Origin of the sequence: Finegoldia sp., assembly GCF_046991905.1 — a bacterium.
Lineage (GTDB): Bacteria > Bacillota > Clostridia > Tissierellales > Peptoniphilaceae > Finegoldia.
The window spans coordinates 1-57,671 of record NZ_JBKWZF010000008.1 but is presented as its reverse complement, the minus strand read 5'-3'; the positions used below and the strand labels follow the sequence as shown (position 1 = coordinate 57,671).

Sequence of the window (57,671 nt, the reverse complement as noted above, 5' to 3'; positions counted from 1 at the left end):
ACTGATTCGTACACCTCAAAGTTTGTTCTGTAAATTAAGTTTTCAATCAACGGACCTTCCACGATGTAGTTTTCGTTTTCTCTTCTAACTTTGAAATCAGGTTCTTTTTCTTCTTCAAAGTAAACGTATTGCTCATCCAATGTAGAATAATCATCTTCAATACTATCCAAAGTATCTGCAATCAAATACATAAGTTTATCGACATTTTCTGTAGTCGCTGCGCTTATTTCTACGATTTCATCAACTTTGTCTGAGTATTTTTCTCTAAATTCTTTTATATTATCTTCTGCTCCCAAATCAGTTTTATTTAAAACCACGAGCATATTCTTGTCGTTCAATTTGATATTATACGAAGATAATTCGCTATTGATAAGTTCAAAATCTTCGATTGGATTTCTTCCTTCACTTCCAGAAATATCCAAAACATGAACCAAAATTTTCGTTCTTTCTATGTGTTTTAGAAAATCATGTCCAAGACCCAATCCTTCACTTGCTCCTTCGATTAATCCAGGAATATCTGCAAGCACGAAACTTTTTTCTCCAACTTTGCACACTCCAAGGTTTGGTTCAAGTGTTGTAAAGTGATAATTTGCAATCTTAGGTCTTGCATTTGACATTATCGACAAAAGTGTAGATTTTCCTACATTAGGAAGACCAATTAATCCAACATCTGCTAAAAGCTTCAACTCTAATTTAATAGTTTTTTCTTCACCTTTTGTTCCAGGCTCTGCAAATCTTGGAGCTTGTCTTATAGATGATTTGAAATGAACATTTCCTTTTCCTCCTTTTCCGCCTTTGCAAACTACAAATTCTTCCTTATCGTGCTTTACATCATAGATAACCGTATCTGTATCGTAATCTTTAACCAAAGTTCCAACTGGAACTTTAAGTATTAAATCTTCACCTTTTTTACCAAATTGTTTTTTGTTTCTGCCGTCGCCGCCACTTTCTGCTTTATAAATGGATCGATAACTATAATCCATCAAAGTTTTGATGTCTTTGTCGCCGACAATTATAATACTACCGCCATCTCCGCCGTCGCCGCCTGCAGGGCCTCCTGATGGTTCGTATTTTTCTCTTCTAAATGCAACAGAACCGTCTCCACCTTTTCCAGCCTTAAGTTCTATTTTCGCTACATCTATAAACATTTTTCACCTCTTTATTAATGCTCACTATACTTGTAAGTTTACATTATTTTCCACTAAAAAAGCAACACCCGATGATTATAAAAAGGAAATCCGGTTTATAATCATACCAAAGGTGTTGCTAAAAAATTAAGCTTCTTTTGGATATACAGAAACTTGCTTTCTGTTTTTACCAATTCTTTCGAACTTAACTACTCCGTCAATTTTAGTGAAAAGTGTATCGTCTCCACCCTTTCCAACGTTGTTGCCTGGATGTATTTTTGTTCCTCTTTGTCTAACTAAGATGTTACCAGCTAGAACGAATTGGCCGTCACCTTTTTTAGTTCCTAATCTTTTGGATTCGGAATCACGACCGTTCTTAGTAGAACTTACTCCCTTTTTACTAGAGAATAATTGTAAATCTAATTTTATCATCATTACACCTCCCGATAGTTAATTTTCAAGTGTTTTATATTTTCGTTTCGTATTGATTCCAGCGCGAATACTAATGATTTCATCAATATATCCACCTGAATCATTTCAGTCTCATTTAGTAAGTCGTAGTTAATTTCAAAGAAAGCATCTCCGCTTTCAAAATGAAATTGAACCTTATCACAGTCAAGCTTAAGTATTTCAGTGAATGTGTTCACAGTATTTATCAGATACACACTGATAGCACTGCATACAACATCATTTCCATAGGATCCATGATCAGCATGACCAGATGAATTGACTTTTACAATTTTTTTGTCTTTTCTAAAAATATCGACAGTTACCATTAAGCATCAATTTTTTCGATTTTAACTAATGTATATGGTTGTCTGTGACCTTTTTTCTTTCTGTAGTTTTTCTTAGCTTTGAATTTGTAGATAACAACTTTTTTGTCTTTCTTTTGATCCAAAACTTCTGCTGAAACCTTAGCTCCTTCTACTACAGGGCTTCCAACTTTAACATCGTCTCCTGCTACCATTAATACTTGATCAAATTCGATTTTATCTCCTGATTGAGCTTCGATTTTTTCAACTTTAATGACATCTCCTTCAGAAACTTTGTATTGTTTTCCACCAGTTTTAATAATTGCGAACATTTAGTGCACCTCCTCATTTTTAAGACTCGCCAAATCAAGGTACTTTTGAAGTTTGAAAACCCGATTCGAGCGGTTACACACCAAATAATTGTACAGTAATTTTACTTAATTGTCAAGTTTTACTGTGAATTCTAATAGATTTAAATTGCTAAATCCGTGAAATTTTATATTCGGCTCCAAAAATTCATTTGCAATAAAATCTGATAACTTTTCGTTGTCCTTTTCTCTGACGCAATCCACAATAACCATCCCCACCATCTTCTTTAAATAAATCATTTGGTGGATTTTCTTCAATGCTTTTGTGTTTAATTCATGAAAATAATCCTCATTCATAACCATTTGAGCTGAATTCACATCTACAACCCACATCGCCTCAGTTTTTTGAATGACAATCTCTGCGTTATTTTCCAGTTTTATTGTATCTGAATTTTTATCTATTATATCACGACTTATCAAATTATCATAGATATAATCGTAATTTTCATCAAATTTTACATTTAATATTTCCTTGTATTGCCTATAAACTATTTTATCATTGGTTATCAAATAATCCACATTTTCTTTTTGGATAATTTTATCCACTGGATTATTTCTGTATAAAAGTTTCGGAATAGGAAGAAAATTCTTTTCTTTGTCGATGTATTTTAATTTGTTAATGATAAAATTCATTTCTTTGTCTTGAAATGTTTCTTCTTGTTTGAAAAAATTTTCCTTTACGATTCCTGTGAATTCGTATTTTTGTTTGAAATCATCGATATCTTTGAATTTTTGTTTTCCTTCAAAAATCAATTTATCGCTTTGTATATATTCCAAATTTTCGGTTTCAATCGTAATTTTCGTTGTAAACTTGGGATATTTGTCATCTATCGACTCTTTTGTCATTTGAACGAGTATTTCATCTGATGGCTTTAAATTATTTGTAAATTTTGTGTTATTGAGAAACCCTGTTTTTTTCTTGTCGTATTCTATGAAGAACGCATCAAGCTTTTTGTCGTATTTTGTGATTTTGGCAACATAAATGTTCCCAAGTTCACTATTATAATCTCCCAATAATTTCAGCTCATCGTCGTAGTATCCCCATGTGTTTTTATCTATAAATAGGTATTTCATCTGTTAAATATCCTATCTAGTAGTCCTATTTTCGCTTCTTTGTTTTGTTTGTAATTGTCGATTATCTCTTTTAATTTTTCATCTACATCTTCAGAATAAGAGTTGATTTTCTTCTCATATTCTTTCGTAAATTCTAACTTCCCGATGAATTTGTATTCTTGTTTTCTTTTTGTTGAGGAATCTGTAATTTGATATAGTTTTGTAGCAAGGGATTTTCTCCCATCTCCCCACATTATTTCTTCATCAAAATCAATCTTGATATCTTCAGTAAATACCACAATATCAAATTCATCTACTTGATTTAACAAATCTTCGTAATCTGTCTTAGTAGGAGAATACTTGTCTGGTTTTATTGTTGCTGGGATGATGTATTTATCATCTTTGATTTTGACCATTGCTTTTTTGTAATCTACTATTTTATTTAACACATCTAATGTGTCATACACACAGTAGTCTTCAACTCCTAGTGCATATTCAATGTCTCTCGATTGTTCTGAATTTATTATTAATATTTTTCCGTCTAATAAATTACAAAGGCTTTGTACCAACAAAGCCTTTTTTTGTAATTGTGAATTAACGAGTACTGTTTTCATACATATCATTCTCACTCTCAGTATTTTCTTGTTCTTTATCTTTTTCGTGTTTTAATTTCAACGCTTCTGCCATGATATCTCTAGTCATAGGTCCGTTGTTCGTGCTCGTTCCACCTTGCATAATAACTGTAACCACTGCAACTTTAGGATTTTCAACTGGAGCAAATCCTATCATCCACGCATGGTTGTCATAAGTTTCTCCAGTAACTGGATTCACACCTACTTGTGCCGTTCCCGTTTTTACACCTGCAGAAACAGGGAAATTTTTGAAGGTGTTCTTTTCGTATCCTTCAGTCGTAGACAAATGAAGTCCTTTTCTGATATATTCCAAATTTTCGTAGTTTTTCAATTTAATTCTTTCACTTTTCTTTTCGTTTTTAAAAAGCGATGTCGAATTATCATTCGATTTTACTTCGTTCACAAGTGATAATTTGTTCAAATATCCATTGTTTGCAAAAGCCGATATGTATCTTGCCATTTGCAATGGAGTATATGCGTTTTGTCCTTGACCAATAACTACGTTTAGCATATCTCCGATGTTCCACTTAGACTGACTTAAATAATCGAATTTTATCTTATCAGCAAATGAATTTCTCTCTCCATCTAATTTCTTTTCTGCATCAAATCCCAAACAGTCTAATGTCTTTATGATGTTGTTTCTAGTTTGAAGTTCTTTGTCATCGGCAAGCAACATTATTTGGTCGATTTTAGATTTCATTTCTTTAGCTGTGAACACTTCTCCTTCTTTGACGTATTTGTCTGCATTTTTTTCCAAAAATCTTCTGAATACAGTCTTGAAGTTATTTTCTTTTATCAATGGATCTGGAACTGTTCCAGCATTTTCAGTTGGAATGTTGATATCAATTCCAGTTTTACTTCCAAGTCCTAGCTTTCTTGCAGTACTTACCAAATCATCAATGCTCAATTGGTATCCCAAATCTATTCCTCGTCTTTGATCTTTACCTAACGCTAATGAATAATAATAGTAGTTACAGCTGTCTCTAAGAGCTTTCATTACATTTTCATTTCCGTGAGTTCCTTTGTGTTCATTCCATATCCAGCAACCGAAAATCGAACCACCTACATCGACATATCCACCGCATTTTATTTCGTGATAAGGATCAAATCCTCCCTCTAATGCTGTAAGTGAAGTGTTCAGTTTGAAAATCGAACCAGGTTGCATCGCTGCTTGCATAGGAATATTGTACAAAGGTCTTGGAGAGATTGGGTCTTTTGGATTTTCTGCTTGTAAACTTTCCCAATCAGTTTGTGAAATCCCCGTTGAAAATAAATTTGGATTGTAGGATGGGAATGATGCCATCGCAAGAATTTCTCCAGTCTCAACATCTACTGCCACCGCTGCTCCACTTTTTGCATTTTTATATCCTGCCAAAGCTTTGTCGCCCCATTCAGATTCATAATTTCCACCTGTGCTTACAGCTTTGATTGATTTTTTCAAAGATTCTTCAGCTTTTCGTTGAACATTGGTATCAATACTCAAATAAACATTGTCTCCAGGAATTGCTTTTTTCTCAGACAAAGTTTCGGTTCTGTTTCCTTTGCTGTCGACCATAACTCTCAACGAACCATCTTGTCCTTTTAAAGCGTCCTCTTTGCTTTCTTCAATTCCAGTTTTTCCTATCAAAGCATCCTTGCTGTAGCCTTTTTGTTTGACGTATTTTTCGATTTCTTTTTCAGTAGAAATCTTACCGATATATCCTAAAACATGGCTTAATTCTTCGCCATTTGGATAATATCTAACAGGCCTTGTAGCCACTTCGATACCTTGGTTTTTCCCAAATCTTTCTTCAATACTACTTACAGATTCTTCCGTCAAATTGTAGCTAAGAGCAATTGGCTCATAACCTTTTTGTCCTTTGTTTTTTAATTGATTGTAAATACTTACAATGTTATACGCATCGTATTTCGAAAACTTTTCACATTTGTTTTTCTTCAAAATTTCTTCGTAAAGAAGTTTAACATCTGAATTTATTTCCTTATTATAACTTTTGAAAAAGTCTTCCATGTTTTTTTGATAAATGTACTTCCAATCATTAACACTGATTGAAGGATTGATGTTATTTTCTGTGTTTACTGTTTGAGCTATAAGTTTAATTTCATCATCTGTTATGAACTTAAACGATAAATTATTAGAATTCAACAAATCTGCGACGTGTTTGTATGGGTCTGTCGATTTTTTGCTTTCTGTTTTAAACTTAGCTGTGACTTTTGGGTTTTGTTTGTCTTTTTCATTCAAACTGAACTCAACATTTGAATTAATACCATTTTTCTTCAATAAATTGAGTGCTTTTTCCAACACAACTGTCGTTTTACCATCTTCTACATCAACTTTTTTCAAAAGCTCAATCATCGTGTTATCTTTTACGATATTGACAAAATCATCTGCAGCTTCTGTTTTAAAATCAATTTTACTGGATAGCTTCATCATTTCAACTTTTTTCTCTAAAAGTTTTTGGTTATCTTTAAGTTCCATATCTTTTAGAACGATATTGCCTTGAAGATTATTATTTTCCAGTTCTTTGTAAACCATCGACCTTATTACACTGTCATTCAAAAGTTTTCTAATAATCGATTTGTCTTTTTGAATTATTGTAGAAATCGCAGCATTGACATCTGTAGTTTCTTTTAATCCGTGTTTTTTTAATAATTTTACGGTTTCCTTGTCATTTACATCAAACTTCGTTTTATCCTTGCGGTCCAGTTTCAGTGCTAAACCTTTTGAACGAAGTGCATTCAAACAATAATCGAAGACTGTTTTCTTGTAAATTCCTTGGTTGGTTTCTTGTGTATAAGTCTTGTCGATTAAACCTTGCATGATGTTTTTTTCCATAACAATGGTTGCTACCTTATCCACAGGAGATTTGTCTTCTTTCAAATAATCGTCTGTATTTCTATAAGTAAAATCATTAAGTGCTATTGGAAATTCTTCCGTATTCATCGACCCATCTTTTTCCAAAATTCTAGACAAATTCAACAAACAATCATTGCTGTCGTCTATTTTCATCTGTTTGATTTGGTCTTTGTACAAATTCGCTACGTACACATTTTTTGTTGTAGCTAATAATTCTCCATTTCTATCGTAAATATTTCCCCTTGGAGCAGGGATTTTGATTTCTCTAAGTCGGTTGTTTTTTGCGATATCTCTGTAATAATTACCCCTAATCAATGTCAAATGCATTAATTTCAAAGTTAGTATAGTCATCATCACAGCCAATATCACAATAATTATCGTATATCTGTCGTATTTTTCGAGTTTTTTCAAAAATTTATTGTCAAATTTCTTCATTGTGTACCTCAAATAAACTTAAATTTTGGAAATTTAAATATCTTTTTGAACAATTTGAACAAAACATAAGACAATAGAACATTTAAAATCATTTCAATTAAAATCGGTCCTTTTAAATAAGCTTTATTGAATCCATTTCCTGTAATGTAGAGTACGAAATAATGAACAAGAGTGTAATACAAAGTCGCAAAAAATGTTAGTATCATACCACTTCTTGGGTCTTCTTTGTTAATCCCAGCTTCGCTATTTCCAATCAAAAATCCCGATGTAAAATAAATCAATGCTCTCACTCCAATAACTGGGCTGAATATCGCATCTTCAATTAGCCCAATTATCATGCCGTTTAATGAGCCTGTGTATGCGCCAAATCCAATGGATAGCAACACAACTATCGGTATGGAAATATTCGTGTACACGTTGAACACAGAAATTCTGGAAAGAAGTGTAGCTTGGATTACGATGTCCAACAAAACTATCAAAAATATTTTTAATTTGTTCATCTAATTCACTCCTTGTCCATCAACTATAAGAACGCGGTACATATTGTTGAAGTTGATTTGGGATTTACATTTGACAATTTTAGTGAAATTATCCTTTGTTTTAATAACTTCTGTCACTTCTCCGATTTTGATGTCTCTTGGATACACTCCTCCAAGTCCTGATGTTGTCAAAACATCTCCAACTTTTACATCGGCATTAGAATCGTACATATATCCTTTGAGAATATCTTTTTCTTTTTCGTTCAAAATCCCAACGTCTTCGCTTTTTGCAAGCCTAAATCCAACATTGTTTCCGCTGTTCATAATAGTGTCCACTTTGCTGTGGTTAAGTCCAACTTCTGTTACAACTCCAACCAAACCTTTTTCGATTCCATCATTTGAGGACACAGCCTCAATCACGATGTCACCTTTTTTTATTTTGTCCATGGAACCTTTATCTATACTAAATCTTGTAAAAATATTTCCCGGATCTTTTCCTGTTATGAAAGCTTTTGTTTTTATTGTTCTATCTTTACTCAAAAGTTCGTATTCTTCTTGCAAATATCTCTTGTCACTTATAACTTTGTTCAAATTATCTACGTTTTTTCGTAGTTTTGCATTTTCTACAATTAATCTTTGATTATCTTCACGCATTTTTTTTGTTCCAAAAATATAGTGAACCGACTCTTTGAATTTGGAACCTATTACATAAAACACTTTGTTTACGGGAGTAATCACTGTTCCTATCGCGTTTTCTCCGATAGACATGTAGCTTTTATTGTGGTTCGATATTGTAATCGTTAATATGAGAGACAATGTCACTACGAAGAAAAAAACTTGTTTTCTAAGCTTTTTATTATATCCAAACTTAGCCAATTATTTGTCTCCCTTCTTTAAGAATTTGCCAATTCCAATTCCCGTGCAATCTAACGCGGATTCCACTTTCAATACCTTGATTCCCAAAACATTTGTAATATATTCGTGAATGTAGTCGATAAGGCTTACTCCACCAACAATGTAGATTCCTTCAGCGATAATGTCGTTTGCAATATCTGGCGGAGTTTTCTCCAAAACTTTTCTCAAAGCTTCGATGCACATGTCTGCTATCGGCACAATTGCAGGCGTAATATCCTTCGCCCTAATCTCAACAGATTTTGGCATCGTCGATATCACATCAGTTCCCCCGACAATCATCGTGTTATTTTCCCTGTCAGAATTCAATGTCGCAATCTTAAACTTAATCGCTTCTGCCGTCGAAATTCCAATATTAACTCCAAATTTCTTCTTCAAAATTTGTTTTATTTCTTGGTCAATATCTTCTCCACCGCTTTTGATGCAGTAACTTGTCACAATTCCACCTAAACTAATCACGGAAGCTTCAATTGTTCCCGCACCAATATTTAAAATAATGTGTCCCGTTGGCTCTTCCACATCAACACCCAATCCTTTTAGAGATGCGATGTTTTCTTCAACCAATTTTACACTTCTCGCTCCAGCATTTAACGCCAAATCTTCCACGCTTCTTCTTTCAACATCTGTCAAAGATGCAGACACCGATACACAAACTTCCGGTTGGAAAACCGAAAAATTTGGTCTCGCTTTTTTAATAAAATACGAAAGCATGCTAACAGTGGATTCAAAATCAGCTATAACTCCGTTTTCAATCGGACTGATTGCTACGATATTGTCTGGAGTTTTGCCAATCATACTTTTCGCTTCAGTTCCCACAGCGACAATATCATAATTATTTATATCTATAGCAACAACGCTAGGTTCATTGATTATTATTTTCCCATTTTCATCGGAAATAATGGAATTAGAAGTTCCCAAATCAATTCCCAAACCTTCTTCTTGAAATTTAAATAATTTCATTTAAAAATACATTCCTTTCCTCATACTCAAACTATCGTTTGAACTAACGATAATATGATCTAACACTTGTATTCCTACCAAATCTCCCACCTTGTCCAACCTTTTTGTCACTTCAATATCCGCATTTGATGGAATAAGGGAACCTGAAGGATGATTATGTACCAAAATAATCGAATTCGCTCCCTTTTTAATGGCAGATTTGAAAACTTCTCTTGGATGAACAATAGATTGATTGATAGTACCTTTGCTGATAAGTTCTTTGGAAATTATTCTGTTTTTCGTATCGAGAAGAAGTGCGTAGAAGTTTTCCACATCGCAGCTTCCAATCTCGTTACAAAAAATTTCTGCAACGCTATCAGGATCGTTCAGACTGAAACTATCCATGGCTTTTCTCAATGCAAGTCTTCTTCCTATCTCGATTCCAGCCAAGATTGATGTAGCCTTTGCCATCCCAATTCCCTTTATTTTCATCAATTCTTCAACGCACAAATCCTTGTAATCATTTTCGTTAATGTAATCAATAACTCTTTTGGAGAGAATTTCCACTCCTTCTTCTTTGATTCCAGTCTTCAAGATGATTTGCATTAATTCTTCGTCGCTCATCGAAGAAATACCGTTGATTTTCATTTTTTCTCTGGGTCTTAGGGACTCATTCATTTCCTTAACTCTCATTGTTATCTCCTGTTATTAAACAAATAATTTTTTTGCTTGGAAAGTGCATTTGTTAGGTAATTTGAAGTAAGTCCAACAAATACACCTGTAAATATACTCAAAAACACCAAAATTGGCAAATAAACCAAAATTCTAAGATTGTTCAACATAACTGCACACACCAATACTTGCGATAGGTTATGGATAAAAGCTCCAAACAAGCTAACACCAATCAACGAAAAATATTTTCTCAAATATTTGTTGACCAAATACATCACAACAAGTGAACTTACAGCTCCTGCCAACGAATAGAAAAAGCTTATAACCGCCCCTGTAATTAGCATTAATAAAAATGATTTTAGGATTCCTATTACAAGAGAATCTCTAAATCCAAAAACAATTAAACATGTCAATATTACAATGTTGCTGAGCCCAAGTTTTGCTCCAGGCATTACGATTGGAAGTGGAATCATTGACTCAATCAAGCTTACAACCAATGCAACTGCCGTTAAAATAGGAATATGTAATCTTTTCATCAATAATTCACCACATCAATATCATCTTTGTTTTGCTTGTTAGCCTTAATTTCTACAACTAATTTGTTCGGCAAACAAACAATAACATCCCCTGGTTTATCTATCTTTCCTTTTAGCATACACAACTTGTCCGGACAATCGGATTCAGTAATTGCAACACTGTATCCATTTATATGAACAACGTTGTGACCGTATTTATTATCAATTTTATAATCATAATGATCGATTGGAAGTGTAATTTGTTTGATTTCTTTTCCATTCACTTGAATTGAAACGTATTTATCTTGTGCATTTACGTTATTATAATTTAAAATCACAAATAAAACAGCCGAAAAACACAACAAAAATCCAATCAAAATTTTATCGTATTTAGTCATAAAATTCTCCTTTAAACTACCTTATAGTTTATCATTTTATCGTGTATCTTTTCAAGATTAAACGAAAATGAAAATTCATTTGCAAATAAAAAAGAACCTCGAAACTTTAAATGTTTCGAAGTTCTTCAATTTAAACTATTTATGATTTTAAATCAGATTATATTTTAATGAGTTTTTCCACCAGTAACTTTGATGTCTTCATCATTGTCTATTACAGCTTCAATTGCTTTTTCCAACGCTTTTGCAATTGTATCCAAATTCATTGAAGCAGTGTGTGGTTTATTTAAAACTTGTTCCGGCAAAAATGGAATGTGAATAAATCCAGTTCTCATGTTTGGATATTCAGTAGCTCTTAAATGAGCCATTCCATATGCAACGTGGTTACAGATGAATGTTCCTGCAGTGTTTGATACAGATGCTGGAATGTTTGCTGATTTTATGTTTTCAACCATTGCTTTTATTGGTAGAGTCAACAAATATGCATCAGGACCATCTTCGGCGATTTTTTCATCGATTGGTTGGTTTCCTTCGTTATCTTTAATTCTACAATCATCAACATTGATTGCAACTCTTTCTACAGTGATGTCTTCACGTCCACCAGCTTGTCCGACTGATATTACAACATCTGGTTTAACTTCTGCGATTTTTTCTTTTAATTTGTCTACACTTTTCCCAATAACTGTAGGAATTTCTATTTTGATTATTTCATTTCCTTTAATTGTATCAGGCAATAACTTAACTGATTCAATGGCAGGGTTGATTTTTTCTCCACCAAATGGATCAAAACCTGAAACTAAAATTTTCATAAATTACCTCCTAAAATGCTAATATCATTAATAATACAACATGAACAACTACAAGAGCTAAAGCGACTGGAAGTTGCGCCTTAATAACTCCGTTTTTATCTTTCATCTCTAAGATTGCAGCAGGAACTATGTTGAAGTTTGCTGCCATTGGTGTAATTAAAGTACCGCAGTATCCAGCAGTCATACCAAGTGATGCTACAACAGCAGGATTTGCTCCTTTTGCCATCAAAAGTGGAACACCAATTCCTAGAGTAATAACAGTAAATGCAGCGAATGCATTACCCATTATCATCGTAAATACAACCATTCCAACAATATATGCAACAGCAGCTGCAAATACTCCTGCATCTCCTACAATTCCAGCAGCCAAGCTACCTATTAGCTTACCTACCCCTGCAGATGCAAATATAACTCCCAAACCACCTAATAATTGTGGTAGTAATGATGAAGATCCAACTTGCATCAACATTTTAGTAGTGTCCTCAGCTGTTTCTTTTGCTTTTGGTTTTGCGATTATTATCGCAATAATTAAAGCCAATAATGATGAAATAGTAAGAACTTGTGCAGCTGACAATGAGAATATTCCATCAGTGTTTTTCAATGGAATCTTAAAAGATTTCAATTGCGATAATAACATCGCACTAATTCCCATTACTAAAGCTGGAATAAAAATCTTGCCTCCAACTTTTTCAGCATTTTTCATTCTCTCTTCTTCAGTTAATTCCTTAAATTCTGCTGGTTTGATTTGATTTGCAATTGATAATACTCCCAATAATAAAAGTATAACACCTACAATTATTCCACCGGATTCTACATTTCTAACCAAGAATCCTCCCCCAGCAAATAATACTCCCAATAATATCCAGAAAAGCATTGTACCTATCTTTGCTTCCTTGTTGAATCTTGCACGGATACCAGTCATTATGCAGATAATTCCACATAAGATGTATGCTATCTCATCAAGAACAACCTGATTATCTACAAAAAAATCAAACATTTTTTATATCCTTTCTAAGTTTCATTTCAAAAACAGCACATTGTATAAGTGCAATAATCAACATACTAACCCCTGCAAATATAGACCATTTTGCTATTTCTGCAGTTTCCAATGGAAATCCTGCATCTTTTAATGTAGTTTGCATCAAAAGTACACCAGATGCCAATGGAAATATATTTTGTCCGTAGAAGTTTCCGTAGTTTTCAACAGCAGCAGCTAAACCCTTTAACTCATCAAGTCTTACTTCTGTCAAATCAACTTTTTTTCTTGCAGCACCTTCTGCCATTGGTAAAATCAATGGACGTATAAATTGAACGTGTCCACCAAGTCTTAAAGAAAACGCAGCAGCTATCCATCTAATGAACAAGTAAATCCACAAAACAGAACCTGCACTAGCCATTTTGAACTTGGAAATAAAATCTCTAGCTTTTTCCTTAAGTCCGTGTCGTTCCATAATCGCGATAACAGGGAATGAAATCAAGAACAAACTCATCAGTCTATTATTTACAAATCCTTCTCCCATAATTTTCAAAGTGCCTGTTAATCCAAGACCTCCTGCAAGACCTGTAGCAAGACCTGCCAAGAGAACTATTCCCAAAACATCTAGTTTTAGTGCGAATCCAACGACAATAATTAATATTCCTATGAAAACTAAATATTCTCCCATACTTTGCTCCTTAATTTTTATTAGCCAAATAGATTTTAGCTTCTTAGAATTATACCCGATACTTTTTCATTTTAAACTTTTTATCAAATTTTATTTTTAATTTTATTGTTGCATTGTTTTTATTCGTTAAATTTATGATAATTAATCTCAAAAAAAACAGACCGTAAACTTTACGGTCTGTAAAATATTAAGCTTCTTTAGCAGGAGCTTCTTGAGCTTTTGCTTTAGCTTGTTCTTCTTTTATTTTAAGTCCTGGATAAATAGCTTTTGTAGGACATTTGTCTACTGCTTTTTGAACTTGTTCAGGATCCAATCCTTCAGCGTTATTGAAGTGTGCTAAGTTATCTTCAACGCTGAATCCATCTGGACACATTTTAGCACAAATTCCGCAAGAAATACATCCAACTTTACAGTATTGTCTTACATCTTTACCTTTATCGTGACTGTTACATCTTACATAAACGTCTTGATCGTAGTCAACAAGTTTAATAATATTTCTAGGACAGATTTCAATACATTTTTTACAAGATGTACATTTTTCTTTATTTACTAATGCAATGCCATTTACAATGTGAATTGCATCGAAGTCACACACATCTACACAAGTTCCGCAACCCAAACATCCGTCTGGACAAGTTTTGCTTCCACCTTGAAGATTGTGGTTAACTCTACAATCCATAATACCTTTGTATTTGAATTTTTCAGTAGCGTATTCTGGTGTTCCTTGGCACATTACACAAGCAACTTGCTTTGCAGAATCCACTGCATCAGCTCCCATAAATGCTGCTAATTTGTCGGCAGTTTCTTTTCCACCAACTGGACATGAATTACAAGGTGCTCCTTTGTTTACGATAGCATCTGCAAGTCCGTCACATCCTGGAAATCCACATGCACCACAGTTTGCGCCAGGTAACATTTCTCTTACTTTAAGTACTCTTCTATCAACTTGAACTTCGAATTTTTTAGATGCATAGCCCAAAAGCAATGCAAATAAAATTCCTAGTGCTCCTAAGATTATAAATGGAGTTAAAATTGTCATTTATTACCTCCTATACCAATCCGCCGAATCCGAAGAATGTCATCGCCATTAATCCAATAGTAATAAATGCGATTGGTACACCTTTAAAACTTTCAGGAATATTTTTATTCAATGCGATTCTTTCTCTGATTGCAGCTAATAAAGTTATCGCTAAAATGAAACCTAGTGAAGCACCAATAGCACTTGCTAATGTTTCAATTAAGTTGTATTTTTCTTTTACGTTTGCTAATGCAACACCCAATACTATACAGTTTGTAGTTATAAGAGGCAAGAACACACCAAGTGCTGAGTACAAGTTTGGACTCATTTTCTTCAATGCCATTTCTACGAATTGTACCAATGTTGCAATAACCAGTATGAACACTATTGTTTGTAAGTATTCAATGTGAAATCTTTCAAGTATTTGGATTTGTAGAACATAAGTTACGACAGACGCTATTGTGATAACGAAGAATACTGCCATACCCATACCAATAGCTGTTTCTGTTTTAGAAGAAACACCTATTAATGGACAAAGCCCTAAGAATTGACCAAATACGTAGTTGTTTACTAATAAATAAAGAACTATTATTTTAAATATACTCGCTAACATTAGTCTTCACCTCTCATATTGTTCTTCTTTCTTTCTTGTTTTGATAAGAAATAATTGTAAGTAGCTAACAATATTCCAAGTACCATGAATGCTCCTGGAGCTGCTGACATGATACCAATTGGAGGAATATTTCCTATTACAAGTTTTCCTAAGATTTTACCAGAACCTAATAACTCTCTGATGAATGCAACCAATACGATTACAACACCATATCCCAAACCATTTGAGATACCATCTAACAATGATAAGAATACACCATTTTTAGATGCGAAAGATTCGGCTCTAGCTAAGATTATACAGTTTACTACGATTAGAGGAACGAATGCTCCCAAAGAACTGTATAGTGCTGGAACAAATGCTTGAAGCATCATTGAAACTAATGTTACGAATGTTGCGATTACAACGATATATGCCGGAATTCTAACTTTATCCGGAATAAAATTTCTAAGTAATGATATTACTATGTTTGAACAAATCAAAACGAATGTGAACGCCGCAGCCATACCAATTGCGTTTTCTACTGATGTTGATACACCAAGTACAGAACACAAACCTACCAATTGGATTAAAACTGGGTTGTTCTTAATAATGCTGCTTTTGAAAACTTTAGCCGCTTTACCTTTTTCCATAATTTCCCTCCTATTTTAATCCCGCATTAGCTTTTTGAGATACGTTCAATGCGTTTTTGGCTGCTGTAGTGGAGTATGTTGCACCACTTAGAGCTTGAATTTCGTTGTCAGCTTCAGGTTTTTTAACAGCTGATAATTCTTTTTCCATAGATTTTCCAATAACTGAATTTACGAATTCAGGATCTCCAATTCTACTTCCGATTCCTGGAGTTTCTTGTGATTCAAGAATTGAATATCCAACGATTTTGTTTTTATTGTCTACACCAACTACGAAAACAACATTTCCTGAATATCCACCAGCTCCAATTGCTTTGTATACATGACCTACAGGTTTTCCACCTTTGATAGCTTCTTGTACGTCATCTAAGTTTTCGTCTTTTGCTTTTAAATCTTTAATTTTTGCTTCATCAAGTGGTTTAAAAGATTCCGCTTCAGGAAAAGCTACTTTTAAAGATTTTTGATAATTTTCTAATCTCTTAGCTTCTATTATTGGTTCAGTAACTTGGTTTGCAAATGCAAGTACTACCGCACTAATTGCTGTGATTATAAACAATCTAATAGCTAAATTTATTGAACTTCTCATATTCCTTGTTTACCTCCTCTACCAATTGGTGTTGGAACTGTATATTGATCGATAAATGGTACTGCACAGTTCATGAAGATTATCGCATAAGATACACCTTCTGGAAGGTTACCAAATTGTCTTATGATAGCTGTAAAGAAACCACAACCAATTGCAAATATAATTTGTCCTTTTGGAGTAACTGGACTAGTTGAATAATCTGTAGCCATGTAGAATGCTCCCAAGATTAAACCACCAATAAATATGTTCATACAAGCGTCTTGAATTCCTACGCCGCAAATAAGTAATGTAACAAATGTTGTTGCGATATAAACTAATGGAATTCTAAGATTGATTACTCTTCTGTATAATAGATAAGCTACACCGATAAGTAATGCTATTGCACTTACTTCCCCGATTGTACCACCCATGTGTCCTATGATGGCATTCATAAAACCAACTGGTTGACCACCTGATAAAACTGTCGCATAACTTTCAGCGTCCACTGCTTTTTGTGTTAGTGGAGCAGTGTAGTTACTCATTGCTTGTGCCCAACTTGCCATCAAGAAAGCACGTCCTGCTAATGCAGGGTTCATGAAGTTTGAACCAATTCCTCCAAATAATTGTTTTACAATTATGATTGAAAATACCGATCCTATAACAATCATTGGAATTGGCAAAGTAACTGGAACGTTGTAAGCCAAAAGCATACCTGTTACAACAGCTGATAAATCGCTAATTGTAGAAGGTTGTTTCATTATTTTTTGATAACAATATTCTGATAATACACAAGCTATAACTGCTGATAATACCAAAACTAAACTTCTCATTCCGAATTCGTAAACACTCACTATCAAAGCAGGAATTAAAGCGATGATAACATCAAGCATAATTCTTTGAATAGATACTGCACTTCTTTGATGAGGAGCAGCTTCTACGATTAAATGAGATAAGTCGTATTCTTTTTGTATAATTTCTTTATTTTCCATAGACTATCCCCTTTTCCTTTGTTGTGCTTTTAATTGAGTCTTTGCGTGTACAATTGCTTCAACTAATGGTCTGTTAGATGGACAAACATAGCTGCAAGTACCACATTCTATACAATCATTCAAATGTATTTTTTCTGCTCCTTCAAAATCACCATTCAATGATTTTAATTGCAAGAACAATGGCAACAAGCCGATTGGACATACATCCACACACTTAGCACATTTAATGCAAGGTTCTGGAGCAGCAAGTGTTGCATCTTTTTCATTCATGCAAATTATTCCGCCTGTAGTTTTAACAGTTGGAGCATCCAAATTGTATTGGCAAGCACCCATCATAGGACCACCAACGATAATCTTAAATGGAGTTTCCTTGAAACCGTCACAATAATCTACTAAATCCTTGAATTTAGTACCTACTGGAACGTAAATGTTTTTAGGTTCTTTAATAGCTGAACCTGTCATAGTTACAATTCTGTGAGTCAAAGGAATACTGTGAACTACAGCATCGTAAATAGCCATAGCACTTGAAATATTAAGTCCTTGAACTCCTCTTTCGTTCGATCTTTGAGCTTTTGAAATTTTCTTACCAGTAATTGAGTTGATAAGTCTTCTTTCATCCCCTTGTGGATATTTAGTTTTAACAGAGCAAATTGAAATATTTTTTTCATCCTTAGCGGCATTTTTCAATATTCCAATAGCCTTTTGTTTGTTATCCTCAACTCCTATGTATCCTTTATCGCAATCCATTAATTTCATGATAATTTTCAATCCACCAATTGCTTTTTGAGGATATAATTCCATATTAAGTTGGTCACTAGTTAAATAAGGTTCACATTCAGCCCCGTTCAAGATTACTTCCTCGATTTTTACATCAGGTTTTTTCTTCATCTTAATGTGAGTAGGGAATCCTGCTCCACCCAAACCTACTATACCAGCTTCTTTTATTCTTTCTAGGATAACTTCTTTTGATAATTGTGTAAAATCATCATTTGTTTCAGTGTATCCTAATTCGTTTAAACCGTCTGATTCGATTACTACGACTTCACCTTTTTGACCATTTGATAATACCATTTGCTCAATCTTAACAACCTTTCCACTAACTGAACTGTGAACAGGTGCTGAGATAGTCGCTTTAGATTCACCAATTTTTTGACCAACTTTAACCTCATCTCCTACTTTTACAATAGGTGTACAAGGCGCACCAATATGTTGATGCAATGGGATATAAACCATTTTTGGTTCAAAATTTGTATCTAAAGGACAATTTTGAGTATAGGATTTATGATCATCCATGTGAAATCCGCCTTTAAAAGTCAGATTTTCTAAACTCATTTTTTCACCCCTTTAATAAAATAAAAATGGTGCAGAGAAAGAGACTTGAACTCTTACGGGATTGCTCCCACTGCCCCCTCAAGACAGCGTGTCTACCATTCCACCACCCCTGCATGGTAAAGACCTAATTATTAGGTCTTTTAATATTTGTTAATAATATTTTTAATCAATTTAATGTAGTTTTTGCACCAAACTTTAAAATTTTTGTGCATATTTTCTTCCAGTTTTGTATCTTCATAAAAAATCTTGTAAATATTGTACTGATTTTCAACTTTTACAACGTAATATTTAGTCTCAGAAGATGGAATATCGTCTAAAGTTTGACCATCTTTGGAAAATGATTCATTCGCCAACCATTCTTTTACATTGCCAATTCCACCATTGTAAGCTGCAATAGCCAAATCGTGGTTTTTGAAATGATGCAACAAATAGGACAAATAAGCAGTTCCCATTTCGATGTTCTTATCAGGTTTTTTCAAATCTTCAACAGTGAAATGTGTGTTTCTCATATTGTTAATACTTTCTGCAGTATCAGGCATAAGTTGCATTAACCCCAACGCTCCAGCCTTTGATTTAACACTTGGATCAAAGTTAGATTCTACTTTAATAACACTCATAACCAAAAGCGGATCGACGTTGTATTCTTTTGCGTATGTATTAACCAAATCGACATATTTTACCGGTCTTGTCATAGTTGAATAAGCACTCACGCCAAATCCAACTAAAAACACAATCACAAAAATCGAAATAATCGTGATTAAAAATCTTTTAATAAATCTCATAATTTTTTCCTATCTATAAGTTTGTCAACTTTGAGTATTAAATCAGCTTCTGTCGTATTATTTGTAATAACCTCGTCAAATTCACAACAACTTTTTTCATAATCTAATTGCGAATTAACCCTCTTCAAAGCTGTATCGTAATCAAAGTTATTTCTTTTGATTACTCTTTGTATTCTGATATCTTTATCAGATACAACGACCCAATCTTCGTCGACATCAATGTATTTGTCAATCAAATCCTTGCTTTCCAAATACATAGAGATTTCCAGAAAAATCAAATCAGACTTTTCTTTCTTAATTCTTTTTACTACTCTTAATATTATATCAGTATGTGTTAATTCTTCAAGCTTTTTTAGTAATGTTTTTGAACTAAATAAAAGCTTGGAAAGTTTTTTTCTGTCGATATTAGAATTTTCGTCTAAAATTCCTTTTCCAAACTCATCCACAAGCTTATAATAAAGGTCTGTGCCTTGTTCATAGATTTGGTGAGTAATCTCATCCAAATCTATTACAACAAAGCCTTTTTCTCTTAATCTTCTACAAACCGTGCTTTTCCCACTGGCTATATTTCCAGCAACAACGATTATCCTCTTATTTTGCATCATACCAATTATCTGCACTGTTAACATCAATCTTCATGTCGACTTTCAGATCAACAGCATGTGTCATGACATCCTTCATTATTTCTAGGACTTTTTCTCTTTCATCTTCTGGACAATCCACGATAAGCTCATCGTGAACTTGCAAGATTAACTTGGCTTTTAGATTTTCTTCATTCAATCTATTGTAGAATTTCACCATAGCAACTTTAATTATATCCGCTGCAGAGCCTTGAATTGGCGTGTTAAGTGCCACACGTTCTCCAAAGCTTCTCACGTTGTAGTTTTTGGATTTTAATTCAGGGATGTATCTTCTTCTTTTCATTATAGTTTCAACGTAGCCTTTTTCCTTACCAATTGCAACTATATCTTCCATGTATTGCTTGATGCCTTTGTACGTGTTCAAATAATTTTCGATATATTCCTTGGCTTCTTTTCTAGTTATGTGCAAATCTTTACTCAAAGAATAATCTCCAATTCCGTAAACAATACCGAAGTTTACAGCCTTTGCGTTGGATCTTTGAAGTGATGTTACCTTGTCAAAATCAACCTTGAACACTTCGCTGGCAGTTTTTCTGTGAATGTCTGCACCATGCTTGAATGCATCAAGCATAACTTCGTCATTTGCCAAATCAGCTAACACTCTAAGCTCAATTTGGGAATAATCCGCATCCAACAGTACACTTCCTTTGCTTGGAACAAATGCTTTTCTGATAAGTCTTCCTTCTTCAGTTCTGATAGGAATGTTTTGCAAATTAGGGTTAGTAGAGCTAATTCTTCCAGTTTGCGCTATAGTTTGTTGGAATGTAGTGTGGATTTTGCCGTCTTCTTTAATTAAATCAACCATTCCATCGATATACGTCGTTTTGAGTTTCGCAATAGTTCTGTATCTTAAAATGTAGTCGATGATTTCGTGTCTACCACTTAAAGCCTCCAAAACTTCTTGGTCTGTCGATGGACCAGTTTTGTTCTTTTTTATTACAGGAAGTTCTAAATCTTCAAACAACACTTCTGCCAATTGCTTTGATGAGTTGATGTTGATTTTCTTGCCGATAAGTTCCTCAACACTGTCTTCGATTGATTTTATCTCATCTTCGAAAAGTTCTCCCATCTCAACCAAAGTTTCTTTTTCTACACAAACTCCCGTAAATTCCATGTCACACAACACTTTTATCAAAGGAATTTCAACATCTCTGTAAAGATGCATCATATCCTCTTCTTCGATTTCAGAAATCTTTTCGTACAATTTATTTGTGAACATCATGTATTTTACTACGTAATTGTCGATTTCTTTGTCATCTGATTCCAAAATAGTCTTCTTGGACCTGCCTTTACCTGTAATATCTTCAAGCGGCTTGAAATCATAACCGATAATTTTAGGATCAGACCTTTCCATACTATAACTTGTCTTGGAAGGATCAAGCAGGTATTCTATTATGACAACATCGTCATAATTGTACGAAATGTCGATGCCATAACGCATCAAATGATAAATACATGGTTTGATATCAAATGAAAGCTTGTTGATGTCTTTTGATTCAAATTCTTCCCTAAATGATTTTACAATGTCTACGTTTCTTGTGATGTACACCTTATCAGTGTAAATTGCAAAAATCACAGGCTCATTGTCTACGTAATAATCATCATTGAACAATGCAAAAGTAAACTTTTTGTTTTCTTTAATATAAGCTTTAATTGCATCTACATTTTCATCCAAATTTTCGAATTCGTATTTTTCGCTAGATTCTTCGTTTGGAAGTTTTTTGATAAAACTGTTGAACTCTAACTTTGTAAGAACTTCTATTAAATGATTTTTGTCAGCTTCTTTTATATTACAATCGTCAATTTCAAAACCAATCAAATCCTTAGGAACATCTGTATTGATCGTTCCTAGCTCTCTACTCAAATAAGCGATTTTTTCTCCATCAATGACTTTTTGTTTTGTTTTCTTGCCGGAAATTTCATCGACATTTTCGTACAATCCTTCAATGCTACCGTATTTTTGAATGTATTTGAGTGCAGTCTTTTCACCCACGCCATCAATTCCAGGAATATTGTCAGATTTATCCCCCATCAAGCCTTTCAAGTCAATCATTTGCTTAGGAGTAAGTCCGTATTCTTCTTTTAGTGTATCGACATCGTAGATTTTTGTTTCAGTAATCCCTCTTTTTGTAAGAACTACCTTAGTGTTGTCATCTATAAGTTGAAGATAATCCTTATCTCCAGTCAATAAATACACATCGTAGTTTTTTGATGAAGCTTGTTTTGCCAAAGTTCCAGCGATGTCGTCTGCTTCATATCCTTTTAAATCAATGTATGAAACTCCCATCGCTTTTAGCAATTCTTTAAGCATATCGAATTGAACGATAAGTTCTTCTGGAGTTTCTTGACGGTTACCCTTGTATTCAGAATATTTTTCGTGTCTGAAAGTTGGTTCTTTTCTATCAAAACACACAACCACAAGCTCTGGATTTAGTTTATCCATAACTGAATAATACATATTCATAAAACCAAATACACCATTAGTGTGTACTCCGTCTTTTGTGGTTAAATCTCTGATAGCGTAAAACCCTCTGAATAAAAGCGATGACCCGTCAATAATTAAAGCTTTTTTTGACATTTTATAATCCCTTGTTTTCTTTTTCGAAAGCCATTATCTTGTCAACTCTTCTTTGGTGACGACCAGCTTCGAATTCATTTTCCAAGAAAGTTTTAATAATTAACTTGGCAACTTCATCTCCAATTACACGCGCGCCGATGCAAAGTACATTTGCGTTGTTGTGATTTCTACTCATTTTCGCACTGTATACATCAGACACACAAGCTGCTCTTATTCCTTCGAATTTGTTCGCTGCCAAGCTCATACCAATTCCCGTTCCACAAATCAAAATCCCTAAATCAGAATTTCCTTGTTGGATTTCTTCGCAAACTTTCTTTGCATAATCTGGATAATCTACTGAATCAGCTGAATTTGTTCCCAAATCCATAACTTCATTTCCTAAACTTTTTATATATTCAACCATTGAATCTTTTAATTCAAATCCACCGTGATCGGCTGCTATTGCTATTTTCATAAAAACCTCCAAATATTTTATTAATTACATTTTATAATATGTTTATGTATTTATCAATTATTTGAAGAATTACACATTTTATGATAAAATATAGTTACAAAAATATGGGGATGTCTTGGTTTCGACAGGGATATTGAAGTTTGAATAGCGAGTCGTTTTCGTCTACAAACGTAAAAAAAGGACAACTAAATATAAACGCTGAAGATAATAACTTCGCATTAGCTGCCTAATAACGGCGGCCGATTCAAAAACTAGAAAATCGTCCTGCGTTTTCTTTTTGAATCTCAACTAATTAGCAGGAACATCTCGTATATTTTCCTCTGGTATATGAGATTATTTAAGAGGATATATCGATCATAGTTTTGTCAATTAAATTTTGATCGACGAATAAAACTTAATTGACTGCACTCGGAGAAGTTCTTAGGGATATATTTTTGGACAGGAGTTCGAATCTCCTCATCTCCACCATATATTATAAAATTAGCTCATTTCAACTCAAAACGTTGATAAATGAGCTTTTTTATTTTTTTAACATCAGTAATTTTATCTAAATATCTCAAGTTTTTTCAAAATTTTTCGGTAAAACTTTCGGTAAGAATTTTTCCTCACCGATTTTATACAGTTTCTTGCATATTCAAGTCTGATTTTGAATATAAAAAAAGAGAGTCGCTAAACTCTCTATTTCTAAAATTTAATACCAAAATTCTATTATTTCAATTCATTAATAATTACCGTTGAGTTGTCCCCTGCAAACACGTTGTGTTTCAAATTAGTTTGCGTATCGATGTATTCGATGCATTTGTCATCGTAAGTAAAATCGAATTTTCCTGATTTCTTGAAAATTTCTTTTCCTTCTGCGTTGTAAATTATAATCTCTCTTTTGATTCCACCGCTGTACTCACTTTTTACATTTTTCTTAAATCTTTGAAATCCTGCTGATTTGAACGCCAACGCACTACAAGATGCCAAGAATATAAGTACAACTACCAAAATAATCCATATTTTTTTCTTCACATTTTTCGTTTTATTTTCTTCTGACATTTTATTCCCCTTTTTGATTTCCCAAATTTTTATGAAACGCTTTTCAAATTCTCAAACTACGTTTTAAAATATCGTTGTTATTTATCGCACTAAAATACTTTAACACTATACGTTTTATTCGTTAAATATTTCGTTTTTTATTTGACTAAACGATTGCCATATTGATATAATATTATTATAGCAGAAACGGATAAGTTTTTGTACAAATTACAAAAGGAGTGATTTATTATGGCAAATGGAGTACTTCATATTCCAGGTTTTATTCACTTTGGAGAAGGAGCTTTTTCAAAATTAAGTGAATTAAAAGGTAAGAAAGCAATCATAGTCACAGGCGGTAATTCTATGAAGAAAAACGGTTTCGTAGACAGAGCTTGTGAAGAATTGAAAAAAGCAAAAATGGAAGTGTGTGTTTTCGATGGCGTAGAAGAAAATCCATCAGTTACAACTGTTGAAGCAGGCGCTAAGAAAATGCAAGAATTCCAACCAGATTGGATCGTAGCATTAGGTGGCGGTTCTGCAATGGACGCTGCAAAATGTATGTGGGCTTTTTATGAACATCCTGAATTAAAATTTGAAGATATAATCGAACCAGGATCTCTTCCAGAACTTCGTAAAAAAGCAAAATTCGTTGGTATCCCATCAACTTCAGGTACCGCAAGTGAAATCACAGCATTCTCAGTAATCACTGATACAGAAAAACACATCAAATACCCATTGGTATCTGATCATATCGTTCCAGACATCGCTATAGTAGATCCAGTTTTGCCATCTAAAATGCCAAAATCTGTTACAGCAAACACAGGAATGGACGTTGTAGCACACGCAACAGAAGCATTAGTTTCCAACATCGCTAACGATTATACTGATGCACTTGCAATTCACGCATTGAAATTGGTATTCGAATATTTGCCAAAAGCTTGCGAAAACCCTGACGATATGGAAGCTCGTGAAAAAATGCATAACGCATCTACAATGGCAGGTATTGCATTCACATCTGCTTCACTTGGTTTAGTTCACTCATTAGCACACAAAATCGGTGGAGAATTTGGAATAACTCACGGACTTGCTAACGCAATTCTACTTCCATACATCACACAATTTAACAGAAAAGCAACTGACAAAGTTGAATGGATTGAAAAAGAATTAAACGTTGAAGATTACCCAATCGCTGTTAGAGAATTAGCTAAGAAAGTTGGCATTCCACCAACATTGAAAGAAGTTGAAGAAAAATTCGGATTTAACAAAGAAAAATTTGACGAAGTATTAGATGAAATGAGTAAGAACGCTTATGAAGATCCATGTACTTTGACAAATCCTCGTGAATCAAATCCAGAAATCGTTAAAATGATATTTACTCACGCTTACAACGGCGAAGATATAACAGAATAAATTTAATAGCAAAATAATTTATCTAAAAAAATGAACTGACCTCAAAAGTTGGACCTAAAAACTAACTTAAGGAGGTCAGTTTTTTAATGGCAAAATATAGAACAGAATTTAAAGTAAAAGTAGCAAAAGAATATTTAAAATTTATCATATCATATAAATATTTATCAGAAAAATATTGTATACCTGATAAAGGTTTAATAATAAGATGGGTAAATGACTTTAGAGAAAAAGGCATAGAAGGACTAAAACTCAAAAAGAGAGGAAAACCTCCAAAAATGCTAAAGCCAACAAAAATATCAAAAGATATCAAAAAATATTCATCATAAAACTTAACTAATTTAGAAAATAATTCATTAACATAGTCACAATTAAAATAAAAAATAAAGAAATTAGAAGAAAAAAACTATTGGCTTCAATTAGAAAATGATGCAATAAAAAGAAGATAGAATTGTCTCAAATGACAGACAATTACTGAAACAATCGAGATTTTAAGAAATAAATACAAATTAAAAGACTTGTTAAAATACTTCAATCTTCCAAAATCAACATATATGTATTGGCAAAAACGCATAAATAGACCAAATAAAGATATGGAAATAGAAAACAAAATACTCAAAATTAGAAAAGAAAATCCAAACTATGGATACAGAAGAATAACTGCTATGTTAAAAAGATTAGGACTAAAAATAAACAAAAAGAAAGTACAAAGATTAGTTCAAAATCTAAAAATTCAAGTAAAAAGTTTTTCAAGAAAACCAAGAAAATACTCATCCTACAAAGGACAAGTAGGGAAAGTAGCAGACAACAAAATAAAAAGAAACTTTAAAGTAGAAAAACCATATACACAAATAACAACTGACACAACAGAATTTAAGTATTTTGAAAAAGATAAATCAGGTACCTACCAAATAAAGAAACTTTATCTAAATCCATATTTAGATATGTACAACAGTGAAATACTAAGCTATGAAATATCGAAACAACCAACTCTAGAACCAATCCTAAAAGCCTTAAACAAGGCCATAGAAATAACTAACAAAACAAAAGAAAAAAGAATATTTCACTCAGATCAAGGCTGGGCATACCAAATAGATCAATACACATCAAAACTAGAATCTAACGGTATCACTCAATCCATGTCAAGAAAAGGAAATTGCTTAGATAACTCTCCAATGGAAAACTTCTTTGGAATATTAAAACAAGAAATATACTACGGAAATAAATTCTATTCATACGAACACTTAAAACAAACAATAGAAGATTTCATAAAATATTACAATGAAGAAAGGATAAAAGAAAAACTAAGATATTTATCACCAGTAGAATATAGAAAGAAAAATGTAGCATAAAAATTTCTACCCCTATGGGTAGAATAGGACAAAAAAAAACCAGAGACAAATATTTTTAAATGTCTCTGGTACAAAGTCCAACTTTTTGGGGTCACCTTAATCTCCAAGGCTCTTTTAATTATTCTTTTTCTATTTTAATAATACTACATTTCTCTACTCTTGTTCTATCAACTTTACTATTTGTTTTTCTTAAAGAAATAAAATGCTGTAGATACTAGCAAGACTGAATACAATCTCTTATATAACAAGCTATCTTCTACCGATATCAAATTAGATAAAACATAAAAAACTAAAAAAAGATAAATTTTTCTTAATATTTCTTCACGTTTCATACTATAGTAATATAAAAAATGATATGATTTTTTTGTTCATTTTATATACCTCCGATATAGATTTTATCAGTATTAGAACTTCATGTCAATTGCTTTTAGTGCATTCCTATGGATTTTAAAGTAGAATATAGAAAGAAAAATGTAGCATAAAAATTTCTACCCTATGGGTAGAATAGGACAAAAAAAACCAGAGACAAATATTTTTAAATGTCTCTGGTACAAAGTCCAACTTTTTGGGGTCACCTTAATTAATCGCGCAATTTTTAATTTAAAAAACTATTCAATTGTTTTCTATATCGCTCCAAGTGTTATTAGAAATACTTCGATATAAAGCAATGCGATATATGATTTTTGAAATTTTATCCTTGAAGCAAATCCCACAATACAAAATATCGACCACATTTTTAAAACATTAACTGTAACCGCAGGATCACTTGCTTGTAGCACAACCTTTATGCTAAGAAATATACTTACCAATAATATTGAGAATTTAAGTACATCTCCAAGTCGAAATAGCGAATCTTTTAATTTGGTGCGGTTATTAAATATTAGCTTCCCGTCTATTACTACTGCTTTTCCTGAAAAATAATCGTGCAAATCTCCAATAAAATAAATCAAAAAATTAATAATTAGAGAAATACAAACTCCCACATTCAGACTGTTTAACACTAAGTTTGTGTTTTGTGGCCATAATATATTCAAAGCCACACTAATCACAGAAATAATCAATAATATACTGATAAATGCTACAGATTTTTTAATGGAAACTGCTTGGAGAGCATTTTGCTTTTTTAAAATGGATTCTAACTCCGTATCCTCCTCAGAATTATTTGCAAATACAACATACACATTATTTTCATAAATGATCTGAGAATTAGTTTTCATGATTTGTATTTTTTCATCTATATTTTTATCCAAGCGCTTACGTAAGACACAATAAGATTGTGGGGCTTTGTTTTCATCATAGCGAAACTTCAGTATATCCAAAAAACTTCCCACTGCACCACAAAAACTATAGCCTTTTATTGATTGTTCTTCCAAATATTTAGTCAATGCTGGTGTTTCATAAAATTGATAGTTGTTATAAGTGTTTTTAGTTCCCATATCATTACCCTCTTTTAGTTTACATTGTAACTGGTACTAATTTCCCGTCTTCTAATTTTAAAACACAGTCGCTCATTTCAATAGCTTTACTTGTCAAATGATGTGTGATTGCTATTACTGTCAAATCTTTTTTCGAAAGTATGCATTCTTCAACAATATCTACACTGTGTTTATCCAATGAGGATGTCGATTCGTCTAATAAAATACAGTCGAAGTCTTCATTTAGTAGTCTTGCAATGGCTATTCGTTGTTTCTCTCCACCTGAGATAGACTTGTCTTCGCTGGAGATTACAGTGTCAATTCCTTTTGGTTTGGAATTAATCATAGTATTTAATCCCAATTGTTCAATGATTGTTTTATCTACAGGTCTGTTGTCATACAAGGATATGTTGTCTTTGATGCTTGCTGTGAATATTCCAGTGTCTTGTGTTGCAAATCCGATTTTCGAATAATATGTGCTATCTGTAATATTCAAAATATTTTTATTGTTAATCTGAACTACTCCTTCGGTTGCTATTTCTTGTTTTTGCAAAATCTTGAATATAGTTGATTTACCCGTTCCACTTTCTCCAATAATAATGTATTTCTTTCCTTTTTCAAATGTAAAATCCAAATTTTTCAAAACGTATTTGTCACTTGTTGGATATTTGAATGAAATATTGTTTAATTTTAAATTATTAAATTCAAATTCATCTTCTACTTCAACAGGTTTTTCTTCTGAGATGAAATTCATAATTTTGTTTTGGACTGGCTTTGATGATTTGAAACTTGTCATTATATCTGTGAAATTCAACAAAGGTCCTGTCACATAAGCCATCAATTGACTAGATTCTATTACTTGACCAATGGTTATTCTGTCTTTAAATACTAGCCAAATTCCGACCAACATACAACCCAAATACATTGCCAATGAACTAGCAAATGATAAAACGTAAATAGTTTTACTCAAAGTTTCCTTGGTATTTGATGCGTTACGATATTCAATGGATTTATCTTGGTTAATTTTTTGAAAAATAATTTCTCTTTTGAAAAACTTAATCAAATTGAAATTGTTCACGAATTCTTGCAAACTAGACGTGTATTCATTTCTTATATTTATAAGTTCTTCTTGTCTTTTTTCGATTAATTTTTCGAAAATAAATGGGACTGCTAATTGCACCACGGAAAATATTATTATTGTAATTGCCATTATTATGTCGATTTTGACAAGCAACACTAAGGATATTACGAAATTGAGAATTTCATGATATGAAGACACCATATTCTTAAAATAATCCATCTTCAAGTCTTCCAAATCATTCAAAAACATTGATATATAATATCCACTATTTTGTTTGGATATTTTGATTAAAGATTCGTCTGTTATACTGTTGAACAAATCATTTCTAACATTATATATACAATTATTCGTAAGCTCTACTGTGCTTTTTCGATATAGCAAATCGGAAATACTTGCAAAAATTATGTACAACACAGAAATTAGAATTAATCTGGGCAAAAGTTGTTCTTCTCCATTAGTTCCTGCATCTGTTATAATTCTTAAAAGCCACGCCAAGCCAATATCAAATCCAACGGCAATAGGCGCTGTAAGAAGAGTTAGGTAGAATAATTTTTTATTTTGCGTAATGTACTTGAACATTTTCATCATTCCTTTAAATTAAATATATCACTTGTTTTATGTTTATGCAATCCTTTTTTTTATTATTCAACATGATTTTATTTCGCACATTTTTTCTAAATTTATGATATAATTATTTTGAGGTGAATACTATGGAAAAACATATTAAAACTTTAACACCTAACACTTTGAAAGAATCAGCTTGCAAAGGTGGTTGTGGTGAATGCCAAACATCTTGCCAATCAGCTTGCAAAACTTCTTGCACAGTTGCTAACCAAGAATGTGAAAACGAAAATAGATAATCTTGTTTACATAATGATTGAAGACTTTTAAGTAAACAATCAGATATGCGATTATTAAATTAATGCCACTCTTTTGAGTGGTTTTCGTTTTTTATTGACTTAATTCATAATTTTCTATAAAATAGTACGGTAGCTGAAAGGAGAATTATATGATACATAAATACAAAATGAATGGCCACAACATTGTTTTAGATGTAAACGGTGGAAGTGTCCATGTTTTTGACGACATAAGTTACGATGTACTTGATTATTACAAAGATTTAAGTGCAGATGAAATAGTAGAAAAATTAGCTCAATATCCTGAAGAATCTGTCAGAGATTCTATCAAGGAAATCGGAGAATTGGAAAAAGCGAATATGCTTTTTTCATCAGATGATTATCTTCACATTGAAGATTTCAAAAAGAGAGAACCTGTTTTAAAGGCAATGTGCCTTCACGTTGTTCACGATTGTAATTTGAAGTGCGAATATTGTTTTGCTTCACAAGGTGATTTCGGTGGACACAAAGCTTATATGACTGAAGAAGTCGGCAAGAAAGCTTTGAAATATTTGGTTGACCATAGCGGTTCAAGAAAATTCTTGGAAGTGGATTTCTTCGGTGGAGAACCTTTAATGGATTTCGAGCTTGTGAAGAAATTAGTGAAATACGGCAACGAAATAGCCGAGGAAAAAGGTAAGAAATTCAGATTTACGATAACTACTAATGGTGTTTTATTGGACGATGACAAGATAGATTTTATCAACGAAAATATGCACAACGTTGTTCTTAGTCTTGACGGCAGAAAATCTGTCAACGATAATATGAGAAAAACTTTGAATGATAAGGGCTCTTACGATTTAATCGTTCCTAAATTCCAAAAGCTTATTAAAGGAAGAAAAGGAAAATATTATTATGTTAGAGGAACATTCACTAAGAAGAATTTGGATTTTTCAGAAGATGTAAAACATTTCAAGGATTTAGGATTTGAATTGTCAAGTATTGAACCTGTTGTAGACAGCGATTATGATGATTACGCTATTACTAAGGAAGATTTGGACACTGTTTTAGAAGAATACGAAAAGTTGGCAGTGGATTATGCAAAGGATCAAGTTAATGGTTCTAACTTCAAGTTCTTCCATTTTATGGTGGATTTGACTCAAGGTCCTTGTGTTATTAAAAGAATGCAAGGTTGTGGAGCTGGCTGCGAATACGTTGCAGTTACTCCAGAAGGAGACATCTATCCTTGTCACCAATTTGTCGGCAATGAAAAATTCAAAATGGGCAATATTTTAGATGAAAATCTAACTTTACCAGAAGATATGCGTGAAGAATTTTTGAATTGTCATGTATTTACAAAAGAAGATTGCAAAAATTGTTGGTGCAAATTCTACTGTTCTGGTGGTTGCCATGCAAATGCGTACAATTTTAATAACGATATTTACAAGCCATACGAATTGGGATGCGCAATGCAAAAGAAACGTACTGAATGTGCAATTATGGTAGAAGTGGAGAAAATGTTGAATGCGTAATTTGTATGATAATCTTATAAATAGAAAAGAAAAAGTAAGCTTTCATATGCCTGGCCATAAGGGCAAGATGTTGGAAGGAATGAAAGATTTTCTCGAAAATATTTTGAAGATTGATGTAACGGAATTATCTGATACAGATGATTTGTACCATGCAAATAGTATTATAGCTGAGGGCAGGAATAATCTTGCCCTTTTTTCGCATGCAAAAAAATCAATGTTTCTTGTCAATGGTTCAACCTCTGGAATAGTCGCAAGTATAATGAGCGTATTAGATGAAAACGACAAAATTTTGGTAGAGAAAAATTGCCACAAATCCGTAATCAACGGCGTACGACTTGCTCGTGGAGAATCTGTGGAGATTGACTGTGATGGAGTGTGTGAACAAGAAGTTTTGATAGAAAATTTGAAAAAAGATTCATCTATCAAAGCAGTTCTTATAACACGCCCTAATTATTATGGGATTTATCAGCCAATCGAAAAACTTGTAACTTATTGTCACGAAAATAATATCAAGATAATCGTTGACGAAGCACACGGAACGCATTTTGCATTGGAATGTTTTGACAAAAATGCAATGCAGCTAGGTTGTGATATTTCTATTAATTCGTATCACAAAACGATGCCTGCATTCACACAAACTGCTGCGATTAATTTTAACTGTGAAGATGAATTGATAGATAAAACTATGAGTAATCTACAAATGATTATGACATCTTCCCCATCATATATTTTCATGACATCTGTGGAATATGCCATCAATTATTGTACTAAAAATGAGAGCAAATACGCTGAATTAAAAGAAATAATAGATTGGTTTTATAGTGAGATTGAAGGCTTAGATTTCATAAGAAAAGCTCCTATTCAAAAAAATTGCAATAGAGATTTTACAAGAATTGTCCTTGAATGCGACAATCCAAGTGATGTGAATGAGCATTTGATAAAAAACGGAATTTATATTGAAATGATAGACGACAAAAATCTCGTATTGATTTCAACGATTGCAGATGAGAAAAAAGATTTTGAAATTTTGCTGGAAGCTTTTCGTTCATATGAAAAATCAGACTCTACGAAAATTTATAAAACATACGATTATTTACTGAACAAAAAGATTACCAATGATATCGTGATTTATCCACCCGGAAAGATTTTCGCTAAGAAAAATTCCACAATTAATCAAGAACAAATCGATGAGCTGAATGATTTATCATCAAAGGGCGTAAATATTTTATTAAAATAGCTTGACTTTTTTATTGTAACGGTGTATTATTGTTATAGAACAGATGAGAAAGGAGATAATATGCAATTTGATGATAATAAGCCTATCTACATTCAAATCGTAGATTATTTTAAATACAAAATAATTAGACAAGAATTAAAGTCTTCTGATAAAATTCCTTCTGTCAGAGAAACTGCGAAAGAATTGAATGTAAATCCTAACACAGTTCAACGTGCTTATGCAGAGTTGGAAAGCTGTGGAATTACTATGAGTAAACGAGGACTTGGTTCATTTGTAGATGTAGATGACGATAAATTAAAAGCTTTGAAAAATGATATGGCACAACAGTTGATAGATGATTTCTTAAACGAAATGTATCAAATGAATATGCCAAAAGAAAAATTAATAAAACTTATAGATGAAAGGTGGAAAAAATGAGCGTACTCGAAATAAAAAATTTGTCAAAGAAATACGGCAGTAAACAAGCACTTAATGATGTATCATTTACAGCCGAAAAAAGAGAAGTTATTGGACTTTTGGGACCAAATGGTTCTGGAAAGACTACTTTAATCAAAATTTTAGCTGGTATCATCAAAAAATACGAAGGTGAAGTCAAAATCAATTCACAGGAAGTAACTTACAAAACTAAAGAATTTGTAAGTTATTTGCCAGACAGATTTTTTCTAGACCCGAACTTAACTATCGCTCAAACACAGGCTCTGTTCGAAGATTTCTATTCTGATTTTGATGTCGAAAAATTCAGCAGATTTATTGAACAAATGAGTTTGGACAAGAATATGAAAGTCAGCAATCTATCTAAAGGTATGACTGAAAAGTTGAACTTGGCGCTTGTATTATCTCGTCACGCTAAGCTTTTCATTATTGATGAGCCAATCGCAGGAGTTGACCCTGTAGCTCGTGAACAAATCTTAGATGCAATCATAGACAATATTGATCCCGACTCTACCCTATTGATTACTACTCACTTGGTTAGAGACATCGAGAGGATTTTCGACAGAGTAATCATGCTCAGCAAAGGTTCTGTAGAATTAAATGATAGCGTAGAAAATTTGAGATCTACTTACAACAAAGGCATAGAAGATGTTTACAAACAAATTTTTGGAGGTCACCATGCTTAAACTTTTAAAACACGACTTAAAAAACAACTTGAAATTATGTTTGATATCATTATTTGTAGGATTGCTAGGAAACGGATTATTGTATGCGTTGTTCAAAAATTCAATAAAAGCAAACGCTCAAACGATGGGGTTTGTCGAAATGCTTTTCTTGATTTTATGTATACTTGCAGTATTCGGAAGTTTCTTGGCATTAGCTGTACAAATTGTCATGGTATTCAGACGCGATTACTATTCTGACAGAGGCTATTTGATGTTTACTCTTCCTGTTAAAAGCAACGACATTTTAATGAGTAAATTATTATTCGCTCTTATATGGACAGTAATCTTTGCTATAGCATTTGCTTTAATAAACTTTTTGGGAATGTATTTTGTAGGAGAAGCTAAGTTCTTGGAAATGATTAAGTTGGCATTTAACAATCCATACTTTACGGTTTCTCCATTTACATTCATCATTTTGACTGTAAACTTTATTATAAGTACATTTATTGGATACATTGTAATGTATTTCTCAATAGTTGCTACGAAATCATTGTTCCCATCAAACAAAACTGGTTACTCATGGATTATAATTATGATTGTGATTAACGTGGTTATATCTCTAATCGACCAAGAAATATTCCTAAGAGTTCCTTATATAATTTCTTATATTGGAGAAGGAATTGTAAATGCGAAAGATGTTGTCCTTGCTGATCCTGGTGATACAATTACAATGAATACATTCACAAAAGTAATGGGAATACCAATTTCAAGCACTATTATTTGGATATTGACAGGACTTGGCTTATACCAAGCATCAATTAAAATGATGGACAACTCAATAGATATTTAAACTACAAAAAGCCTCATAGTGAGGCTTTTTTTAAATTACAAATTGATATATTAGTCCTATCGTTGCGCACACGCCGATTATCTTAATGATAGAAACTTTTTTATAATACATTACAAATCCTACAAAAAATGAAATTACAGCTACAACGTTTATGTTTGTCGTATTAAATGTGCCGTTAAACACTGCCGATTCGAATAAATCGATAAATGCAATGAATATCAGTGCTGCAACTGCAGGTTTGATCCCTTTTAGTATATAATCCAAAAACTTTAATTCTTTTCCCGAGAAAATCAACTTAGATAACGGAAGTAGAATAATTAACGCCGGAAACACCAATCCAGTAGTTGCTACAACAGCGCCCAGCACGGAATATATTTTCATTCCAACAAATGTCGCGGAATTTATCGCTATTGGTCCTGGCGTCATTTGCGATATCGTAAGTACGTCTGTCAATTCTCTAAGACTGATCCATTGATTTTCATTTACTACAAAATTTGTGATAAGTGGAAGTGTTGCATATCCTCCGCCAAAAGCGAATAATCCAACTTTAAAAAACACCCAGAATAATTTAATCAAAATCATATTTGCCACCTACAATCTTTGAATACATTACTCCGATACAAGCACATGCAAGTAAAATTATCGCAACATTTATGTTAAATACAAATCCCATTACAAATGCTAAGATCATTATTCCAATTCCAAGTGCTCTGTCTTTTTTCAAATTTGATTTTGCCAAATCCACAACAGTTAAAAGTAATATCGCACTGATTGCTCCACTCATACTAATAAGCATCATATTGATAAATGGATTGTCGTGAATTTTGTTGTAAATCAAACTCACAATCGAAATAATAACCAAGCATGGAAGAGTAGCAGCCAATACACTTGCGATTGCCCCTTTTGTTTTATTAATCCTGTATCCCAATAAAATCGACGTGTTAATAGCCATCGCTCCTGGACAACTTTGAGCCAAGGCGATTATCTTCATCATTTCGTCGTCGTCAATTATTTTTTTGTTCTTAACAAACTCATCTCTAATTATAGGTACTATTGTGTATCCTCCACCAAATGTTACGGCATTAATTTTCAGAAGAGTTTTAAATAAATCTATGTTTTTCAAAATTATCACCTAGATAATATTATCCTATACAATAAAATTTTTTTCAAATCAAAAAACCGAATCTAAATTAATAGACTCGGTTTGAATTCTGATTATATTAAATTAGTTTGCTTTGTCGATTGATCCAAAAATTTCCATTTTTTCTTTAACTTTTGCTTTGATTGCTTCGTAGCCTGGTTTCAAAACTTTTCTTGGGTCAAATCCTTTCTTTTCTTTGTCCTTATTTTCTTCGAAATATTTTCTAGTTTCTTCTGTAAATACGATTTGACATTCAGTGTTTACATTTATTTTGGATACTCCAAGGCTGATCGCTTCTTTTATCATATCAGTTGGAATTCCTGTTCCACCATGAAGAACTAGGGGCATTTCTCCGATTTCTCCTTTGATTTCTCCAAGAGCATTGAAGTCTAATCCCTTCCAGTTTTCAGGATAAACACCATGGATATTACCAATTCCTGCTGCCAAGAAATCTATTCCTAATTCAGAAATTCTCTTGCATTCGTTTTTGTCGGCGATTTCTCCTTGACCGATTACTCCGTCTTCTTCGCCACCGATAGCTCCAACTTCTGCTTCAACGCTGATTCCTTTTGAGTGAGCAAGTTCAACTATTTCTTTTGTTTTTTCTATATTTTCATCAATTGGATATTTAGAACCATCAAACATTACTGACGTAAATCCTGCTTCGATACATTTTTTTGCTCCTTCGAATGATCCATGGTCTAGGTGGATTGCTACAGGAACTGTTATATTTAATTCTTCAATCATTCCTTTAACCATTCCTACAACTGTTTTGTATCCGCCCATATATTTTCCAGCGCCTTCGCTAACTCCCAAAATAACTGGTGAGTTGTTTTCTTGTGCTGTTTCCAAAATAGCTTTAGTCCATTCTAAGTTATTGATATTGAAATGACCTACTGCGTATTTTCCTTTTAATGCATCTTTTAACATTTTGTCTGCTGCTACTAACATAATTTCCTCCTTGAAAAATTGAAAATTTGTAAATTACAATATTATTATAACATTATTCTGCTTTTTGTTTCCACAATCCATAAATGATTGCTGAAACCAATGATCCCACTGCTACGGATAATACGAAGAACAATGCTTTGTCTACAGATTCCATAGCTGGTAAAATGAATATTCCTCCGTGTGGTGCTGGAGATTTTACTTCAAATGCTTGTGTAAGTCCACCTGCAATTGCACTACCGATTACAGATGATACAATCACTCTCAATGGATCTTTTGCTGCAAAAGGAATCGCTCCTTCTGTGATAAATGATGCACCCAAAATATAGTTAGTGACTGCTGATTTCTTTTCTTTTTCGTCAAATTTATTTTTAAATAGACTAGATGCTAAAGCTATTGCAAGTGGTGCAACCATTCCTCCAGCCATTGTAGCTGCCATAAAAGCACCATTACCAGTATCTGTGAATACTCCTATTGAGAAAGTGTAACTTGCTTTGTTAACAGGACCACCCATATCCACACTCATCATGGCTCCGAGCAATGCTCCAAGTAAAATCGAGTTTGTAGTTCCCATATTTGCCAAAAATCCGTTGATTGCTTTGTTAATTGTAGTAAACACTGGAGATATTACGAAAATCATACCCAAAGATGTTAATAGCAACCCAAATACTGGGAAAATCAACATTGGTTTAGTTCCTTCGAGAGATTTAGGAAGATTTCTAGTAATTTTCTTCAAGAATAAAATAACATAACCTGCTAAGAAACCACCTAACAGTCCTCCCAAAAATCCTGCGCCTTGACCTGCAATGAAACCTGCAACCATACCAGGCATTAACGCCGGTCTATCTCCAATGCTCATAGCAATGTATCCTGCCAAAATTGGAATCAAAAATCCAAACGCAGCTTTTCCACCTACGGAGAATAAATTGTAAATTGGCGAAGTGTCAGAGAAAAATCTTTCAACCAAGAATGACAACGCCAATAAAATTCCGCCGCCAACTACAAATGGTAACATGTGACTTACGCCATTCATAATGTCTTGGTATAATTTTGATTTCCAATTTGTCGTTTCTTCTTCAACTTCTTTTGACTCCGATTCATCTGCATGATAAATCTTCGCTTTGCCGTCAACGATTTTTTGAATCAAATCTTTTGGATTTCTAATCGCATCGGAAACCGGACATTCAATTACATTTTTGCCATTAAAACGTGCAGTTTCTACTTTTCTATCCGCAGCTATAATAATTCCAGTAGATTTTTCGATATCATTAGCTGTTAATTTGTTCTTAACACCATCAGATCCGTTTGTTTCTACCTTGATGTCAACTCCCATTTTAGATGCTTGTTCCTTCAAAGCTTCTTCTGCCATATAAGTGTGTGCAATTCCCGTTGGACATGCAGTTACAGCTAAGACGAATGGCTTTTCTGTATAAATCGAGCTAGTTTCTACTGGTGCTACTTTCGGCTCAGATTCTTCTGCATAATCATCAATAGTCTTATAAACATCTTCTGGAGATTCGCTAGATTTTAATCTATCGATAAATCCTTCTTTTAATAAAAGCTTGGACAATTTCGCCAAAGTTTCAATGTGCATTTGGTTTTGTCCTTCAGTTGCTGCAATCATGAAAAATATATAAGTATCTTCTCCATCTAATGCTTCATAATCCACGCCAGTTGTACTTCTAGCAAATACAATCGCAGGTTTATTCACTGCCGATGTTTTTGCATGAGGCATAGCAACTCCTTCTCCAAGACCTGTCGAAGATTCCAACTCTCTTTTCATAATTTCAGATCTAAATTTTAGTACATCATTAATAACATTGTTTTCGTACAATTTTTCAATCATCTCATCTATAACGTCTTTTTTAGTTGTAGATTTCAGATTCATAATCATTAAATCTTTAGAAAGCAAATCTTTAATTTCCATTATTTTCCCCCATATTTATTATTTTTAATTTACTAAAAATTTCATTGATTTGTTCCTTTTTGCCCATATCATATGAGAAAACTGTCGCAGTCGCACTTGCCACAGCCATTTTGAATATATCTTCTTCACTCATATTATTCAAATAAGCATAGATAAATCCAGCCACCATACTATCTCCAGCGCCAACACTGTTGATAACTTCTCCTTTTACAATTGGAATGTAAAATGAATTGTTTGCACTCACAAAAATCGCACCATCACTTCCTAAAGAACATATCACATTTTCTGCTTTTGGAATCATCGTAGATTTTATATACGAAATTATCTCTTCTTTTGAGTTAAACTTTCCTCCGTAGATTTCTTCTAACTCCGCTTGATTAGGCTTTAATAATAAAGGATGATATCTCAAGCTTTTCAGTAATACATCTCCTGTTGTATCCAATGTAAATCTTGTGTCTGGCGATAATTTCTTTATCATTTCAATGTAGATATCCTTGTCCATATTCTTAGCGACAGATCCTGAAAAAGATACAATTCCACCCTTTATTTTAGAAAGTTTTTCATAAAAATCTTCCAATTCTTGTTGTGAAATGTCTGGGCCTGGAGCATTGATTTCTGTCTCTGAATCCAGTTTCAGTTTTACATTTATCCTATTGTTATCCTCAATCTTAGTAAAATCGTGGAGAATTTCCATCTCATCTAATAATTTTTCGATGTAATCCCCTGTAAATCCTCCCAAAAATCCAATATTTTTGGATTCTACATCCAAATTATGCAGCAACTTGCTAACCATAATTCCTTTTCCGCCAGCGTAAAGTTCGATGACTTTCGCCCTGTTAGTTTCTTTAAATTTAAAATCATCCAATCGCATTATGTAATCGATAGATGGATTTAATGTAACTGTATAAATCATATAATCACCTAATTATATATACCCATTTGACACATTAATAAAAAGATAAGACAATATATTTGGTGATAAAATGAAATACGTAAAAAATGTTTCGAAAATTGGGAAATTAGATGAATTTACTAATGTGATTTTGGTTAGCAAATCTCCAAGAAGAAACGAATTATTAAAAAATATTTGTGAATTTGAAAGCACTTCAACAGACATTGACGAAAGAAAAATCGAACAATCGGCTTACGAAAAATATAAAGACCGTGAAATAATTGAAAAATTAGCGCTTTCTTGTTGTGAAATATCCAAAGCAAAAATCATGCCCTTGGATTTGAAATATGATACACTTTACATTGCATCAGATACAATAGTAATAAACGATGGAAAAATTTTGAATAAACCAAAAGATTACGACGATGCTTTTAAAATGCTTACATCTTATCTTGGAAAAGTTCACACAGTTGTGACATCTGTTTGTTTGAAATCAAAAAATTACGAAGAAATATTCTACACTTACAGTAACGTAAAATTTTCAGAAAAAACAGATAAAAATATCCAATTAATCAAAGAATACATCGACGAAGGCACAGTTTACGACAAAGCTGGTGCGTACGGAATCCAGGATTTAAATCCAGTTCTTATAGAATACATCGAAGGTGATTTGAACACAATTATAGGTCTTCCTGTCAGTGAAATTAACAAAAGGATTTGCAAAAATTAAAGGAGACAAATATGCAAAATGTTTTAATTAGCGCTTGTTTATTAGGAGTTGATTGTAAATACAACGGTTCTAATAATAAACTAGACGAAGAAACTATCAATTTACTAAAAGAAAAATACAATTTAATTCCAGTATGCCCAGAAATTATGGGCGGAATGCCAACTCCAAGAAATCCCGTTGAAATTATGGATGGAAAAGTTTTTGATTATGATGGAGAAGAATTCACAAAAGAGTTTGAAAAAGGAAGCGATGAAGTGTTAAAACTTGCCAAGTTATACGATGCTACAATTGCCATCTTAAAAGAAAATTCTCCATCATGTGGATCGAATTACATTTACGATGGAACTTTCAATCATCAAAAAATAAAAGGCATGGGGATTGCTGCTCACAAACTTTCAAAAGAAAATATAAAATTATTTAGCGAAGAAAATGTTAAAATATTACTGTAAAATATAAAAATATTACTATTTGTTTGATTTTTTTAATTTGATAATCATTTTTAGTTGACAAATTAAAATATCGTAGTATAATGATAATAGATATCAATTTATATCAAACAAACCCCTTGTAAGATAAAATTGTACTTAAAAGATCACGGCTACCCCTAAAGCCGTGATTTTTTCTTTCAAAAAAGCTATGCAAAATCTTGCATAGCTTTTATTTATATAAGTCCAAGTGCGAATTGCATTCCTATTGAAACTAATGTAATTCCAATCCAGCAGCAAAATCCAAGTATAATTGGTTTTCCACCTGTTTTTATCAGTTTTACAATATCAGTTTTTAATCCAATCGCAGCCATTGCGATTACAATGAAAAACTTGGATAATTCCTTTAATGGATCAAAAATTTTAGCATTTACTCCCATTTTTAAGGCAACTGTAGTTATAATACTTGCAAGAACAAAATACAAAATGAACATAGGAAATATTTTTTTGAGTTCAACTTTTTCTGATTGTTTTTGGTTTTTAGTTCTCAAATAAGACAAAACCAAAGTAATTGGAATAATCGCCAATGTTCTCGTTAATTTTACGGTAACTGCTTTGTCCAATGTTTGTGTTCCTAAATTATACAAACCGTCCCAAGTAGAAGCTGCTGCTGTAACTGATGAAGTATCATTAATTGCAGTTCCTGCAAATATTCCAAACGCTTCTCCTGAATGTGTGGAAAAACCAATCACACTTCCCAACAACGGAAAAACAAGCGCAGCAATTACATTGAAGAAAAATATTACAGAAATAGCTTGAGCTACATCTTCATCATCAGCTTCTATTACCGGAGCAGTGGCAGCAATTGCAGAGCCCCCGCAAATTGAAGAGCCAACTCCCACTAATATGGCGATATTTCTTGCAATATTCATTTTCTTTGCTAATACGTAAGATATTATTAAAGAAGTGGAAATAGTAAGTATAATTATTGGCAATGATTGCTTCCCAGTTTCCATAACGACAGCCAAGTTCATTCCAAATCCAAGTAAAATTACTGCATACTGTAGTATTTTTTTAGATGCAAATTTAATACCATCTTCAAATTTTGTTTTATCTTTGATAACATAACCTATGATAATTCCAACCAAAATCGCCAGAACTGCACCACCAATTACTGGAAACTTTTTACCCAACAAATGGCAAGGAAAAGCTATCAATAGACAAAGCAATAATCCTTTATAATTTTTATTTAACCAATTCATAATTCCTCCTAAAAATTAATCACTTAATTATTTTAACTCAAAAATCTTTTATGTAAAGTTTTTGAAACAAAAAACACCACGATATTCAAATAATATACCGTGGTGTGTTAATTATTCTTGAACTAATAAATAATCGCTGTCGATATTTTTAACATATAAAACTTCATCGAATTTTTCTTTAATAAATGGATGCACATCTTTTGCACAGTAGATTGATCCATTAAATCTTAAAATAAAATCTTCTAATAATATGTTTCCAGTGGTTTCGTCCAAATTATTAAACAAATTTACCACCATGTTAAATTCACTATCTTGATTTATTATTCTCTTGTATCTGATTAAATTCTTATCCCTGTCGTTGTATTCCGGATACCTTTGCTTAGATGTCAATTCATCATCGAAAATTTTTATCAAAGGTGGAATTTTTTTGTCTGGAAAAGAATTGAACAATGTGACATTGTTTCTGAAATCTGTATCGAAAATGTAACTTTCATCGTAAGTAACAAGCATATTAGGTGATAAATCAAACTTATCAATAGGTTCGTCATTTACTAAAATCATTCCACTTTGTGGAGATAATTTCTTAATAAAAGCTTTCGCTAGTAAATTAACCACTTCGTTATTCTCACAAATAATCAAGTATTTTTTATCAGTGAAGAATGTGTAGTTGATTTTGACCTTCACATCTGAAGAGTATAATTTCACATCTCTAAACTCAATTTTTTTTATATGTTCCACAATTTTGTCTGAATTTTCTTGATTTCCAAAAACTTCTTGCATTTTGAAAACTTTTTGTTCAGATTGAACAATCATGGATCTTGCTTTTACGATTTTTTTGATTAAATGGTGAAGTAGCATTATTGAACTTACTAGAATAATCGCTTCTCCATAACTTGTGTCTGGAGTTTTGATTATGTAAATCAAACTTACGATAAAATACGAACCAATGAACAATAATTTTAGGTTGTTTTTCGTGAGTTCTTCCTTGTCAAGTTCGATAACTTTTTCTGATATGTCTTCAATTAATTTGCTGTGCACTACTTCTAAAGCTTTGTTTGCTTTTGAGTTGATAACTTTCTTAGAGCTTAGCATATCATCAAGAAAATACACGTATTTTTTCCTTAAATTAGACGTGCTTATTTTCTTTTCTAATATTGATTTGTCAATTTTTACATTAATTAAACTGAATATCAAAACTCCGACAGTTATTATAGACACTGGGATAAATGATACGCAAAAACCCACGGTAAGTAATATTACAATTAGTAAAATAACATCAGATATCAATTCCAATGTAGGAATAATATAATATTCTTTTAAATAAAGCGATGTCGATGTTATATCGTTCGAAAAAGTTTTTTCCTTTTGATCTATTTCATAAAAATTTTGTGATATTACATTGTGAAACAAATCTTGCTTGAAACCTTCTACAAAAGAAAGTCCCATGTTGTAGATTGTTCTGTCCTTGAGATAATTTATTCCAGCGAACAAAATCAACGATGCACTAATTACAATAAGTGAGAAGGTCTTGTTTTCAATTTCAAATAATCTTTTCGTAAATACTATCGCCACCGACATGAAACACGACAACAAAATCGTCAGTAAAATTTGCACCAGCAAATTGATTTTTTCTCTAAAAATATACTTATTCATACTTTCCCTCATATAATACAAAATAGAGCTTTCGTCCTATTTTGCATTACTCATTTTATTTTTGTTCTAATGATTTGAATACATTACCTGCATTGTATGAACTTCTTACAAATGGTCCACTTTCAACATGCTTAATTCCGATAGATTCTCCGTATTTTTTGAATTCTTCAAATTCTTCCGGAGTAACGTATCTGTCCAACTCTGCATGTTCCAATGTTGGCATCAAATATTGTCCAATCGTAACTATATCTACTTGTAATTCGTTTAATTTATCTAACATTTGATGAACTTCTTCATTTGTTTCTCCAAGTCCAACCATAAATCCAGATTTAGTTACAAGTCCTTTTTCTTTTGCATATCTTAAAACTTCAAAAGAATTGTCCAAGTTACCTTGAGGTCTCATTTCTTTAAATATAGAACGAACTGTTTCTACGTTGTGATTAAGAACGTCTGGTCTTTCATCAAATACAATATCCAATAATTCATGCTTAGCATGCATATCTGGAATTAAAACTTCTACTAATGTTCCTTCATTGTATTTTCTGATTTCTTTGATAACATTTTTGAATTGTGTTGCGCCTTCATCTTTCAAATCATCCCTGTCAACAGAAGTAATAACGGCGTATTTCAAGCCTAATTTTTGTACAACTTTTGCAACATTTTCAGGTTCCTTTTCGTCAACTTCTCTTCCTCTTCCAGTAGTTACGTTGCAATATCTACAGTTTCTAGTACAAATATCTCCTAAAATCATAAATGTAGCTGTACGTGATTCGTAGCATTTCATTCTGTTAGGACAATTTGCTTCCTTGCAAACTGTGTTCAATTCAAATCCATCTACTAAACTTTCTACTTCGTGAAGGTTTTGGCTACCTTCGATTTTTATTCTCATCCATTTTGGTTTTCTAATCAAATATATCACCTAAAAACACTTTCTCGTCCATTCCAACAATGTATTCCCCGATATTAACATCCTTCAAAACATTGTGGAAACCATCTATTGTCATAGCCTTTCCAACAAACATATCGCAAAATTCTGAAATATCTTTGTTCGAAAAGAAATCTCCTTCTATTTTGAAACTATCGATCAAATTATCCTTGATGTTGTAGCTATACTCCACAACTCCAAACTTGTGTTTTCTTTGATAATTTGCAGTAGTTTCTCCTTTTGAGTAAATAAATTCTTCATTTTTAAATAAATCGATGTATTTATTCACTTCTTCTTTTTCAGAATCGTTAAGCACGTATTCTTCTAAGTTATTATCTTCAATGATTCCGTTTTTAATTTTTTTGAAAAACTCATCGTATTCCATATCAATCATATCATTAATAGTTGTAATTCTGGATTCTACAGATTTGATGGCTTTTCCTTCGAATTTTATTTTTTGCGGAGTAAGTGAATGCATCATCTTTTCGACACCAATATCGAAAAGAATTGTACCATGATGAACAACCATGCTGTTTTTCATATATTGTGCGTTGCCACTTATTTTCTTACCGTCAATCAAAATATCATTTCTACCGCTGAATTCTGGATTAAGTCCCATTTTTTTCATTTGATTGATTATCATATTAGCGAAATGTTTGAAGTCATTTGCGTAGTTTTGACTTTCAATAAAAGTGTATTGCATATTTTTTTCATCAGTATATATGCAACCACCGCCAGATAACCTACGAACTAGATTAATTCCATTTTCTTCAGTGTATTTCAAGTTAACTTCTCTGTAAATGTTTTGATTTTTGCCTAGTAGAATTGAATCCTTGTTTCTCCACAAAATAAACACTGGAATGTTATGCTTTGCGAAAAAATATTCAACCGCAAAATTGTAATACGGATCTACGCTGTCATTATTAAAATAATATTTCATTTATCTCCTTTAAATATCGTATAAATTTAAACCTGTTTCAGAATCTTTGAATCTATCAACTTTTTCATCTATTTTATTAATTATGATTTCACAAGTTGCTGATATGATAGCCTCGTTCAAATGTCCGCCGTGAACATTCAAATTCTCATCTGCAAATGTAATGTGCATGTGCAAATAAGGTTTGTCATTCATAGTAGAGATATTTCCAAGGATGCTCGTGATTTCCATTTCTCCTGTGAAATTTTTCTTAGTGTATTCTTGTTTTTCGACACTATATAATCCCACAGTTATATTATCGCTGGCGCCAATTCCTGAAATAGAACCATTTTTTAGCTGAAGCTTTTCAACTAATTCGAATAATTTTTCTACAACGTCTTCGCCCTTTTCAATTCGGACTAAAACATTATCATAATATTCTCTATATTTCAAATCATTAACCTCCTGTAAAGTTCATACAATCTAATTATACATTTAATTTCTTTTTGTTTCAATTTTAAAAACTTGCGATTGATTTCATTTTTCCGAAAATAAAATTTTATACTATAATAGAAGTAGCAATTAAAAGGTGGATATTATGAAAACAAAACAAGATACAAAAACAATTGTAAAATTCAGAGCAAATGGAGATATGGGGAATTTTTACGGACTTCTCCACGGAGGAGAATTATTCAAAATGATGGACACAATCGCCGGTGTGTGCACGAGAAGATTTTGTTCCAATAAAACATTGACCAAAGCTGTAAATAATTTGACATTTAATGCTCCAACAAAATTAGGTGAAATCATAAAAATCACAGCAATCATAGATTACGTTGGCAAAACTAGCATGGAATGTTTCGTTCGTGCAAAAGTCCAGGGAACAGATCTCATAAAAGCTTCAGGATATTTCACAATGGTAAGTGTGAATGAAGACGGAGAATCTGAAATTGTAAATGAAAAAATAGAATATGTAACAGATGAGGATAAAATGTATCGCGATTTGGCGATTGAAAGAAGGAAAATTTACAAGGAAGTAAACTTGCTTCAACAAAATTATAAGCTATGAAAAAAGAAATCAAACTTTCTGTCAGAGATTTGGTTGAATACACTGAACGAAGCGGCGATATAGACGATAGATTCAGAAATGTGTTCGACAGAGCAAAAGAAGGCCAGAAAATCCATAAAATGATTCAAAAAGAATACGATATTGGATTTCTGCCAGAAGTTACTCTCAAAAACACTACCCTCTACAAATCGGTAAATTACATCGTGGAAGGTAGAGCTGACGGAATAGGAATTAAAAATGGTAAAACTTTAATAGATGAAATAAAATCGACTACGCGTGATTTGGAAGAATTGGAATACAATTCCAACAAATATCACTGGGCACAAGTAAAATGCTACGGGTATTTTTATGCTTTGGACAACGACTTGGAAGATATTGATTTGCAGCTAACTTATTATCAAACTGATACCAAGAAAATAAAATTTATCAGGCAAAATTTTACTTTTGAAGAATTAAAAGAATTTTATTTTTCATTGTTAGAAAAATATTCCGTGTTCACAGAATTAATCACACAACACATAAAAGATCGTGATGAATCCATTCAGAACTTATCATTTCCATATCCTGCATTTAGAGCTGGTCAGAAGTATTTGAGCCAAAACGTGTATTCTGCAACCAAACAGGGTGTAGATTTGATGGTGGAAGCTGCAACAGGAATCGGCAAGACTATCTCCACGCTTTTTCCTTCAATTAAAGCTATGGGAGAAGATTTGACGGACAAGATTTTTTATTTGACTGCAAAGTCCACTCTGAAAAAAGCCTGCAACGACCAATTGTATTTAATGAAACAAAAAGGTCTAATAATAAAATCAGTTGAGATAATCGCAAAGAACAAGGTCTGTATCAATAATGAAGTCAAATGCAATCCAAATGATTGCGAATTTGCAAAAGGTCACTACGACAGGGTGAACAAATGCATTCTCGATATGCTTGAAAACGAAGATATTATAGTGGAAGAAATCATCAAAAAATATGCATTCAAATACAGAGTTTGTCCGTTGGAATTGGAGCTGGATTTGTCCAATTTCTGTGACATTGTGATTTGTGATTACAATTACGTTTTTGATCCGGTAGTATATCTAAAAAGATTTTTCGAAGTTCCATATTTGAGAATGTCGCTTTTGGTTGATGAGGCTCATAACTTGGTGAATCGTGGGCGTGATATGTACTCGTATTCGTTGAGTTTCAACCAACTTATGGACTGTTGTGATGAGCTTTTAGATGATAAAAAAGAACTCAAAATCAAACGCAATTTGAAGAAAATCGCCAAACAAATCAAAGATGAATCTTTGGGAAAACCAGTCAACACATACAAGGATTTGTCAGTAGATTTGATTGATTATTGTGTACGTTGCAAAGAATCCATGACGAAATTTTTGGTCGAAGAAAAGGACAAACCATACTACGACAAAGTATTGGATGTGTATTTTGAAATCAATAAATTTTTGAAAATTTCTGATTTTTACGATGATTCTTTCGTCACTTTGATAAAATCAGAAAACGATGATGTTATTTACAACATCATGTGCTTGAACACTCACAATATTTTTAAAAATCTTTTGAAAAAATGCAAATCAAACGTATTTTTCTCAGCGACACTGTCTCCTATGACCTACTTTGCAGATGTATTGGGCTTGGAAAAATTCTACAACATAAGATTGGAATCTCCTTTCCCAAAAGAGAATTTGAAAGTAAATCACATCAACATTTCAACTAGATTCAAAGACCGCGAAGATACGAAATATAAAATCGCAGAAATCCTTCGAAAAATCAACGAAAAGCCTGGTAACAAACTCATATTCTTTCCTTCTTATTCGTACTTGGAATCAGTGTATGAGATTTGTGGTTTCGATATTTTAACACAAGAAAGAACGCTGACTGATATGGAAAGGTTGGAATTCTTGTCCCAATTTACAACAACTTCAAACATAATGGCGTTTTGTGTTTTGGGTGGAGTGTTCAGCGAAGGCGTGGATTTGAGTGGCGACAGATTGAATACTGTTGGAATAATTTCCGTCGGACTTCCCGGAATTAGCGTAGAAAATGATTTGATTAAAAAATATTTTGACGAAAATGGAAAAAATGGATTCGATTACGCTTATGTGTATCCTGGAATGAACAAGGTACACCAAGCTGGTGGAAGACTTATTAGAACTGACACAGATACTGGAGAATTATTTTTGATTGACGATAGGTTTGATTCATATCCTTACAAATCACTTCTTCCGAATAGCTGGAAATAATTTTTCTGAGAAAATTACAACACAATATGGTAAAATTAACTTAATCCCAATGGGAAATTTAAAAATGAAGGTGAAATTATGTCAGAACAAATAGAATTTAGATTTGATACACAATTATTAATAGCAGGAGAAAACTTATCAAGCGATACAATTAGTGAATATATCACAGAACATTTCAAGGGCGATTGCCTTTTGGTTGTAGGTGGCGATGATTTGATTAAAATTCATTTCCATACTAATGAACCTTGGCAAGTATTGGAATACGGACAATCAATCGGAGATATTCACGATATCGTCGTAGAAAATATGCAAAGACAAGCAGACGGTCTACAAGGATAATGAAAAAAATTTTAGAGGCAAAAGTAGAATACAATGTATTTCCCAACAAGGGAATTTGCAAAATAGACGATAATTTGTATTCTATAAAGAACACAATTCAAGGACAAACAATCTCTTTTCAACGAAAAAGAAAAAAAAAGGGATTTATTGAGGGAAAACTAGTTGAAAAACTAGAAAACTCCCCTCTTGAAACTATTAAAGGTTGCCCTGTAAATGAAAGATGCGGCGGTTGTATTTATCAAAAATTAGAGTATGATGTGGAGTGCGATTTGAAGAAAAAAACACTCACAGAATTATACAAAGATATTTACGATGAGGATATTACTTTTCATCCATCGCCTATTTTAAAAGGCTACAGAAACAAAATGGAATACACTTTTGGAGATAGTGTCAAAGGTGGTCCTCTTGTTTTGGGACTTCACACTAAAAACAAATTCTACGAAATAACAGACACCGTAGATTGCAATATCATTGATGAAGGCTTCAACAAAATCAGACAAGCTGTTCAAGAATATTTTCGTGACAAAAATTACGAATTTTTCAAAAAAATAAAACACACAGGACTTTTGAGACACTTCATAATCAGAAAAAGTTTCAATGATGATGAGTACATGATTAATTTGGTAACGACAAGTGATGAGTTTGATGTGAATGATTTCATTGAATTTGCAAAGCAAATCGACAACAGAATCGTGTCTATTTATCACACAATTAACGATAATATTTCAGACGCAGTAATAGTCGACAAATTAGAATTGTTGTATGGCAAAGAATATTTGACAGAAAAAATAAATGGCTTTGAATTTAGAATATCTCCATTTTCCTTTTTCCAACCAAATCCAGCACAAGCAGAGCAAATTTATAACAGAGCCTTGGAATTAGCTGGAGATTTGTCAGAAAAAAACGTCTACGATTTGTACTGTGGAACAGGAACCATCGCACAAATTTTTGCAAAAAAAGCTGAAAGCGTAATCGGAGTCGAAATAGTTGCTGAAGCAGTCGAAAAAGCACAAGAAAACGCAGAACTAAATGGATTGACTAACACAAAGTTCATCTGCGATGATTGCTTGAATTTTATGGAAAAAGTTGAGAAAAAAGACGTAGTCGTCCTCGATCCACCAAGAGATGGAATTCATCCAAAAGCAATCGATAGATTAATCGACATCAATCCGGATAAATTCATCTACATTTCTTGCAATCCGATAACACAAAGAATGGATTTGGATAAATTTATCGAAAAAGGGTATAAAATTAAGTCATTGGAGTTCTTCGATCAGTTCCCAAGAACTTACCACTGCGAAGCTGTTGTGTTGTTGGAGAAAAAGTAGAAAAACCTGAGTGCTTGAAAGCAATATATTATTGATTTTGTGGATTTATTATTAAAAGCTTAGTATTTTGAAATTAGTGGTCGAAAATTTCTTTCAAATTCTTGTTTGTAGCTACACTTTGGATATTGAGTAGGTTGTGTGCATGGTATGGATTGAATTAAGGAAAATATATGAAACTAAAATTAATTAAACTAACTAAAGAGTATGAATTAAAGCTTGGTGAGATGATCGATGAATGGAAGATTGACCAAGAAATGAATAACACAAACACTTCTCCGTGGTCAATATTTAAAAATGATTACCATGATTTTGACTATTATCTAAATAACTTAGAAATAAAATCTAAAACTGAAAATAAAGTTCCAGATTCAGTTTTCTTCCTTTTAGATGAAGAAAGAGATAGGCTTTTAGGAGCTGTAAATATTCGCCACTATTTAAATAAGTCACTTTTGAAAGAAGGTGGACATATTGGAGATGGAATAAGACCCAGTGAGAGAAGAAAAGGCTATGCCACAGAAATGGTAAGACTAGCTTTGATAGAGTGTAAAAAGTTGGGAATTGAAAGAGTACTCATGATTTGTGATAAAGAAAATATAGGATCAGCTAAGTCTATTATTAAAAATGGTGGAGTACTTGAAAATGAGTTTGTTAACTCAGATGGCAAGACAATTCAAAGATATTGGATAGACAATTAATTGTGTTTAAAAGTAGAGCGTAAAACTACAATATAACAATAAATAATTTATATTTAAATTTAAAACCCGGCTTTATCACATTGATAATAGTCGGGTTTTTGTTTTGTGGTAAAATTAAATTAACTAAAAAATTATTCTATGAATTTAAGGGAACTAATCGAATCTAAAAAAGGAGAAAAAAATGAATATAACACAAAAAGATATGAAAATACTATTGAAATCTCAACAAGGCGAATTAGATGTCGTACTTATGTATCGTGCACTTGCAGATACTGTAAAGGATGCATATGACCAAGAAACTTTTCGTAAGCTTGCTACAGAAGAAGGTCATCATGCATCGGTATTCCACAATCTTACAAAAGAAAATTTGAAACCTAAAAAAACCAAGGCGATAATTATTCCTTTGCTTTATAAGATAATAGGTAAGAAAAAATTATATAAATTAATTGCCAATGGCGAATACAATGCTGCTAATACCTATGCACCAGTTGCTGAAAAATTCCCAGAAATAGAAAGTGTCAAAAACGATGAAAAAAGACATGGTGATATTGTAAACTCATTAATTAATAATTAATTTGGATTTTGATAAATAATACTATTAGCGTTATAATTTTCTTGTGATATGAATTAATAAATATCACAAAATAAATAGGAGGAAACTATGAAAAAATAAATTGAAACAACTTATTCTATATTCCCTATGCCAGTTTTAATGGTGTCCACTTTCAACGAAGATAATACTGTAGATGTAATGAATGCTGCATGGGGAACTATGCTCAACAGAGACACAGTAGCATTGAATTTGTCAGAAACTCACAAAACTGTAGAAAATATCAAAGCACGTAAAGGATTCGTAGTTCATGTGGCAGATGCAAAACATGTTGTTGAAGCCGACTATTTCGGGGTCGTTAGCGGAAATACTGAGAAAGACAAGTTCAAAAAATCAGGATTAACATACGAAAAATCAAAACTTGTAGATGCTCCAATAATCAACGAATTTCCAGTTGCTATCGAATGTGAATTCATAGAATACAAAAAGGACAATAATGGAATTGGAGTCATTGGAAAAGTAATCAGAACATCAGTAGATGAAGAACATTTCGACGGTGATAAAGTTAACGTTGATTCATTGGAAGCTATCGCTTTTGACCCATATACTCTTGGGTACTACAAAGTAGCTGGAAGAGTGGGCAATGCTTACAAAGATGGTTTACAACTCAAATAAATAAAAAAGCTTTTAGGGTTTTGTAATCTTAAAAGCTTTTTTTGTTATTAATTAAAGTTTTTATTAAAAATGATTTTCATTTTTGATTGTTAACAGTATTAGTGTTATAATATAAGTATAAGAAATCATAAAATACACAAAGGAGGATATTATGAAATTAGAAGACTTTACAGAAAAAGAACAAGCAGAAATCAACGAAGGACTATCTTCAGCAGAAATCAGTGACAAAGAAGCCGCAGATAAAATATTAGCATTAGTTCCAGATGGATGGATCAAGAAAATTCCATTTTTTGTAAGAAAACATTCAACAACAAAAACAATCGAAAGAATTGCCAACCAATATCCTGAACTTTACGCTGTAGCAAAAAGAGAAGGCGAACTTCCTGAAAAAGAACGTGACGAATTACAAAAAATTATTACAGATATTTTTAAGGAAAAAATGGAAAAACACAACATAAAATAATTAGAGAATTTCCTATGGACACTATAATAGTCAATGATAGAATCAAACTTATTCCCTATTTTGAAAATTACGATACTACTTTGAAATGGTACAAAGATAAGGATGTGTGCAAACAAGTCGACAACATTGATTTCATATACGATATTAATAGGCTTCAAAAAATGTACAATTACTTGAATACTCATGGAAAGTTGTTCTACATTGAATACAATAACGAATTAGTTGGAGATATTTCATTGACTGATGAAAATGAAATAACAATAGTTGTGTGCAAAGAATTTCAAAACAAACATATAGGACGAAATTGTGTCACAAAAATTTTGGAATTAGCAAAAGAAAATGGATTAAAATCTGTCACTGCAAATATCTACGCTTTTAATCATCAAAGCAGAAAAATGTTTGAAGCTGTAGGTTTTAAGCAAATTGATGAAGAACTATTTGAATACAAATTTTAAGCGGCGAACTTGTCGCTTTTTTTGTTGCATTAATTTTCTAAACTATTGCAAAACTTTTCAACTCATTATTATTTTGATATTTTTAATGCAACATCGTAATATACAATATCGTAATATTGCATTGTACGATGTTGTGATTTTGATTTAATTACCGTATTTTATTTGATTTGTGGTATCATTAGAGTGTAGCAGAAATTATTTGAGGATGGTAATGATGAATAATAGAGATTCAATTATAAGAATGTGGTTTAGAATGTGGCTTGAACAAAAAGACTTGGGCATAGATAACATTTTTGATGATAATATTGTATACACAGAATGCTGGGGTCCGAAATATTCAAACAAAAAAACTGTAAAAATATGGTTTGATAAATGGAATACTCGCGGTAAGGTTATAAAATGGGATATTTTACAAATATTTCATCATGAAAACCAATCAGTTGTTCAGTGGATTTTTGAATGTAAAATGAGTAACGGCGACTTTTCAAGTTTTGAAGGAATTTCGCTTGTTCTATGGAATGATTCAGAGAAAATTATTGAACTAAAAGAATTTCAATGTGATATCAACAACTACAATCCTTATGAAAATGGAAAAACACCTAAATTCAGAAATGATTTCCAAGGGTAGTATATGTTAAAAAAAGCCACTTTACAAGACATAGAAAAATATTTGGGCTTTTCATATAATTTATCACAAGATTTGACAACTTCAGGATTCCCAACTTATTTGGATGGTATCAAGACTAAAAATGATTTTTACAAATCAGCATATTCATCATTTTCAAAAACAAATTCAAAAATACTCTTATTTATAAATAATGATGAAGTGTTAGGTTGGATTGATTATTATTGGATTGAACAAGACCATTATTTAGGCTTTAATGTATTTAATATTCAAAATAATCAACAAGAAGCTATTGAAGAATTTATTGAATATTCAAAATCTAGATATCCAAACTATACTATTTATTTTGGTTTTCCTTCAGATAATACACTAAGTATTGAGTATTTAAAAAGCATAGATTCTGAAAAAATTGACGAAAACTACGTATACACTTTAAGTTTTGAAAAATATTCTCCTTTAAAATATGATGGAGATATTGTTCAAGTTAATAATGAAAATTGGAATGATTTCCGTAGATTACATGATAAAATCGATGATATTTACTGGAATTCCGATAGACTTAAGAATGCTTTAACTACCAATTCAAATAATCAATGGAATATTTTTTTATATTACGAAAAAAATATTTTAAAAGGATGTATTTATTTTGTTTACACTCCAATATTGATGGAAGTTTTTGGAATTGATTATAAAGATGATTTTGATGAAACTGCAATGAAAAATTTATTGATAAAGTGTTTGAATGAATCAAAATCAGATAATCAAAAATATACTACATTTTTTGTTGAAGAAAAGGAAAGAAAAGTTGTTGAAAGTATTGGTTTTAATTTTATTGCAAAATACGAATTATATACTGTGACTTTATAATAAAACTAATTTAAGGAGGGTTTTTATGCTTGAGTTTTTGAAAAAGGGAGTTTTTAGTGGAACTGATGAGTTTTTAGAGCAAAATAGTAAATTGATTTTGAAAACTTCAGAAAAAACATTCGACTCTCCCCTATTCGATATAGTTTTAGATGAGATAGACAAGATTTCAGAAGATGCACTAAGAAATTACAAGGAAGTGAGATCTGGTAAGAAGACTTACTTTTTTTCGTTGGAATTTGTTGGTGAAAGCTTCATTCAAGCGACTTTTATTCCAGATGCAGATGAATGTTTTTATCATATTGAATATATGAAAGACATATCTGACAGTTTGGTCAAAGTAGTCGATTATGTGAGTGTCGAAGACACAAAGGATTTGTTCAAGAGCTTTTATAATGAAAAGCCTTTGAGTGATGACTTTGATTGGGAAGATATGAATATTTAAGGAGGTTTTATGGCTAGATCGATTTTAATTTACAATATGCCTGAAAATATTAAAGAATTTTTGGTGATAGAATCTGAAAAACACGATTTTGAAATAATTGAATGCGATGATTCTGATTTGCGCACTAAAATATCTGTGCTTTTAAAAGAAGAAGACGGTGACAAAATTGAGTGTGCTGAAGAAGGTGTGGATATTAATTTTCTTATGATTAATAAATTCAACAATCAAATTTTGAATAGATTTTTGAAAGATATGCAACGTGAAGATGTCTACATTCCAAACAAATGTGTGACAACAGAACACAATATCAATTGGACACTTAAACAACTTCTTTTGGAAAACAAAGAAGAGCACGAAGTAATGATGATTTACAAGGAACTTGCAGCTCTTAGATCACAAGCTATTCAATTGTACAAACAAGTTGACGATGATGAACTTTATGAAACTATCAACGAAGTCACTGAATATATGCAACCAAAAGAATTTGAAAAGGATGAACTTATCAGAAGATTCAACCATTTAAAATCAGTTATGGAGAGAATTAGTTAAAGGCTAATTCTTTTTTTATTTGACACGATATCACAAGTGTGCTACGATTATGATACAGTATGATACAAGAGGAGGTATGTATGATTACTTTTGAGAATGTGACAAAAAAATATGACAAGAAAATCGCTTTGGATAATTTGAATCTTACAATTAATAGTGGCGAAATCTTCGGTCTTATTGGACATAACGGAGCCGGTAAATCAACTACGATAAAATCCTTAGTTGGTGTTATAAAACCTGAAGAAGGAACTATCAAGATCGATGGCGTCGATGTAAGAGATAATCCAATGGAAGCTAAGAAAAAAATCGGATATGTATCTGACAGTCCAGATATGTTTTTGAAGATGACTCCTTACGAATTTTGGAGATTTGTAGGAACGATTTATGAAGTTGAAGAAAACAAATTCAATGCTACTTGCAAGATGCTTTCCGAAAAATTTGATTTGACAGAATTCTTCCAACCTATTGAATCTTTTTCACATGGTATGAGACAAAAAGTTTTCGTAATAGCTGCTCTGTTATCTGATCCAGATGTGTGGGTATTGGACGAACCGTTGACAGGACTTGACCCACAAAGCTCGTACAATTTGAAGGAAATGATGAGAGAACACGCCAACAAAGGAAATACTGTTTTGTTCTCAACTCATATTTTGGAAATTGCAGAAAAACTTTGCGATAGAATTGGAATTTTGCAAAAAGGAAAACTCATATTCTTGGGTACTGTTCAAGAACTAAAAGATTTACATCCGGATAAATCTTTGGAAGAAATTTATCTTGAAATGATAAAATCACACGATGAGGTTCCAAATGAACAAAACTAAATTAAAAGAATTGATGAAAATCGACTTACTTAATATCAATCCTATGCTCACAGGTCAAATCAGACAGAAGACCAAGGCTGCTGAGAACAAAAGTATTTACAAGAAAATTATCAGACAATATATAATGTCCGCTGTGATGATGCTTGTAATTTACGGAATTATGTTCGGATTTGTGTTTGATTATAGCAAGGCACCTAAGATGTTTGATTTGTTCGTGTTTTACTTGGTAATTTTGGGAACTTTGCAAAACTTCATCAGCGTATTCAATCTGTTTTATGAAAACAAGGATTCGTTGAAGATGTCCTATTTCCCAATCAATCAGAAGGAAATGTTCGTATCCAAGACTTTTTTAACGATGTTGAGTTCGTTGACAGTTTTAAGTCCGATTTTGTTGTTGTCGATAAAGTTTTTCATTGATTTCAAATTCAATATATTCTTGGCAATTTTGTTCGGAATTTTGAATTTCGTAGTTTTATTCGTTTTTACAATAATTTTGAATATTGTCGTTGCGGAGCTTTTGGTTAGAACATCTGCTTTGTACAAATTCAACACGCAAATAATGGTTGGGCTTAATATTTTCATTCAAGTCGTTGCCATAGTGTTTGTAATTTTTATTCAAAATTCAAACATCATGAAAAACACTACGGGACTTGGCCCTATTTCAGGATTACTTCACAATCCATTATCGGCGATTATTTTC

General features: G+C 32.4%; 64 protein-coding genes, 1 tRNA gene, 1 other RNA gene, 1 pseudogene and 1 other annotated feature (1 of these 68 running past the window's edge). Of the genes and pseudogenes, 27 read left to right on the top strand and 40 right to left on the bottom strand.

The genetic code is table 11. The features are described from left to right. The 27 genes from obgE to rpiB all read right to left on the bottom strand — a co-directional run. On the bottom strand, positions 1-1,148 hold the 5' portion of the coding sequence (gene obgE / locus ACLUJM_RS05110; protein ID WP_412412361.1) for a GTPase ObgE. It extends 118 nt beyond the left edge of the window; 1,148 of the gene's 1,266 nt are visible here — the first part of the coding sequence; it begins with the start codon at positions 1,146-1,148; the stop codon falls past the left edge of the window. 126 nt (positions 1,149-1,274) lie between these two features. Next, positions 1,275-1,559, bottom strand: a complete 285-nt coding sequence (rpmA, locus tag ACLUJM_RS05105) for a 50S ribosomal protein L27 (protein WP_412412376.1) — start codon at positions 1,557-1,559, stop codon at positions 1,275-1,277. Between the two features lie 2 nt (positions 1,560-1,561). Next, a complete protein-coding gene (locus tag ACLUJM_RS05100; protein WP_316513026.1) occupies positions 1,562-1,903 on the bottom strand; it encodes a ribosomal-processing cysteine protease Prp in 342 nt (113 codons plus the stop codon). Then, on the bottom strand, positions 1,903-2,211 hold the full coding sequence (gene rplU, locus ACLUJM_RS05095; RefSeq protein WP_316513028.1) for a 50S ribosomal protein L21: 309 nt from the start codon (positions 2,209-2,211) through the stop codon (positions 1,903-1,905). The genes ACLUJM_RS05100 and rplU overlap by 1 nt, the downstream gene beginning before the upstream one ends. A 12-nt stretch (positions 2,212-2,223) precedes the next feature. Next, positions 2,224-2,296: a sequence feature (ribosomal protein L21 leader region), on the bottom strand. Between the two features lie 20 nt (positions 2,297-2,316). Then, entirely contained in the window at positions 2,317-3,321 is a 1,005-nt protein-coding gene (locus ACLUJM_RS05090; RefSeq protein ID WP_412412360.1) for a ribonuclease E/G, read from the bottom strand. Next, positions 3,318-3,914 carry a cell division inhibitor gene (locus tag ACLUJM_RS05085; RefSeq protein WP_412412359.1) on the bottom strand — a complete coding sequence of 199 codons (597 nt, stop codon included), beginning with the start codon at positions 3,912-3,914 and terminating at the stop codon, positions 3,318-3,320. The genes ACLUJM_RS05090 and ACLUJM_RS05085 overlap by 4 nt, the downstream gene beginning before the upstream one ends. After that, positions 3,895-7,221 carry a penicillin-binding transpeptidase domain-containing protein gene (locus ACLUJM_RS05080; RefSeq protein ID WP_412412358.1) on the bottom strand — a complete coding sequence of 1,109 codons (3,327 nt, stop codon included), beginning with the start codon at positions 7,219-7,221 and terminating at the stop codon, positions 3,895-3,897. Before ACLUJM_RS05080 ends, ACLUJM_RS05085 begins: the two co-directional genes overlap by 20 nt. A gap of 8 nt (positions 7,222-7,229) precedes the next feature. Then, complete coding sequence (gene mreD, locus ACLUJM_RS05075) at positions 7,230-7,721, bottom strand: rod shape-determining protein MreD (RefSeq protein WP_412412357.1); 492 nt, start codon at positions 7,719-7,721, stop codon at positions 7,230-7,232. After that, positions 7,722-8,576 (bottom strand): rod shape-determining protein MreC, encoded by an 855-nt coding sequence (mreC, locus tag ACLUJM_RS05070; RefSeq protein WP_412412356.1) that lies wholly within the window; start codon positions 8,574-8,576, stop codon positions 7,722-7,724. It lies immediately after the preceding gene. Next, positions 8,577-9,572, bottom strand: a complete 996-nt coding sequence (locus tag ACLUJM_RS05065) for a rod shape-determining protein (RefSeq protein WP_412412355.1) — start codon at positions 9,570-9,572, stop codon at positions 8,577-8,579. After that, positions 9,573-10,244, bottom strand: a complete 672-nt coding sequence (gene radC, locus ACLUJM_RS05060) for a RadC family protein (RefSeq protein ID WP_002838846.1) — start codon at positions 10,242-10,244, stop codon at positions 9,573-9,575. 2 nt (positions 10,245-10,246) lie between these two features. Then, positions 10,247-10,759 (bottom strand): Gx transporter family protein, encoded by a 513-nt coding sequence (locus tag ACLUJM_RS05055; protein ID WP_002838819.1) that lies wholly within the window; start codon positions 10,757-10,759, stop codon positions 10,247-10,249. Beyond that, positions 10,759-11,136 carry a NusG domain II-containing protein gene (locus tag ACLUJM_RS05050; RefSeq protein WP_412412354.1) on the bottom strand — a complete coding sequence of 126 codons (378 nt, stop codon included), beginning with the start codon at positions 11,134-11,136 and terminating at the stop codon, positions 10,759-10,761. The genes ACLUJM_RS05055 and ACLUJM_RS05050 overlap by 1 nt, the downstream gene beginning before the upstream one ends. A 164-nt stretch (positions 11,137-11,300) precedes the next feature. Continuing rightward, positions 11,301-11,942 (bottom strand): pyroglutamyl-peptidase I, encoded by a 642-nt coding sequence (gene pcp, locus ACLUJM_RS05045; protein WP_412412353.1) that lies wholly within the window; start codon positions 11,940-11,942, stop codon positions 11,301-11,303. A gap of 10 nt (positions 11,943-11,952) precedes the next feature. Then, complete coding sequence (locus tag ACLUJM_RS05040; RefSeq protein WP_316525103.1) at positions 11,953-12,939, bottom strand: 5-oxoproline transporter, DUF979 family subunit; 987 nt, start codon at positions 12,937-12,939, stop codon at positions 11,953-11,955. Further along, positions 12,932-13,606, bottom strand: a complete 675-nt coding sequence (locus tag ACLUJM_RS05035; protein ID WP_412412352.1) for a DUF969 domain-containing protein — start codon at positions 13,604-13,606, stop codon at positions 12,932-12,934. The genes ACLUJM_RS05040 and ACLUJM_RS05035 overlap by 8 nt, the downstream gene beginning before the upstream one ends. A 187-nt stretch (positions 13,607-13,793) precedes the next feature. Continuing rightward, positions 13,794-14,645, bottom strand: coding sequence for an RnfABCDGE type electron transport complex subunit B (locus tag ACLUJM_RS05030; RefSeq protein ID WP_412412351.1), 852 nt, complete (start codon positions 14,643-14,645; stop codon positions 13,794-13,796). Between the two features lie 10 nt (positions 14,646-14,655). Further along, positions 14,656-15,237 (bottom strand): electron transport complex protein RnfA, encoded by a 582-nt coding sequence (locus ACLUJM_RS05025; RefSeq protein ID WP_094203293.1) that lies wholly within the window; start codon positions 15,235-15,237, stop codon positions 14,656-14,658. Then, complete coding sequence (gene rsxE / locus ACLUJM_RS05020; RefSeq protein ID WP_094203292.1) at positions 15,237-15,866, bottom strand: electron transport complex subunit RsxE; 630 nt, start codon at positions 15,864-15,866, stop codon at positions 15,237-15,239. Before rsxE ends, ACLUJM_RS05025 begins: the two co-directional genes overlap by 1 nt. Positions 15,867-15,876: 10 nt before the next feature. Further along, positions 15,877-16,449, bottom strand: a complete 573-nt coding sequence (locus ACLUJM_RS05015) for an FMN-binding protein (RefSeq protein ID WP_294684812.1) — start codon at positions 16,447-16,449, stop codon at positions 15,877-15,879. Continuing rightward, complete coding sequence (locus tag ACLUJM_RS05010) at positions 16,446-17,417, bottom strand: RnfABCDGE type electron transport complex subunit D (RefSeq protein ID WP_060790134.1); 972 nt, start codon at positions 17,415-17,417, stop codon at positions 16,446-16,448. The genes ACLUJM_RS05015 and ACLUJM_RS05010 overlap by 4 nt, the downstream gene beginning before the upstream one ends. Positions 17,418-17,420: 3 nt before the next feature. Beyond that, the gene (rsxC, locus tag ACLUJM_RS05005) at positions 17,421-18,749 is read right to left on the bottom strand and encodes an electron transport complex subunit RsxC (RefSeq protein WP_294684813.1); all 1,329 of its coding nucleotides are present in this window, start codon (positions 18,747-18,749) and stop codon (positions 17,421-17,423) included. A gap of 27 nt (positions 18,750-18,776) precedes the next feature. Continuing rightward, positions 18,777-18,862 (bottom strand) — tRNA-Leu (locus tag ACLUJM_RS05000). Between the two features lie 27 nt (positions 18,863-18,889). Continuing rightward, on the bottom strand, positions 18,890-19,531 hold the full coding sequence (locus ACLUJM_RS04995; protein WP_294684814.1) for a lytic transglycosylase domain-containing protein: 642 nt from the start codon (positions 19,529-19,531) through the stop codon (positions 18,890-18,892). Then, positions 19,528-20,136 carry a dephospho-CoA kinase gene (gene coaE, locus ACLUJM_RS04990; RefSeq protein ID WP_412412350.1) on the bottom strand — a complete coding sequence of 203 codons (609 nt, stop codon included), beginning with the start codon at positions 20,134-20,136 and terminating at the stop codon, positions 19,528-19,530. The genes ACLUJM_RS04995 and coaE overlap by 4 nt, the downstream gene beginning before the upstream one ends. Beyond that, positions 20,123-22,750 carry a DNA polymerase I gene (gene polA / locus ACLUJM_RS04985; RefSeq protein WP_412412349.1) on the bottom strand — a complete coding sequence of 876 codons (2,628 nt, stop codon included), beginning with the start codon at positions 22,748-22,750 and terminating at the stop codon, positions 20,123-20,125. The genes coaE and polA overlap by 14 nt, the downstream gene beginning before the upstream one ends. 1 nt (position 22,751) lies before the next feature. Further along, positions 22,752-23,204 (bottom strand): ribose 5-phosphate isomerase B, encoded by a 453-nt coding sequence (rpiB, locus tag ACLUJM_RS04980; protein ID WP_094224391.1) that lies wholly within the window; start codon positions 23,202-23,204, stop codon positions 22,752-22,754. A 106-nt stretch (positions 23,205-23,310) separates the two neighbouring features. On the opposite strand from rpiB, the gene ssrA reads away from it, so the two are divergent. Beyond that, positions 23,311-23,672: a transfer-messenger RNA gene (gene ssrA, locus ACLUJM_RS04975) on the top strand. Positions 23,673-23,912: 240 nt separating this feature from the next. Here the strand turns inward: ssrA and ACLUJM_RS04970 are convergent. Beyond that, positions 23,913-24,245, bottom strand: a complete 333-nt coding sequence (locus tag ACLUJM_RS04970) for a hypothetical protein (RefSeq protein WP_294684817.1) — start codon at positions 24,243-24,245, stop codon at positions 23,913-23,915. A 228-nt stretch (positions 24,246-24,473) separates the two neighbouring features. Between ACLUJM_RS04970 and ACLUJM_RS04965 the strand changes: the two genes are divergently transcribed. The 3 genes from ACLUJM_RS04965 (at position 24,474) to ACLUJM_RS04955 (ending at position 26,983) form a co-directional block, all read left to right on the top strand. Further along, positions 24,474-25,634 carry an iron-containing alcohol dehydrogenase gene (locus ACLUJM_RS04965; protein WP_412412348.1) on the top strand — a complete coding sequence of 387 codons (1,161 nt, stop codon included), beginning with the start codon at positions 24,474-24,476 and terminating at the stop codon, positions 25,632-25,634. Positions 25,635-25,720: 86 nt separating this feature from the next. Beyond that, the gene (locus ACLUJM_RS04960; protein ID WP_094208299.1) at positions 25,721-25,960 is read left to right on the top strand and encodes a helix-turn-helix domain-containing protein; all 240 of its coding nucleotides are present in this window, start codon (positions 25,721-25,723) and stop codon (positions 25,958-25,960) included. Between the two features lie 141 nt (positions 25,961-26,101). Continuing rightward, complete coding sequence (locus ACLUJM_RS04955; RefSeq protein ID WP_412412375.1) at positions 26,102-26,983, top strand: IS3 family transposase; 882 nt, start codon at positions 26,102-26,104, stop codon at positions 26,981-26,983. 623 nt (positions 26,984-27,606) lie between these two features. Here the strand turns inward: ACLUJM_RS04955 and ACLUJM_RS04950 are convergent. Beyond that, positions 27,607-28,419 carry a hypothetical protein gene (locus tag ACLUJM_RS04950; protein ID WP_002835212.1) on the bottom strand — a complete coding sequence of 271 codons (813 nt, stop codon included), beginning with the start codon at positions 28,417-28,419 and terminating at the stop codon, positions 27,607-27,609. Positions 28,420-28,438: 19 nt separating this feature from the next. Beyond that, positions 28,439-30,058, bottom strand: a complete 1,620-nt coding sequence (locus ACLUJM_RS04945) for an ATP-binding cassette domain-containing protein (protein ID WP_412412347.1) — start codon at positions 30,056-30,058, stop codon at positions 28,439-28,441. 131 nt (positions 30,059-30,189) lie between these two features. Here ACLUJM_RS04945 and scfA point away from each other — a divergent pair, with 131 nt between their 5' ends. From scfA to ACLUJM_RS04915, 6 genes are all read left to right on the top strand, one after another. Beyond that, entirely contained in the window at positions 30,190-30,339 is a 150-nt protein-coding gene (gene scfA, locus ACLUJM_RS04940) for a six-cysteine ranthipeptide SCIFF (protein WP_002835215.1), read from the top strand. A 149-nt stretch (positions 30,340-30,488) separates the two neighbouring features. Next, positions 30,489-31,847: a thioether cross-link-forming SCIFF peptide maturase gene (gene scfB / locus ACLUJM_RS04935; RefSeq protein ID WP_094225024.1), complete on the top strand. Its 1,359-nt coding sequence runs from the start codon at positions 30,489-30,491 to the stop codon at positions 31,845-31,847. Further along, positions 31,840-33,084: an aminotransferase class V-fold PLP-dependent enzyme gene (locus ACLUJM_RS04930; RefSeq protein WP_412412346.1), complete on the top strand. Its 1,245-nt coding sequence runs from the start codon at positions 31,840-31,842 to the stop codon at positions 33,082-33,084. Before scfB ends, ACLUJM_RS04930 begins: the two co-directional genes overlap by 8 nt. Positions 33,085-33,144: 60 nt before the next feature. Then, positions 33,145-33,501, top strand: a complete 357-nt coding sequence (locus ACLUJM_RS04925) for a GntR family transcriptional regulator (protein ID WP_094209000.1) — start codon at positions 33,145-33,147, stop codon at positions 33,499-33,501. Beyond that, on the top strand, positions 33,498-34,202 hold the full coding sequence (locus ACLUJM_RS04920; protein ID WP_412412345.1) for an ABC transporter ATP-binding protein: 705 nt from the start codon (positions 33,498-33,500) through the stop codon (positions 34,200-34,202). The genes ACLUJM_RS04925 and ACLUJM_RS04920 overlap by 4 nt, the downstream gene beginning before the upstream one ends. Further along, positions 34,195-35,031 carry an antibiotic ABC transporter permease gene (locus ACLUJM_RS04915; protein ID WP_094202871.1) on the top strand — a complete coding sequence of 279 codons (837 nt, stop codon included), beginning with the start codon at positions 34,195-34,197 and terminating at the stop codon, positions 35,029-35,031. The genes ACLUJM_RS04920 and ACLUJM_RS04915 overlap by 8 nt, the downstream gene beginning before the upstream one ends. Positions 35,032-35,061: 30 nt before the next feature. Here ACLUJM_RS04915 and ACLUJM_RS04910 read toward each other — a convergent pair whose 3' ends face one another. The 5 genes from ACLUJM_RS04910 to pfkB form a co-directional block, all read right to left on the bottom strand. Next, positions 35,062-35,613 carry a chromate transporter gene (locus ACLUJM_RS04910; RefSeq protein WP_094202872.1) on the bottom strand — a complete coding sequence of 184 codons (552 nt, stop codon included), beginning with the start codon at positions 35,611-35,613 and terminating at the stop codon, positions 35,062-35,064. After that, positions 35,600-36,163: a chromate transporter gene (locus tag ACLUJM_RS04905; RefSeq protein ID WP_242428110.1), complete on the bottom strand. Its 564-nt coding sequence runs from the start codon at positions 36,161-36,163 to the stop codon at positions 35,600-35,602. The genes ACLUJM_RS04910 and ACLUJM_RS04905 overlap by 14 nt, the downstream gene beginning before the upstream one ends. A gap of 93 nt (positions 36,164-36,256) precedes the next feature. Beyond that, positions 36,257-37,123 carry a class II fructose-1,6-bisphosphate aldolase gene (gene fba, locus ACLUJM_RS04900; protein ID WP_002835224.1) on the bottom strand — a complete coding sequence of 289 codons (867 nt, stop codon included), beginning with the start codon at positions 37,121-37,123 and terminating at the stop codon, positions 36,257-36,259. A 52-nt stretch (positions 37,124-37,175) separates the two neighbouring features. After that, entirely contained in the window at positions 37,176-39,047 is a 1,872-nt protein-coding gene (locus ACLUJM_RS04895; RefSeq protein ID WP_316082755.1) for a fructose-specific PTS transporter subunit EIIC, read from the bottom strand. Beyond that, the gene (gene pfkB / locus ACLUJM_RS04890; protein ID WP_316082756.1) at positions 39,037-39,960 is read right to left on the bottom strand and encodes a 1-phosphofructokinase; all 924 of its coding nucleotides are present in this window, start codon (positions 39,958-39,960) and stop codon (positions 39,037-39,039) included. Before pfkB ends, ACLUJM_RS04895 begins: the two co-directional genes overlap by 11 nt. A 70-nt stretch (positions 39,961-40,030) precedes the next feature. Between pfkB and ACLUJM_RS04885 the strand changes: the two genes are divergently transcribed. Both ACLUJM_RS04885 and ACLUJM_RS04880 read left to right on the top strand, forming a co-directional pair. Continuing rightward, positions 40,031-40,669, top strand: coding sequence for a Maf family protein (locus ACLUJM_RS04885; protein ID WP_304066270.1), 639 nt, complete (start codon positions 40,031-40,033; stop codon positions 40,667-40,669). A gap of 11 nt (positions 40,670-40,680) precedes the next feature. Further along, a complete protein-coding gene (locus tag ACLUJM_RS04880) occupies positions 40,681-41,118 on the top strand; it encodes a DUF523 domain-containing protein (protein WP_304066267.1) in 438 nt (145 codons plus the stop codon). 212 nt (positions 41,119-41,330) lie between these two features. Here the strand turns inward: ACLUJM_RS04880 and ACLUJM_RS04875 are convergent, their stop codons facing one another. The 5 genes from ACLUJM_RS04875 to ACLUJM_RS04855 form a co-directional block, all read right to left on the bottom strand. Continuing rightward, complete coding sequence (locus ACLUJM_RS04875; RefSeq protein ID WP_094225035.1) at positions 41,331-42,356, bottom strand: YeiH family protein; 1,026 nt, start codon at positions 42,354-42,356, stop codon at positions 41,331-41,333. Positions 42,357-42,467: 111 nt separating this feature from the next. Then, positions 42,468-44,009, bottom strand: coding sequence for an ABC transporter ATP-binding protein (locus ACLUJM_RS04870; RefSeq protein WP_304066261.1), 1,542 nt, complete (start codon positions 44,007-44,009; stop codon positions 42,468-42,470). Positions 44,010-44,064: 55 nt separating this feature from the next. Further along, positions 44,065-44,919 (bottom strand): lipoyl synthase, encoded by an 855-nt coding sequence (gene lipA, locus ACLUJM_RS04865; RefSeq protein WP_316082757.1) that lies wholly within the window; start codon positions 44,917-44,919, stop codon positions 44,065-44,067. Further along, positions 44,912-45,874: a lipoate--protein ligase gene (locus tag ACLUJM_RS04860; RefSeq protein ID WP_316082758.1), complete on the bottom strand. Its 963-nt coding sequence runs from the start codon at positions 45,872-45,874 to the stop codon at positions 44,912-44,914. Before ACLUJM_RS04860 ends, lipA begins: the two co-directional genes overlap by 8 nt. Before the next feature lie 9 nt (positions 45,875-45,883). Then, a complete protein-coding gene (locus ACLUJM_RS04855; protein WP_002835234.1) occupies positions 45,884-46,303 on the bottom strand; it encodes a PPC domain-containing DNA-binding protein in 420 nt (139 codons plus the stop codon). A gap of 145 nt (positions 46,304-46,448) precedes the next feature. Between ACLUJM_RS04855 and ACLUJM_RS04850 the strand changes: the two genes are divergently transcribed. The 15 genes and pseudogenes from ACLUJM_RS04850 to ACLUJM_RS04780 form a co-directional block, all read left to right on the top strand. Beyond that, positions 46,449-46,919 (top strand): acyl-CoA thioesterase, encoded by a 471-nt coding sequence (locus tag ACLUJM_RS04850; RefSeq protein WP_316082759.1) that lies wholly within the window; start codon positions 46,449-46,451, stop codon positions 46,917-46,919. Continuing rightward, positions 46,916-49,162, top strand: coding sequence for an ATP-dependent DNA helicase (locus ACLUJM_RS04845; RefSeq protein WP_316082760.1), 2,247 nt, complete (start codon positions 46,916-46,918; stop codon positions 49,160-49,162). The genes ACLUJM_RS04850 and ACLUJM_RS04845 overlap by 4 nt, the downstream gene beginning before the upstream one ends. A 78-nt stretch (positions 49,163-49,240) precedes the next feature. Then, the gene (locus tag ACLUJM_RS04840) at positions 49,241-49,501 is read left to right on the top strand and encodes a hypothetical protein (protein ID WP_002835237.1); all 261 of its coding nucleotides are present in this window, start codon (positions 49,241-49,243) and stop codon (positions 49,499-49,501) included. Then, positions 49,501-50,829 (top strand): 23S rRNA (uracil(1939)-C(5))-methyltransferase RlmD, encoded by a 1,329-nt coding sequence (rlmD, locus tag ACLUJM_RS04835; protein WP_304066669.1) that lies wholly within the window; start codon positions 49,501-49,503, stop codon positions 50,827-50,829. The genes ACLUJM_RS04840 and rlmD overlap by 1 nt, the downstream gene beginning before the upstream one ends. A 170-nt stretch (positions 50,830-50,999) precedes the next feature. Further along, positions 51,000-51,524 carry a GNAT family N-acetyltransferase gene (locus tag ACLUJM_RS04830; RefSeq protein ID WP_412412344.1) on the top strand — a complete coding sequence of 175 codons (525 nt, stop codon included), beginning with the start codon at positions 51,000-51,002 and terminating at the stop codon, positions 51,522-51,524. Between the two features lie 181 nt (positions 51,525-51,705). After that, on the top strand, positions 51,706-52,098 hold the full coding sequence (locus ACLUJM_RS04825) for a ferritin family protein (protein WP_412412343.1): 393 nt from the start codon (positions 51,706-51,708) through the stop codon (positions 52,096-52,098). A gap of 126 nt (positions 52,099-52,224) precedes the next feature. Beyond that, the gene (locus ACLUJM_RS04820; RefSeq protein ID WP_412412342.1) at positions 52,225-52,749 is read left to right on the top strand and encodes a flavin reductase family protein; all 525 of its coding nucleotides are present in this window, start codon (positions 52,225-52,227) and stop codon (positions 52,747-52,749) included. A gap of 151 nt (positions 52,750-52,900) precedes the next feature. Further along, on the top strand, positions 52,901-53,212 hold the full coding sequence (locus tag ACLUJM_RS04815) for a hypothetical protein (protein WP_294685887.1): 312 nt from the start codon (positions 52,901-52,903) through the stop codon (positions 53,210-53,212). A gap of 14 nt (positions 53,213-53,226) precedes the next feature. After that, the gene (locus ACLUJM_RS04810; protein WP_294685886.1) at positions 53,227-53,667 is read left to right on the top strand and encodes a GNAT family N-acetyltransferase; all 441 of its coding nucleotides are present in this window, start codon (positions 53,227-53,229) and stop codon (positions 53,665-53,667) included. 214 nt (positions 53,668-53,881) lie between these two features. Further along, positions 53,882-54,295: a nuclear transport factor 2 family protein gene (locus ACLUJM_RS04805; RefSeq protein WP_294685885.1), complete on the top strand. Its 414-nt coding sequence runs from the start codon at positions 53,882-53,884 to the stop codon at positions 54,293-54,295. Positions 54,296-54,298: 3 nt separating this feature from the next. After that, positions 54,299-55,159, top strand: a complete 861-nt coding sequence (locus ACLUJM_RS04800) for a hypothetical protein (RefSeq protein ID WP_294685884.1) — start codon at positions 54,299-54,301, stop codon at positions 55,157-55,159. A 25-nt stretch (positions 55,160-55,184) separates the two neighbouring features. After that, positions 55,185-55,601 (top strand): hypothetical protein, encoded by a 417-nt coding sequence (locus ACLUJM_RS04795; RefSeq protein WP_294685883.1) that lies wholly within the window; start codon positions 55,185-55,187, stop codon positions 55,599-55,601. Positions 55,602-55,610: 9 nt separating this feature from the next. Continuing rightward, positions 55,611-56,150 (top strand): DUF3783 domain-containing protein, encoded by a 540-nt coding sequence (locus tag ACLUJM_RS04790; protein WP_294685882.1) that lies wholly within the window; start codon positions 55,611-55,613, stop codon positions 56,148-56,150. An 80-nt stretch (positions 56,151-56,230) separates the two neighbouring features. Then, entirely contained in the window at positions 56,231-56,971 is a 741-nt protein-coding gene (locus ACLUJM_RS04785; RefSeq protein WP_278725351.1) for an ABC transporter ATP-binding protein, read from the top strand. After that, a pseudogene (locus tag ACLUJM_RS04780) lies at positions 56,958-57,671 on the top strand (antibiotic ABC transporter permease); the annotation flags it as partial. The gene ACLUJM_RS04785 and the pseudogene ACLUJM_RS04780, both read left to right, overlap by 14 nt.

Coding starts and splice junctions, on each gene's coding strand:
- ACLUJM_RS04965 (WP_412412348.1), top strand. CDS start 24,474: ATGGCAAATGGAGTACTTCATATTCCAGGTTTTATTCACTTTGGAGAA.
- ACLUJM_RS04970 (WP_294684817.1), bottom strand. CDS start 24,245: ATGTCAGAAGAAAATAAAACGAAAAATGTGAAGAAAAAAATATGGATT.
- ACLUJM_RS04910 (WP_094202872.1), bottom strand. CDS start 35,613: ATGATTTTGATTAAATTATTCTGGGTGTTTTTTAAAGTTGGATTATTC.
- ACLUJM_RS04960 (WP_094208299.1), top strand. CDS start 25,721: ATGGCAAAATATAGAACAGAATTTAAAGTAAAAGTAGCAAAAGAATAT.
- ACLUJM_RS04825 (WP_412412343.1), top strand. CDS start 51,706: ATGAATATAACACAAAAAGATATGAAAATACTATTGAAATCTCAACAA.
- ACLUJM_RS04995 (WP_294684814.1), bottom strand. CDS start 19,531: ATGAGATTTATTAAAAGATTTTTAATCACGATTATTTCGATTTTTGTG.
- ACLUJM_RS05055 (WP_002838819.1), bottom strand. CDS start 10,759: ATGAAAAGATTACATATTCCTATTTTAACGGCAGTTGCATTGGTTGTA.
- ACLUJM_RS04795 (WP_294685883.1), top strand. CDS start 55,185: ATGCTTGAGTTTTTGAAAAAGGGAGTTTTTAGTGGAACTGATGAGTTT.
- ACLUJM_RS05085 (WP_412412359.1), bottom strand. CDS start 3,914: ATGAAAACAGTACTCGTTAATTCACAATTACAAAAAAAGGCTTTGTTG.
- ACLUJM_RS05065 (WP_412412355.1), bottom strand. CDS start 9,572: ATGAAATTATTTAAATTTCAAGAAGAAGGTTTGGGAATTGATTTGGGA.
- ACLUJM_RS04885 (WP_304066270.1), top strand. CDS start 40,031: ATGAAATACGTAAAAAATGTTTCGAAAATTGGGAAATTAGATGAATTT.
- ACLUJM_RS04920 (WP_412412345.1), top strand. CDS start 33,498: ATGAGCGTACTCGAAATAAAAAATTTGTCAAAGAAATACGGCAGTAAA.
- ACLUJM_RS05100 (WP_316513026.1), bottom strand. CDS start 1,903: ATGGTAACTGTCGATATTTTTAGAAAAGACAAAAAAATTGTAAAAGTC.
- polA (WP_412412349.1), bottom strand. CDS start 22,750: ATGTCAAAAAAAGCTTTAATTATTGACGGGTCATCGCTTTTATTCAGA.
- ACLUJM_RS04845 (WP_316082760.1), top strand. CDS start 46,916: ATGAAAAAAGAAATCAAACTTTCTGTCAGAGATTTGGTTGAATACACT.
- mreD (WP_412412357.1), bottom strand. CDS start 7,721: ATGAACAAATTAAAAATATTTTTGATAGTTTTGTTGGACATCGTAATC.
- rplU (WP_316513028.1), bottom strand. CDS start 2,211: ATGTTCGCAATTATTAAAACTGGTGGAAAACAATACAAAGTTTCTGAA.
- rsxC (WP_294684813.1), bottom strand. CDS start 18,749: ATGAGTTTAGAAAATCTGACTTTTAAAGGCGGATTTCACATGGATGAT.
- pfkB (WP_316082756.1), bottom strand. CDS start 39,960: ATGATTTATACAGTTACATTAAATCCATCTATCGATTACATAATGCGA.
- ACLUJM_RS04930 (WP_412412346.1), top strand. CDS start 31,840: ATGCGTAATTTGTATGATAATCTTATAAATAGAAAAGAAAAAGTAAGC.
- ACLUJM_RS04805 (WP_294685885.1), top strand. CDS start 53,882: ATGAATAATAGAGATTCAATTATAAGAATGTGGTTTAGAATGTGGCTT.
- coaE (WP_412412350.1), bottom strand. CDS start 20,136: ATGATGCAAAATAAGAGGATAATCGTTGTTGCTGGAAATATAGCCAGT.
- ACLUJM_RS04925 (WP_094209000.1), top strand. CDS start 33,145: ATGCAATTTGATGATAATAAGCCTATCTACATTCAAATCGTAGATTAT.
- ACLUJM_RS04800 (WP_294685884.1), top strand. CDS start 54,299: ATGTTAAAAAAAGCCACTTTACAAGACATAGAAAAATATTTGGGCTTT.
- ACLUJM_RS04870 (WP_304066261.1), bottom strand. CDS start 44,009: ATGAATAAGTATATTTTTAGAGAAAAAATCAATTTGCTGGTGCAAATT.
- ACLUJM_RS04915 (WP_094202871.1), top strand. CDS start 34,195: ATGCTTAAACTTTTAAAACACGACTTAAAAAACAACTTGAAATTATGT.
- ACLUJM_RS04945 (WP_412412347.1), bottom strand. CDS start 30,058: ATGTTCAAGTACATTACGCAAAATAAAAAATTATTCTACCTAACTCTT.
- ACLUJM_RS05035 (WP_412412352.1), bottom strand. CDS start 13,606: ATGGGAGAATATTTAGTTTTCATAGGAATATTAATTATTGTCGTTGGA.
- pcp (WP_412412353.1), bottom strand. CDS start 11,942: ATGAAAATTTTAGTTTCAGGTTTTGATCCATTTGGTGGAGAAAAAATC.
- ACLUJM_RS05040 (WP_316525103.1), bottom strand. CDS start 12,939: ATGTTTGATTTTTTTGTAGATAATCAGGTTGTTCTTGATGAGATAGCA.
- ACLUJM_RS04790 (WP_294685882.1), top strand. CDS start 55,611: ATGGCTAGATCGATTTTAATTTACAATATGCCTGAAAATATTAAAGAA.
- rsxE (WP_094203292.1), bottom strand. CDS start 15,866: ATGGAAAAAGGTAAAGCGGCTAAAGTTTTCAAAAGCAGCATTATTAAG.
- ACLUJM_RS04860 (WP_316082758.1), bottom strand. CDS start 45,874: ATGAAATATTATTTTAATAATGACAGCGTAGATCCGTATTACAATTTT.
- ACLUJM_RS04820 (WP_412412342.1), top strand. CDS start 52,225: ATGCCAGTTTTAATGGTGTCCACTTTCAACGAAGATAATACTGTAGAT.
- rlmD (WP_304066669.1), top strand. CDS start 49,501: ATGAAAAAAATTTTAGAGGCAAAAGTAGAATACAATGTATTTCCCAAC.
- fba (WP_002835224.1), bottom strand. CDS start 37,123: ATGTTAGTAGCAGCAGACAAAATGTTAAAAGATGCATTAAAAGGAAAA.
- ACLUJM_RS05025 (WP_094203293.1), bottom strand. CDS start 15,237: ATGTTAGCGAGTATATTTAAAATAATAGTTCTTTATTTATTAGTAAAC.
- ACLUJM_RS05050 (WP_412412354.1), bottom strand. CDS start 11,136: ATGACTAAATACGATAAAATTTTGATTGGATTTTTGTTGTGTTTTTCG.
- ACLUJM_RS04850 (WP_316082759.1), top strand. CDS start 46,449: ATGAAAACAAAACAAGATACAAAAACAATTGTAAAATTCAGAGCAAAT.
- ACLUJM_RS04840 (WP_002835237.1), top strand. CDS start 49,241: ATGTCAGAACAAATAGAATTTAGATTTGATACACAATTATTAATAGCA.
- ACLUJM_RS05080 (WP_412412358.1), bottom strand. CDS start 7,221: ATGAAGAAATTTGACAATAAATTTTTGAAAAAACTCGAAAAATACGAC.
- ACLUJM_RS04815 (WP_294685887.1), top strand. CDS start 52,901: ATGAAATTAGAAGACTTTACAGAAAAAGAACAAGCAGAAATCAACGAA.
- ACLUJM_RS04950 (WP_002835212.1), bottom strand. CDS start 28,419: ATGGGAACTAAAAACACTTATAACAACTATCAATTTTATGAAACACCA.
- ACLUJM_RS05090 (WP_412412360.1), bottom strand. CDS start 3,321: ATGAAATACCTATTTATAGATAAAAACACATGGGGATACTACGACGAT.
- ACLUJM_RS04880 (WP_304066267.1), top strand. CDS start 40,681: ATGCAAAATGTTTTAATTAGCGCTTGTTTATTAGGAGTTGATTGTAAA.
- rpmA (WP_412412376.1), bottom strand. CDS start 1,559: ATGATAAAATTAGATTTACAATTATTCTCTAGTAAAAAGGGAGTAAGT.
- ACLUJM_RS04875 (WP_094225035.1), bottom strand. CDS start 42,356: ATGAATTGGTTAAATAAAAATTATAAAGGATTATTGCTTTGTCTATTG.
- scfB (WP_094225024.1), top strand. CDS start 30,489: ATGATACATAAATACAAAATGAATGGCCACAACATTGTTTTAGATGTA.
- ACLUJM_RS05015 (WP_294684812.1), bottom strand. CDS start 16,449: ATGAGAAGTTCAATAAATTTAGCTATTAGATTGTTTATAATCACAGCA.
- ACLUJM_RS04785 (WP_278725351.1), top strand. CDS start 56,231: ATGATTACTTTTGAGAATGTGACAAAAAAATATGACAAGAAAATCGCT.
- ACLUJM_RS04895 (WP_316082755.1), bottom strand. CDS start 39,047: ATGGAAATTAAAGATTTGCTTTCTAAAGATTTAATGATTATGAATCTG.
- ACLUJM_RS05030 (WP_412412351.1), bottom strand. CDS start 14,645: ATGACAATTTTAACTCCATTTATAATCTTAGGAGCACTAGGAATTTTA.
- scfA (WP_002835215.1), top strand. CDS start 30,190: ATGGAAAAACATATTAAAACTTTAACACCTAACACTTTGAAAGAATCA.
- ACLUJM_RS04810 (WP_294685886.1), top strand. CDS start 53,227: ATGGACACTATAATAGTCAATGATAGAATCAAACTTATTCCCTATTTT.
- rpiB (WP_094224391.1), bottom strand. CDS start 23,204: ATGAAAATAGCAATAGCAGCCGATCACGGTGGATTTGAATTAAAAGAT.
- radC (WP_002838846.1), bottom strand. CDS start 10,244: ATGAGAGTTAAGGAAATGAATGAGTCCCTAAGACCCAGAGAAAAAATG.
- ACLUJM_RS05010 (WP_060790134.1), bottom strand. CDS start 17,417: ATGGAAAATAAAGAAATTATACAAAAAGAATACGACTTATCTCATTTA.
- ACLUJM_RS04830 (WP_412412344.1), top strand. CDS start 51,000: ATGAAACTAAAATTAATTAAACTAACTAAAGAGTATGAATTAAAGCTT.